The organism is Paenibacillus sp. FSL R7-0302 (genome assembly GCF_038006885.1).
GTDB lineage: Bacteria > Bacillota > Bacilli > Paenibacillales > Paenibacillaceae > Paenibacillus_AQ.
The window spans coordinates 1960066-2017736 of record NZ_JBBOWB010000001.1 but is presented as its reverse complement, the minus strand read 5'-3'; the positions used below and the strand labels follow the sequence as shown (position 1 = coordinate 2017736).

Sequence of the window (57671 nt, the reverse complement as noted above, 5' to 3'; positions counted from 1 at the left end):
GCCCGCTTACCGAGCCGTCTGCCAGCGAATAATCCATTACATCGATCCCCTTGGTCAACGTATCAATGTAATACATGACCCCCAAGCTGTCGTTCCAGGCCAAGCCATTGGAGATGCCGATCCCAGTCAACACCTGCCGGACCTCACCAGCGGATTCCATTACATACAGGCTGCCCTCTCTTCCCGCAAACCTTCTGTTCATCGAGCCGAACCACAACCGTCCACGGCTGTCGCATTTGGCATCATTCAGCCGGTTACCGGAGATTCCGGTCTCCACCGCTGCCAACAGCTCCAAGGGCTGATGCTCCATATATCTGTAGATCCCGTCCTCCATCGTCAGAATCCAGCCGCCGCGCTCCGCCGGTACAGCTGCACTTACCTTTCGCTCAAAGGAATGAATATCATCCGTCCCCTTGCCGGGGTCATAGAAATGTAATTCATTGCTGTCAACATCCATCCAATACAACCTGCCCTTCCTGTGATCCCAATGGGGACCTTCTCCAAGGGCCGCCTTCGCAGCAACCACGCATTCCATCGTTCCGCTCAACCTAAATCCTCCTCTACTAAATACTCTTTCTATGTACTTGAACTATTACCATTCAGCCTCCGGCTGCCAACCTGACATACACCTGTCCGGTTTGCATGCTATGCTGAATACATCACAATCCTATGAACTGAGGTGACCCGCATGAAGGCCGAATGGAGAAAACAAGACAAAGCCCTATACCTGCCCCCTGCCGAACCGGGGCTGATCCATGTACCCTCCTTTCCTTATTTCACCCTGCGGGGTGAAGGTAATCCCAACGGCAGCGCCTTCGCAGAAGCAGTCGCTGTGCTGTATTCCTTGTCCTACGCAGTCAAAATGCTGCCGAGACGAGGTCCCGCACCCGAAGGCTACTTCGACTACACCGTCTTCCCGCTGGAAGGGGTATGGGATCTCAGCGAAGCCGGACGCCGCTCAGCCGCTCTTGATAAGAACGAGCTGGTATACACCTTAATGATCCGGCAGCCGGATTTCCTGACCCCTCTGCTTGCCGCAGAAGTGCTGGAGCAGGTCAAGCACAGCAAGCCGCACCCGCTGCTGGATAAGGCCGTCTTCGAGCACTGCGAAGACGGCCTGAGTGTACAAATGCTGCATATAGGCCCCTATGATGATGAACCGCACAGCTTCGCCAGAATGGAGCAATTCTGCACCGCTCAGGGCCTGGTGCGGGAGTCTCTCCTGCACCGCGAAATCTATATCTCGGATGCCAGGCGTGCCCGCCCGGAGAAGCTGCGAACCGTGCTACGGTTCAAGGCCGCCCGGCAGGATTAACGCTACATTTTCACCGTGTTCCGCACTATTGAGCTCTTATGAACCTCCAGCAGCTCCCGGTATTCCACCGTTTCAATCTCACAGCCGGGCCCGATCACAACACTTCCGCCCCGGACGGTCTGCGCCTGCGTATGCTGAAGCTCGATCTGATCTCCTTCAATCAGCCGGGCCGCGAAGCTCATCTTCTTCCCGGGTCTGAGCAACGCGCCGGAACGGCTGCGCTTGATGGAGATGCCGCCGCCGCCGACCGTATCCGCCCTACTGGGGCCGAATAATGTCAGGTCGAGCTTCTCCGCATTTAATAGTCCGCTGACCTCCAGGACTCCGGTAAGCTGCACCTGCTCTGCTTCACAATCGCCCGTAACTATGATCCCGCCGGTCAGCTTGATATCCTCAATCCGCAGCCCGCCGCCAGCCGTAACCTCTCCTTGTCCGCGCAGGCTGGCTGCGTCTACCCGGCCCTTCACCTTGCACTCCCCGGTGATTTTGATATCCTGTGCCCGAAGATTTCCTTCAACCGCTACCTCTCCGGTCTGCGTAAGCTTATGGCAGTCCACATCCCCGCCGAAGGTACATTCTCCCGTCACCTTCACATCCTTAAACACTCCGCCGACAGAGCTCGACGTCCCGAGTATCTTCAGATCATGGCGTTCTACCGTTTCATTCACCGGTCTTCTCCTCCTTTCCCACCTGGGCACCGGGATGTACAGTCAGTCCCGCTCTATACTCCACCCGGCCAATTGAGCAGCCCTGCCCGATAATGACCGTACCGCCCCTCACTACATCTGCACTTGTGTATTCCAGATCTAGCGTATCGCCTTCGATGAGCTTGGCCCGCAGCCCGATTTTGAGCTTGGGGATCATTCCGCCGAGCAGTCTGCCCCAGGCCGCGTTACCTTTTTTGCGGATCACCAGGCTCTCCACGCCAATCTCCCCTGCCTCAGACTGACCCTGTAGCCCGAACTCCATCCGGCCCGCACTCAGCAGGCCACCCACCGTGAATACCCCTTCACCGGTCAGCTCCTCCAGCTCACAATTGCCCTTCAGCTTCAGCATGCCGTCCATTACACAGCGCTCTCCCCGCAAACTGCCTTCTCCGCTCACTACTCCATTCAGCTTCATTTCACCAACCTGCAGATTGCCCTTCAGATTGAGGGTTCCGTCCATCTCCATCTCTTCCGCCGCAAGGTCGCCGTTCAGCTTCATTACGCCGTCACAGCTATAGGTATGTGCGCTGAGCGCTCCGTTAATCTTGCTGACGCCGTTGATATTCACTTTGTTATATCTGCCTCCGGCAGCCGTGTTGACCCCATCCATCACCAGATCCGGCAGTTCATTCTTCTCCATGGTCCAGCCTCCTATGGTTTACTGTTCATTACTCTATAAGCCGCCTTCAGTCAAACGTCCATTCAGTAGTTCCGCCAGATCGGCAGAGCGAAGCCTGCTCACCAGCCGTACCCCCTCTTCGAAGGCCAGCCCCGCTCCCGGCAGCGCCATAATGAAGAAGCTAACCCCCATCTTCCGCACAAAAAACAGCTCCCAGCCCTTCTCCCCGTACCCCGGCGCATGACTCTCCAGTATCTGATAGAGCCGGTCTGCTTCTTCCCAGCTGAGCTCCCCCTTGCTGAGCAGCCAATCTGCCGCAAATACATGAAGAATCTGCTCGAAGCTCAGCGGTATGCCCTCGTCCTCCGGTCTCCCGAACCGCTCCAGACTACTCACCGAAACAATGTTACGTTCCTTTAGCTGGGATAAAGTTAACCTTATGCTGTACGAGGATGCCGGCTCTGACAGCTTATCCGCCAATTCATCCAGGGAGAGATCATCCTTCTTCTGTAAAATATGCTGTACCCGCCCCAAAATCCGCGCCCGCGGAAAAAAGGTCTCCTGTCCCGTAAAGGTAGATTTGCGGATGAACCATTCCTCAGGAATCAGCTGCTTCCGCTTCCAGCGGTACAACTGCCCGTAAGAGATTCCTGTCTCATCGAGCAGCTCCTTTTTGGAGATTAAATCCTCTTCCATATCACCACTCCTTGCGCTCATCGTAACATAACACTGTTACGTTGTAAACTGGCAAGCTACCTACATCGCTCCCCTCCAGTGCAACAGCGCCTCCTCCTATTCACTCCTTCATAAAAAAACAGAGCAGACCCTAGCCCTTACCGGCTTCGGATCTGCCCACTATACTTCATTCTATGAACGCACAACGCCCTTCTGCCGGGCTTCACGCAGCCATTTCGGGTACTCGTTGAAGAGCCGGTCATACAGGTCCTCATCGCTGACCTCGTCCAGATCATCCAGCGCGAAGAAATCCGCATTATCCACATAACGGCCCCGCAGATCGTCAAGCTCACGGAGTACGCCATAATCCGCATTGCCCAGCCCCACAAACTGCCAGAAAATATTATGCTTCGAGCTCTGGATCAGCAGCTTCGATATTTTGGGCGTCTCATAGATGCCCCCGTCGCTGAAGAAGACCACATATACCGGCAGGTCACCCGGCTCCTCCTTCGTATATTTCTTGATCAGATCCGCCATCACCACCGGCTCATTGTTCCCGATGCCCAGTCCCCCGAACATCTTCGGTCCCGGATAGGTCCGCTTCACATAATCCTCATACCCGTGTTCATTCACGCTCGGCATTCTTTTGCTCTTGGTGGCGAAGAACCAGACATCCAGCATTCCGTCATCATCCATCTTGGCAGCCACAGCCAGCACCCGTTCAAAAGCCCGCTGCACGACTCCCTTCGCATATAATTGCGCCATGGAGCCGGATGCATCGAACACCACGGCTACCCTTGCCTTCTCCTGGTCAAGATTCTTCTTGCGCAGTGAAATTCCGACCTGCTGCTTCAGAAGATCAATCTTCGTCAAATTCAGGGCAGGCCGGGGAGCCTCCTCCTGGACTGTATCCTTAGGCGGTCCGCTGTATGTAGCCGCTGCTTCCATATGGCCTGGCACCCCTTGTGCGTGTGGCTGTGCTCCGCTGTTCTCCGGCGCTTCGTCTTCCACTTCAACGCCGTGCGCTTCCGCCAGCGGCTTCAGTCCGCCATGGAAGCCCCGGCCGACCGCACGCAGCTTGAAGCCCCCGCCATGGCGGTACAGCTCTGCCAGCACGAGCGAGGTCTCGGCATTGCCGTCCATAATTTCATATACCAGCTCTGTACCCTTCCCCGCCGCGCTGATTCTGCAGCCTCTGACATCGGCGAAGGTTCCGGGACCGTCCAACGTAGCCGCGAAGACGCATTTCTCAATGGCCGAATCACGGAGCGCGCGCAGATCAATGGCGAACTCTCCGCTGCATTTATCAATCGGATTGAATACGACCGTGTGCTTGGGATCAGCCGGCTGATTATAAAAGATAAAGAAATCATCGGACGGCACCTTCCCGTTCCCGCCCACCATGAAGCAGCTGATATCCAGAATAGCCGGAGAACTGCTGCAGGATATCTTCACGGTTGCCTGGGTGGAAGCCTCGTCCAGCTTCGCATTGGAGCCGCTTACCAGCTTGATTATATTAGGATTCATGAATGCACTCTCCTACTCTCTCATATGAAATACCAGGATGTACCAGATTCCCGCTTCCGCAAAAAGGAGCAGACCATTCCCTGCTAAGGATATGTCTGCTCCTGGTTGATCAAAGATTATGACTCTCCATATACAGCCGTTATCTCAGGCTGTCTGCGGTGTTCTCTGCATATAGAAATGCGATGGCTACAGCCAGAAAAGTCTTATTCTTCAGACTTCTCAGCTTCGGCTGCTTCCTCAGCTGGTGCGGCAGCAGCTTCATCAGCCGGCTCCTCCATCACGAGCGGAGGCGAAATCCGCACGATCAGTGTATCTTCAGGGGTAAGGATCTCCCAGCCTTCATGCTTCGGAAGATCGGACACCAGCAATTGATCACCGATATCGAGGCCGCTGATATCTACTTCGAGGTTTGCTTCCAGCTTGTCCGGCAAGGTCCGGATATCCAGCTCATACAGCTCCACCTGCTGCACGCCGCCGCTCTTGACGCCGATAGGATCACCTGTGAAGTGGAAGGCTACCTTGGTATCCAGATCAGCCTTCATGTCAATCTGCTGCAAATCTACATGAAGCAGCGTACGGGATACCGGCTGGCGCTGCACCTCCTGAATAACCGCATTCTTCGAGCCGGAGCCCGGGAATTCCACCTTCAGGATGGCACGCGGGTTTTTGCCGAGAATATCATTAAGTGTTTTGGCATCTGCTGAGAAGGACTGGGTATCTGAACCTGCACCGTAAACTACAACCGGTACAAAACCTTTGCTGCGCTGGGAAGAATTCGATCCGGATCTTTCAGTCAAGCGTACTGTGGTATTCATGATATTTCCTCCTAATAGTTTTTTGAGCGCTACGCCCTTCGTATAGAAGCCGGGCAAGTTGCCGGGGGCGGCGTACGCCAAGTAGTGTCAGCATAGCTGCATTAAAAAACAAGACCAATTAGCTCTTATGTCTAATCAGTCTCTTATTAACCATATTTGCCTGCTATGGAATCAGTATAGCACCGGGAAATGAACAAGTCAAAATAGGGTAAAATTCAAATCCAATCCATATTTATAAATGATTACGCTAAATGACAGGCCACCAAATGCCCCGCGCCAGCGTCACGCAACAGCGGAATCTCCGCTTTACAGACCTCCAAGGCGAATGGGCAGCGCGTATGAAATTTACAACCGGACGGCGGATTCGCCGGGCTTGGAATATCCCCTGTCAGCACGATGCGTTCCCGCTTCAGCCGGGGAACCGGCACCGGAACAGCGGACAACAGCGCCTTGGTATAAGGGTGCAGCGGATGCAGGAATAACTCATCCCTGGTTGCCGTCTCCACGATTGATCCAAGATACATCACACCTATCGAGGTGCATAAATGCTCCACTACGCTAAGATCATGGGAGATGAATAAATACGCCAGCCCTTTGCTCTGCTGCAGTCTGCTGAACAAGTTAATAATCTGCGCCTGGATCGACACATCCAAGGCCGACACCGGCTCATCTGCGACAATCAGGTCCGGATTCAGGATCAGCGCCCGGGCAATCCCGATCCGCTGGCGCTGGCCGCCGGAGAATTCATGCGGGAAGCGGTCGATATGATACGCGGATAACCCGCAGGCCTCCAGCGCCTCCAGCACCAGGCTTCTGACCTCAGCCTTCGTACATAGGCCATGGTCCAGCAGCGCTTCGCCTATGGCGTCGCCGACCCTGATCCGGGGATTAAGCGCACTGTACGGGTCCTGGAAAATAAGCTGCATCTGCGGCCGGATCACGCGCATATCCGCAGCAGACAGGCTGTGAATGTCAGTGCCCTTAAATCGAACCTCTCCGTCGGTCTTGTCCGTCAAGCGCAGAATGGTCCGCCCTACGGTGCTCTTGCCGCTGCCGGATTCCCCGACAAGGCCGAAGGTCTCTCCCGGACAGAGTGTGATGCTGACATCGTCTACAGCCTTAACATGTCCCGCCGTGCGGCCAAGCAGGCCTTGCTTCACCGGAAAATACTTCTTCAGATGCTTCACTTCCAGCAGCGCTTCAGACATATAATTCCGCCTCCTCATACAGCCAGCAGGAGACCTTCTGCCCGTTCCCGGTCTCCTTCAGCAGCGGCTGCCGGGTACGGCAGACCGGCATACAATGCCCGCACCGGTCATGAAAATAACAGGAGGGTGCAAGCTCAAGCGGACTTGGTACCTGCCCGGGAATGGAATAGAGCTCTTCCAGACGCTGGCCCATCACGGGCTTCGACTTCAGCAGCCCGCGTGTATACGGATGCTGCGGATTCTGAAACAGTTCCACTACCCCGCCCTCCTCAACAATTTGCCCGGAGTACATCACGATGACATAATCCGCCATCTCGGCCACAACCCCTAAGTCATGTGTAATCAGCAGGATTGACATCCCGGAATCTTCCTTAAGGCCGCGCAGCAAGTCCAGAATTTGCGCCTGAATCGTCACATCCAGAGCTGTGGTCGGCTCATCCGCAATCAGCAGCTTGGGGCTGCAGGAGACCGCAATGGCAATCATAATCCGCTGAAGCATACCGCCGCTCAGCTCATGGGGGTAGCTGCCCATAATCTGTTCCGGACGGGATATCCCGACCTGGGTGATCAGTTCAATTGCACGGGTCCGTGCTTGCTTCTTGTTCATCTTGAGATGTACAGACAGCGGCTCCATAATCTGCTCGCCAATCTTCATGACCGGATTAAGGGAGGACATCGGCTCCTGAAAGATCATCGCAATCTCATGGCCGCGGATGCTGCGCAGTGAATTTTTGTCCAGCCGCAGCAGATCCTCTCCCTGGAAACCGATACACCCCCCGGTGACTTTACCGCCAGGCTCCTCCACCAGCCCCATAATCGACATGGCCGTGACGCTTTTTCCGCAGCCGGATTCACCGACAATGCAGACCGTTTCACCTCTCCTGATCTTGAAGCTGACATTATCCACCGCCCTTACGGTGCCTTCTTCCGTGAAGAATTCGGTGCTTAGACCGTCTATATTCATTACAGGCTCCATAGATATGGCCACCTACCTCTTCTGTTTAGGATCAAGGACGTCTCTGAGGCCGTCACCAAAGATATTAATTGCAATCACTGTGGCAAAAATCGACAGTCCGGGCGGAATCCATAGCCATGGCCGGTTCTGGAAATCAAGGATATTGTTCGCTGCGTCAATCATATTGCCCCAGGTCGGAGTCGGAGGCATAACCCCCAGGCCGAAGAAGCTCAGCACCGATTCGCTGAGAATAGCGCCGCCGATATTCAGCGTAGCCATAACGATCAGCAGCGGAACAATATTAGGCAGCAGATGGTGCATCAGCTTCCTGTGGTCGCGCAGCCCCAGCACCACAGCAGCCTGCATGAATTCACGTTCCCGCAGGCTTAGCATTTGTCCCCGCACCATTCTTGCCAGCCCCGGCCAGTTCACAATACTCAGCATAAGCATAACGATATACATCCGGTAATCCGTTGGAATCTTCCACTCCGAGAGCAATGCACCGAAGATGAAGAGCAGCGGCAGACCGGGAATGGTCATCAGCAGATCGGCAATCCGCATAATGATCTGATCCAGCAGCCCCCCGTAATAACCGGCAATGGCACCCAGCAGCGACCCGAGAAATACTGACAGCAGCATGGAAGCAAGACCTACGGTGAGGGATATGCGTCCGGCCTGCATCACCCGGGTTAGAATATCCCGGCCCAGCGCATCCGTGCCCAGCCAGTGCTTCAGGCTCGGGGGTTTATTCATGAATGCCATGTTGATTTTGTTATCTGTATAGGGCGAGAAGAACGGACCGATGAAGCATAACACAAACATAAAGACAACCACCGCGAACCCGGCAACGGCCAGCTTATTGTGCATAAGCCTCCGCAAGGATTGCCGCATTAGGGACGATTTGCGCAGTCCGGGGCGGATTCCCTCCATTTCTTTTACTCTGATATCAGTTGCCATGAGAACTCCCCTCCTATAACCGGACACGCGGATCAGCCACCCGGTACAGAATATCCGATAGCAGGGTCCCGATGACGGTCAGAATAGCCAGAAACATGGTGAAGCCCATCAGCAGCGGATAATCCCTTAACCCGAAGGACTTCATATACAATTGGCCGATCCCCGGCCAGTTGAAGATCTGCTCGATAATAATCGAGCCTCCGAACAGGGCAGGCAGCTCGAAGCCAACCAGCGTAATTGCCGGTAAAAGCGCATTGCGCAGCGCATGGGAGAACAGCACCTTCCGCTCCTTCAGCCCTTTTGCACGGGCCGTCCGGATATAGTCCTGCTTGAGTACATCAATCATATTGCTGCGGAAGTAGCGGGTTAATGAACCCAGTCCAAGTAGCGTCATCACAATGACCGGCAGCGTCATATGCTGCACGACTTCCTTGAAGTAGGCAAAGCCTGCCGCGGTGCTGCCCGTAGTCATCATCCCGCCCGGCGGCAGCCACTTCAGATCCACAGCCATAATCTTGATTAGGAACAGGCCGATGAAGAAGGACGGCAAGGACATGGCAGCGAAGATCGCAATCATCACCAGCGTGTCGAACCAGGAATATTGCTTATAGGCAGAGATGACACCGATTATTACTGCGATAAGCCAGGTGAGGAACGTGGAGACAGCGGCCAGCAAAAAAGAATTCCAGATATAATCACCAAACAACTGAAGCACCGGCTTCTGCTGGGCAAGTGAATATCCGAAATCCCCGTGGAAGGCATTGCTCATCCAGGTCCAGTAGCGTTCCAGCACCGGCTTATTCAGGCCGTAGATTTCCCGCAGCTCCGCTTTGCGTTCTGCCGTCAGCTTGATGTTCCCGGTAATGAAGTCCCCCGGTGTAAGGGCATAGAGGCAGAAGATCAGCAGCGAGGCGGCAAAAAGGATGATCAGCATATACAGCATTCTTTTAGTCAGATAAGTGCTCATGTATAGCTCCTTAGGATTCATCCCCCTGCCTGCCCCCGCCTTGTGACGCAGACAGGAGATGAATCATTCGTTATTTCAGAGTCCAGTTCGGCAGACTGCCGGCAAGACCGATGAACGGGCTGACCGAGAGATTCTCAATGCGGCCGTTATAGGCGTATACCGTTTTTTTGTAATTGGTAAAAATGACTGGCAGCTCGTCGTTGAATAGCTGATACAGCTCTTTATAGACTGCTTTGCGCTGTTCAATATCCGTGGTAGCCAGCGCTTTGTTGTACAGCTCAGTAAACTTCGGGTTGTCATAGTCCGTGATCTCACCATCGAAGAACTGCATGAAGCCATCTGCCGGATCGGTCAGCATGCTGGTAGAGAAGGAGACGAGATCATAGTCCCCGCTCTCTGTCTTTGAGACCAGCGAGTTGAAGTCGGCGAAGATCTCCGGCTGGAAGTCAATGCCGAGCGCCGCGAAGTTCTCTTTGGCGACCGCGATGAAGATGTCTGAGCTCTTGCTCTTGCTGGCCAGATAATGGATGCTGAGCGGCTTGCCGTCCTTCTCGCGGATGCCCCCTGCCCCTACCGTCCAGCCGGCTTCATCCAGCAGCTTCTTCGCCTGCTCAGGATCATATTTGTAAGAATTAATGCCTTCCTCAGTATAGGACCAGGAGATCGGCGAAGCAGGAATGTTGGCTATTGCCCCCGCGCCTTCGGCTGCGTCCACATAGATGCTCTGCCGGTCAAGCCCATAGACAATCGCCTGTCTAACCCGCTTATCCTTGAGCTGCTCATGCTTCAGGTTAACCTGCATATAGCCATAAGTGCTTGGGGTATACGGGAGAATATTGACATAACCGAGCTCTTTCAGCTTCGTGATATTTTCTTCTGTTGCAGGAAAAGAGGCATAGTCCACCTCACCCGTCTCAAGGAACTGCCAGGCATCCCCTGAGGTGGTTTTGTAGATAAAATGTTCTGTCTTAGGCTTGCCCTTGAAGTAATTCGGGTTGGCAATCAGCCGGACCTCTTGTCCGGGAATGAACTTCTCCAGCGTATAAGGGCCGTCGCCCAGCGGTTTCTCATGAAGCTTCTTGATATATTCAAGCTGGCCGAATTTGTAGTCCTTGCCATAATAGGCCTTGGACAGCACATTGGAGCCCAGAGTCACCAGTGCCGTGGCATTGGGCTGCTCCAGCGTAACGGAAAGGGTCTGCGGATCAATAATCCGGATGCCTTCCACCGTCTTGGCCGTTCCGGCCTTGTAAGCCTCCCCGCCCTTCACCTTCAGTGAGGGAAGCGAAGAACCGCCGTCATAGGCTTTGTCATACTGGAGAGTCCAGGTGAACGCCACATCCTCCGCCGTGAGCGGCGAGCCGTCGCTGAACTTCAGATCTTTGCGCAGGTGGAACGTATATGTAAGCTGATCGTCCGATACCTCCCAGCTCTCGGCCAGCTCTGGCGTTGGCACCCCTTTGTCATCCACCGTCACCAGCGATGCATAGAGCAGCGAAGAGACATTACCGTCATAACCGCTCTCCTGGAAGTAAGGCGTGAAGGCACCGCTGGGATCGGTAAGGCCTACGATGATGGTATCGGTGCGTTTCTGCGCGGCTGCCGGCAGCTTCGCAAGGTTGGATGCAGTAAAAGGCTCATTAAGCGCACCGGCAGGCACCACCTCTGGGGACGAAGTGGCTGCTGAGTTGGTTGAAGCACCCGGAGCAGAGCTGGCAGGAGTGGCTGTGGATGCTGCTTCCGGGCTACTGTTATCGGAGCAGGCGGACAGCAACAGCGAAGCTGTCAGGAATAAGGAGGACAACAAAAACGTGCTTTTTCTCATAACATCATCTCTTTTCTCACAATTTATAAATTCTAATAATTCCTACCCACTAAGTATGAATAAAGACCGATAGTTCACATTATAGAAAGTAAAGTCTGTTCTGTAAATAGAGAACTTAAAAATAATTCTCTAGAAGAAGAATTAAATTAGTGAATCACAGCAAAAAAAGCCAAAATCTTCTCCTTAGTTGAGAAGACTTTGACTTCTGGTTTGACGCTAAAGCAAAACTGAGAATAAAAGCTGTCCGCTGCTATTTCAGATACTCTGACAGCTGCTCATTCATCTGCTGAATGCCCTCCATCCGCAGACTGTACGCAATGACGTTCTCGCCCTCGATATAAGCATTCAGCAGACCAGCACTCCGCAGACTTGTAATGTGATCATGAACAATTCCTTTGGACAGACCTGCCTGCCTGGCAATCTCCGTGAACGATTTGCGCTCACCGCCCAGCGATTTGAGAATTCGGAGCCGGCTCTTCTCGCCCAGACTGCGGAGTGTCCGGTGCATGGTAGGTGAAATCTCTTCTTCCGGCACCTGGATTCTTGCGGCATAATGACAGATCGTCAGGTCACCGAAGTTATACAGGATATTAATCGGCTGAAAGTGGAACTGCGGAATCAGCACCAGCCTGCGCAGACCGCCGCCCGGCAAGAAAAAGAATCCGTTCGTTGTCTTGTTCACAAATTCTGCAACCGGGCTGCCTGTGAGCATCCCCCTCTGATCCTCAGCATGCTGCTGCAGCTTGTCCATGATCCCCGGATTGCAGCTGCTGAAGTATTGCCGGTTCCACTCCGACAGCAGGAAGACCATGCGGCTGCGGTATAGCTCCATTTGTACGGGGAAATTACTTACATAACCTCCAAGAGTCTCGTACATCTCCCCAACGGGTAGGCCTTCCAGCCAATCCAGCACACTGCTCACACTCTTTTTGTCAGGACACAGATGGATCAGCAGATTAAACAGCTTCCAATCATTATCCAGCTCCGTCTCCTCTAATGCTTCCAGCAGCTCCGGGCTCAAACGGCCTGACACCTCCGCCGCCCAGGACATGCCGAGATCTATCTTTTTACTCCCCTTCTTGCAGATGTACGTATGTATACTGCTTATTAATTCATATACCGGATGAAAATGAACCTCTGCCTTGTAATCCATGCCTATACCCCCTGATGCAACTTCTTTTCATTACAGCGTTAGTGCCATAATCATATCATATTATTCCCTTATCCTTCTTTCGCTTTCTCGCTTTTTGCCGCACAGGGTAGTAAAATAAAGGCACTATACCGGAATGGAGTGAGGTTATAAGATGGACAAGATTTCAAAGGGAGAAGGACGTTTCTATATCGCTGGTGACGGAAAAGACCTGGCCGAGATTACATACAGAACCGAAGAGAACACAGGGAATCTGGTGATTGACCATACCTTTGTCTCCGAAGATCTGCGCGGCCAGGGGGCAGGAGAAAAGCTTGTTCGGGCGGTCGTTGACCTGGCCCGTGAGCAGAGTGTCAAGATTGTACCGGTGTGCCCGTATGCGGCCCATCAATTCGAGAAGCACGAGGAATACAAGGATGTACTCAAATAGGAGGAAGAACGTTTGACGAATACAGATACACTGAAACAGATTGAAGAGCTGCAGCAGCGCTGCGAGCACTATGAAGGAATCTCGCTGAAGCTGAACTGGGACATGCTCCGGCAGCCTGGAGAAGCAGGCGGTGCAGAGTGGCTTTTGACCTATGAGGACGGCCTGCTGGTCGGCTTCATCGGCCTGTACGGCATCGGCGGTGATATGGAGGTATGCGGCATGGTCCGGCCGGGCTACCGCCGCCGGGGGATCTTCAGCTCCCTCTGGAAGCAGGCCCAGGCCGTCATCCGCAGAGGGACAACGAAGACACTGCTGCTGAACACCCCTGCGGCTTCGGCTTCAGGCAATGCCTATCTGAAGACCTTGCCGCTTGCCTTCAGCCATTCGGAGTTTCAGATGAAATGGGATGGTGCGGGCAGCAAGGTCAGAGCCTCAGAGGCCAGCTCGGCCTCAGGCAATGTCATGCTCCGGCCTGCACGTCCGGAGGAGACCCCTCTGCTCATCGCCTTCGACTGCGACGGGTTCCAGATGACCGAAGAGGATGCCGCAGAAATGTATGTGCAGCATGAACAGGAGGGCTCCCAGGAGCATATCATCATCGAGCTCAGCGGCCAACCTGCCGGGAAAATGCGCCTCTGGTCCGAGAACAATGAAACCTGGATCTACGGATTTACGGTGGACAAGAAGCTGCGCGGTCTCGGCATCGGCCGGAGTGCCCTGCAGCAGACCATCGAGCGGGAGCAGCGGAATTATAACGGAGTGAATCTGGAGGTGGCGCTGGATAACCCGAATGCACTGCGGCTCTATGAGAGCTGCGGCTTCGTCATTCAGAGCCAGCAGGATTATTACACCTATCCTTTGAACGGCTAGCCTGGCAACGAGTATTTCAAGAAGCATACATTTAGCCCATATGCCTGCGCACCAGCACAATGTATGCTGTTTTTCGCATACTTTCGGGCCAAACGCCTGCATGTGAGCACAATGAATGCTGTTTTTCGTATACATTCGGCCCATGCGTCTTCGTGTGAGCACAATGAATGCTGTTTTTCGTATACATTCGGCCCATGCGTCTTCGTGTGAGCACAATGAATGCTGTTTTTCACATACATTTGCGCCAAACGCCTGCTGGCTAGCACAATGTATGCTGTTTTTCGCATACAATTCCTAAACAATCAAAAAGCATCCCCTCACGGTCAAATGACCCTGAAGGAGATGCTTTTTTGTCTTCGCATAGTCATAATTTGCTTCTACATTAGCCCGTAGCCCCGCGCCTGAGCTTCATCCCGGTCACTGCGGCGGTTGCTGCATTTTACGCAGTCTGCTCCCTGTTCTTCCCGTTCCAGGAAGACAGACAGCAGGCGCACATAATCCAGCGATTCCTGCAGGGGCATGTCTGCTCCGTCATACAGCTGCCTGCGGCCATCCAGCAGCGAGTAGATGGCGATCGTCTCCGCCGGCTTCCCGTAAGCCTTATGGCAGAATACATTCGCCATATGCAGAAATCCGGCAATCACCTGCTGGTCAGCATGTACCATGAATTTCTGGATATTCAGACTGCGTCCCGTAAGCTTCGAATTCCAGGCCAGCTGAAAAATCACCGCCAGCTCAATCTCAAGCTCCCGGACAGGAACATGCCACTGTTCGAACCGCATCACCGGAATCTCGCCGGTGTAACTGCCTGCGACAATCCGCATCAGCTCATCGGCCACCGCCTGCTTGACATCCCAGTAATGCATCAGGGAAGGAAAAGCATTGCCCTTCGGCGGCCAGCGGCGCTCCAGCAGAAACTGGACAGGCGTCTCCCGGCGCACCTCGGGCCGCAGACTGTAGTAGTCATTAAGCGTATGTCCGACTGCAAATTGAACCTGCTGTCTCCAGCGGGGAAGTCCGGTAGCGGGAGCTCCGCTGCCGGCCACCTCGGCCCCGCCCAGCATGATGTGCTCCATACGGTAATCATTCAGACGTCTGTACCGGCCAGCTTCAGCATCCGGCTTCGTTCCTGTGAATTCTCCTGCCGCCGCGCCCATCCTTAAGAGACCGCCGTGCAGATCTCGATGAACTGGCGCCCGTAAGTACGGCAAGCCTCTTTCTCCGCTGCATTCGGACCATATTCAATCTTCAGGCTGGGCTGCACAATCTCAGCCCCGCGCTCCTTCAGCTTCTCTTCAATCTGATCCACTGCTCCACAGTAGATCGCATACCCGGTGTCTCCACTTCCGAAGGCCGCCGCCTTACAGGCGCTGAGATCCAGCTCATCCAGCTCTTCATAGAAATCCAGGAATTCATCCGGCAGCTCGCCGTCTCCCCATGTGTACGCACCCAGCATTACAGCCTCATACGCTTTTATCTCATCCGCATTGCAGTCCATGACCGATTTCAATACGGCCTCTCCGCCTGCCGCGCGTATTCCTTCCACGATCAATTCAGCGATTTCCTCCGTATTGCCAGTCAAGCTGGCATATGCCACTAGCACTTTAGCCATGACTTTTATCCTCCCAGGGTCCAAATGAAATGTATTCTCTATAATCCGGTCCCCTAAGCAGACCGTATCTTGCTTACCCTAATACTGTGCTAATCTCATTCTATTTGATAATGATTATCATTGTCAATATATAAAAAAGCAGCGTCAGCCCAGGACATAACTGCTGCCCGGAACTGACGCTGCTCATTATTATTATTATCATATGCTGTGTGGAATAATTAATATCCGCCTTCCAGCAAAGTAATGCCATTGCCGTCGGGATCACGGAAATTCATTTCTTTACCGCCGTACTCCATGGTTGCCGGGGGATGGCAATCCAGTCCTTTCGCCTTCAGCTGCTCATACGTCTCGTCCAGACTTCCGCAGGAGAATACCAGATTAACAGTTCCTGTCGTCAGATTCTCCCACTTGGCTGCGTTCCATATAATGATGCCGGGCTGGCTGCGTTCAAAAGCAATTTTGGCGCCGTCAGATTCTCCATGGCCCTCGAATGGAACCGGAATGCCCAGCACCTCTGAGTAGAATGCCGCCAGCGCCGCCGGGTCTTTACTGTACAGATTGATGCCGTCAAACGTTGTAATCATAATGATATCCTTCCCTTCATTGCTTGTATTGTGACCGGGCTGGTGTCAGCCGTTCTATCCTCATTGTACTTCTGCCTGTATGGCTTGTATTGCAAAAAAACGACATCAGCGCCGGGCATGACTCAGCGCATCCAGCGGAGTTCTGCCTGCGAATTTCTTGAAATTGTTGATCAAATGCGACTGGTGGCTGTACCCGTAAGTGAAGACTATATCTTGCATTACGCCCTTGGTCTGGGAGGAACGGTACAGGTCCAGCCAGACATTCTGGAAACGGATAAGATCGGCCACCTTTTTGGGCGGAAGGCCGATATGCTGCCGGAACAGCCGTTCAAGCTGGCGGCTGCTCAAGCCTGAGCTGCTCTCCAGCGCCCCTGCCGTCATGATTCCGCGTGATGTAAGCAGTCGGTGGACCGCGTTCATCATCCCGTCGCTGCTGCGGTTTCCCCGTTCCAATCTCCGTAAAAGGAAAGCTTCAGCAGCAGCGATGCGCTCAGTCATTGTACGGATATGCTGGAGCCTGTCTCCCAGCTCCTTACGGAAGGTTCTGAAATAATACTCTACCGGAACATGCACATTCAATACCTCCGTCAGCGGCTCGTCTGCGAACAAGTGAACGGCCCAGAAATGAAACCGGATGGCGAAACGTTCTGTCGTAACAGGCTGTGCTGCTTGTCCTGCCTCAAACGGAGTGTCGTTAATCCCGCAAAAAATCCCGCCGGACGCCCCTGTCCGCTCATTCCATTCCCATATGATGTCCATGCAGCTATCAGGTATGATAGTCTCCGTCAGCTGAGAGGCTGGTCCTTCGGCTGCTTCTGCACCGGATAGTGCCGCGTCCCCTTCACCGCCTGCAGCGCCGTTAGATCCCCAGTAGCAGCGGATATACGGCTGAAGCAGCCTGCCCGGCAGATACTCGCCGCCCCCGGCGGGATTCGCTGTTATCGGATGATACAGCTCCGAAAGATTATACATCCCAGTGCAGCCTCCTTCCTTTGCTGTAACCTTGTATTCAGATCATACACAATCCCTGCAGGAAGCGCCAGAACGCCTGCTTTTCGATGGGCCAAGCCCCCTGGTTACCGAATGATTATGTTGCAAAATGATCTGCCCTGCTTTTCCTGGTAATATTATACGCCTCTTGCTTGTTGGCTACACTGGGAATAGTCGCAGCTTTGCAACCATTTTGTTTGTTGCTGCGGGCTTAAATGTTGTACAATAAAGGCTAAATGACTTTTTGAAGGATGGATTAATAATGTATATAGCCAGTGATTGGAAAGACTATGAAGTGATTGATACCGGGGGCGGGGAGAAGCTGGAACGGTGGGGCGATATTATCCTGCGCCGGCCGGACCCGCAGATCATCTGGCCGCTGGCCAGCGAGAGCGCCAAGTGGCGGGATGTTCACGGACATTATCACCGCAGCTCCGCCGGAGGCGGGCAGTGGGAGATGAAGAAGACGATACCGGAGGACTGGAAAATCAGCTACGGCAAGCTGAAGTTCCACCTCCGCCCGACGAACTTCAAGCACACCGGGTTGTTCCCGGAGCAGGCGGCCAACTGGCGCTGGATGATGGACAAGATCGCAGCGGCTAACCGGCCGATCTCCGTCCTCAACCTGTTCGCTTATACCGGCGGAGCCACTGTTGCGGCAGCCAGTGCCGGAGCATCCGTCGTGCATGTCGATGCAGCCAAGGGGATGGTTCAATGGGCCAAGGAGAATGTAGCCCTGTCCGGTCTTGCCGACAAGCCTCTCCGCTTCATTACCGATGATGTATTCAAGTTCGTCCAGCGCGAACAGCGCCGCGGCAGCAAATATGATGCAATTATTATGGACCCGCCGTCCTACGGAAGAGGGCCGGGCGGTGAAATGTGGAAGCTCGAATCCAGTCTCTATCCGTTCCTAGAGAGCTGCATGGAGATTATGAGCGACCGTCCGTTATTCATGCTGATTAACTCCTACACGACCGGCATCTCGCCAACCGTACTGCGCAACATGCTGTCAATGACGATGGGCAAGCGCTATGGCGGCAAGCTGAATTCCGGTGAGATCGGCTTGCCGATTACAGCCTCCGGCATGAATCTGCCTTGCGGGATTCTGGGCCGCTGGGAGGCGTAAGCCATGAGTGGAACGAATAACGGCGCAGCAGGAGAATCCGGCAGCAGCCCCTCCCGGTTCGAGATTCTATATGAGGACAACCATCTGCTCGGCATTGTGAAGCCTGTGAATATTCCCGTTCAAGAGGATGCTACAGGCGACCCGGATCTGCTGACCCTGCTGAAGGAAGATGTGAAGCAGCGCTACGCGAAGCCGGGCAACGTCTTCATGGGCCTGGTTCACCGGCTGGACCGGCCTGTAGGCGGTGCGATGATCTTCGCCAAGACCTCGAAGGCGGCCTCCCGGCTATCCGAGAGTGTGCGCACCCACGCCTTCCAGAAGTTCTATCTGACAGTGGTGCATGGTCAGCTTCCGGGCGCAGAGGCCCGGCTGGAGCATACGCTGCTTAAGGACCCTAAGAGCAATACCGTCCAGGCCGTCCGGGAGGGAACGCCAGGCGGCAAGCAAGCCATCCTTGATTATACCGTGATTGGTACGGCAGAAGGCTATTCGCTGGTGAGGATTGACCTGCTGACCGGCCGCTCCCACCAGATCCGCGTCCAGCTCAGCGACGTTGGATGTCCGCTATATGGAGATCAGAAGTACGGTGCGGCCGTGAACAGACCGGGACAGCAGATTGCCTTATGGTCTGCACTCACCCGGTTCCCGCATCCGGTGACCAAAGAAGAAGTCGAGCTGCTCTCCCTGCCTCCCCGTTCCTATCCCTGGAATCTTTGGACTCCGCAAATGCAAAAGCAGGCTATCCTTTAACGGACAGCCTGCTTTTTGGCATTATTATATAGGTTCTCAGTTGGTGCTTATACGGACTGTACCGAAGCTGCGTCATCCACGGCGGGGGCAACCGCCATCTTGCCCATGAGGTAGAGCAGCAGCTGCTGATTATGGGAGGAAATGGGGTCCAGCGCTTCTGCAAAAAAATCACTGCGGACCTTCAGTCCGCGCAGCGTCTCCCGCTGGCCTGTCTCGGTGATGCTCACCCAGACAATTCTGCGGTCTGAGGCATCGCGTTCACGGACAATCAGATTATGCTTCTCCATCCGGTCAAGCAGCATGGTCACGGCCGCCGGGCTGGTTGCCAGATGAGGGGCCAAATCAGAAGGCTTCATCGCATCACGCTCCTGCAGCAATTCCAGTACGGTAAGCTGGGCATCAGTCAGTGTAGGGGCAAGCTTGCTGTCCATATGTAGCTTATAGTCCTTTAATATCTTATGCCAGATTTTACTGAATTCAGTGGAGTGCACACTTATTCCTTCCTTTCCTGCGGATCTCTATCCGGTATACTTAACTTTTTCGCCAGAAAAATTCCAAATCCTTCAAGGACGAAAAATAAAATCTTATCTGGACCGGTTCCAGACCTCCCCGGGCCAGAGAAAACCACTGGGTTCCTCCGTTCACCGCAGCATTCCGTCCTGTCCAGCGGAGAGCTCACCGGCCGCTAATATAGAGAATTGTTGCACTTCTTGCAGGATTTCTATAAAAATGATACTGGTTGAAGTACAATGTTGCATTATTTGCACAAATTTCGGTGTTTAGAGCAAGTTATCGCTGAATTTGTTGCAGTTCGTGCATGATTTCAGCATATACCGCTTCTTTGGGGCAGTATTGTTGCACTTCTTGCAGGATTTCTATATAAACAGCAGCCCCCATTGAAGAAAATCATAATTCCTCAGAAAATAAAAGCGCGGGCAGCCCGTTACTCTGAGCTGCCCGCACCGTTACATGCGGTATTATATTTTACTTGACTGCCTGAAAAAGAATAGCGATCTCGTCCTTCTTCTCGACAGCAACCAGCTGCTTGCCTGTAGAACGGCGTTCAGCAATCGGTGCCGATTCGGAAGAGAAGGAATGTACCGCACCGCTCTGGGTGATGGCGGTCACCTCCAGCGGCTCCTTGCAATAGAATGCGCCTGCCAGCCTGCTGCCGTTCGGGCGGACACGCTTGCCTTCCTTGAACTCGAAGGTTGGCATCCCTTTGCCTCCGCGGCTCTGGGAAGGATAATCCACCATCAGGGAGCGCTTGGCATAGCCGATGTCGGATATAGCCAGGATCTCGCCTTCATCCTCACTGACCCAGAAGCAGGAGACCACCTCATCTCCTTCACGGAGCTGAATTCCCCTGACTCCTGTGGCCACCCGGCCCATAGGATTCACTTCATTCTCACGGAAACGGATGCTCATGCCCTCACGGGTAATTAGCACGATGTCCTTGTCATTACTGCTCTGAGCCACTGTAATGATCTCATCGCCTTCCGCCACCTTACAGGCGGCAACGGCTCCGGAACGGCTTGTAGAGTACTCCTTGAGCTCGGTACGCTTCACCTGCCCCTTGCGGGTGATGAAGACCAGACTGGCCAGCGGGTCCTCCAGGTTGCCGACCGGCAGTACACTGACGACACTGTCTCCCTTATTCAGTCCGATCACGTTGACGATGGCCGTCCCCGGCTCTTTCCATTTGAACTCTGGAATCTGGTGCACGGGAAGCAGGAAGTATTGCCCCTTGCGGGTGAAGACGAGCAGGCTCTCCCGGGTATTCAGATCCAGCAGCTTGACGATATGATCGCCATCCTTGACGCCTGAAGAGTGACGCTCCCCACCCGAACGGGTGAAGGACAGCATGCCGGTCCGCTTGATATAGCCGTCCGCAGAGAGTGCAACCAGCACATCCTCCGCATTGACCAGTACCTCCATGTTGACCTTAAGCTCCTCTACCTCGCCCTGAATCAGGGAACGGCGGTCGATTCCGTATTTGTCACGGATCTCCAGCAGCTCCTTGCGGATAACGGTAATCAGCTTCTTGTCGCTGTCCAGAATCCCCTGGAGCACAGCAATCCGGGCCAGCATCTCATCCAGCTCCTTCTGCAGCGAATGAATCTCCAGATTGGTGAGACGGTAGAGCTGCAAGGTAAGGATAGAATCAGCCTGACGTTCGCTGAAGCCGAACATCCAGACCAGATTATTCTGGGCATCCTGGCGGTTCTTCGAGGCCTTGATGGCAGCGATCACTTCATCCAGAATGTTCAGCGCCTTGACCAGTCCCTCTAAGACATGGGCACGGTCCTCCGCCCGTTCCAGATCGAACCGGGTACGGTGGGTGACCACTTCGCGCTGATGGGCAATATAGGCTTCAAGGATCGCTTTGAGCCCCAGCTGCTGCGGAGCCTTGTTAACGATGGCTACCATGTTGAAGTTGTAAGTGACTTGGAGGTCGGTTTTTTTGAGCAGATAGGCTAAGACGCCTTGTGCATCTGCCTCCTTCTTCAGCTCCACCACGATGCGCAGACCCTCACGGCCGCTCTCATCGCGGACCTCGGCGATCCCTTCAATCTTTTTCTCCAGACGGATGTTCTCCATGGAGGTCACCAGCCGTGACTTCACGATCTGGAAAGGCACCTCGGTGATCACGATCTGCTGCTTCCCGCCGCGCAGGTTCTCAATCTCCGTCTTGGAACGCAGATAGATACGGCCTTTGCCGGTGCGGTAAGCATCCATAATGCCGTCTCCGCCCATAATGGTGCCGCCTGTCGGGAAATCCGGCCCTTTGATGAAGGTCATGATATCCTCCAGCGCAATGTCCGGCTTCTGCATGACAGCGATGCAGGCGTCGATGACTTCCCGCAGGTTATGCGGTGGAATCTCCGTGGCAAATCCGGCTGAGATCCCGCTCGTCCCGTTCACCAGCAGGTTCGGATAACGGGAGGGAACAACTACCGGCTCCTTGGCTGTATTATCGAAGTTGTCCTTGAACAGAACGGTGCGCTTCTCAATATCGCGCATCATCTCCATGGCAATCGGAGACAGACGCGCTTCTGTGTATCGCATCGCCGCTGCCGGGTCATCATCCATGGAACCCCAGTTGCCGTGTCCGTCTACCAGCACATGCCCCAACTTCCACGGCTGTGCCATCCGCACCATCCCGTCGTAGATCGAGGAGTCCCCGTGAGGATGGTAGTTACCCATGACATCACCGACGGTTTTGGCTGACTTACGGTATGGCTTATCCGGCGTATTGCCGGAATCGTACATGGCATACAGAATCCGGCGCTGCACGGGCTTCAGCCCGTCGCGCACATCGGGGATCGCCCGGTCCTGAATGATATATTTGGAATACCGGCCAAACCGGTCACCCACGACCTCTTCCAGAAAAGCCGGCAAAAATTGCTCTGATAAACTGCTCATTTCCTCTTCACCTTCTGTTCCTCATTCTGTCCGCATTTTTAAAGATTGATGATCTGACGCTTGGCGCTGAGATATTCAACCAATTTGCTTCAAAACGAGATCGTAATCTGAATAGAAGGGATGAGCGTAACTGCGGTGATTTTGGACTTCCGGCCGCTGTTGTATTTAGATTTCTAATTCATACGCTTTAGCGGATGAAATCTAAATACAAAGGCGGACGCTGACGCTCCTCCAGTTCCAAAATCCCCTCCGTCACTTCCCCTTCTATTCGATTAACAATTCTTATTTCAGCAAACCGTGAGTAACCCAACCGCTTCGCTTATGCAGATCATCAAAAAATTAAAAACGCGGAAGGTATCGTCACTTCCCACTACTACTTACGATCTTTGTTACTCCACGATCTCCGTGAAGTCGACGTTCTCGACAATCCAGCGCTTGCGCGGATCGACCTTATCGCCCATCAGGGTGGAGACGCGGCGCTCCGCCTTGGCGGCATCCTCGATCTGCACCTGAAGCAGCGTACGCGAATCGGGATTCATCGTAGTCTCCCACAGCTGGTCCGGGTTCATCTCACCCAGTCCCTTGTATCGCTGCAGCTCGAAATTCTTCCCGAATTCCTTCAGATAATTCTGCAATTCCTCATCGCTCCAGGCATAGCGGACCGTCTCCAGCTTGCCCGATTTACGTGTCAGCTTATACAGCGGCGGCTGGGCGATATAGACCTTACCGGCATCAATCAGCGGCTTCATGTAGCGGTAGAAGAAGGTCAGCAGCAGCACCTGAATATGCGCTCCGTCCGTATCGGCATCGGTCATAATGATGATTTTGGAATAATTGCTGTCCTCTACGGCAAAATCAGGCCCGATTCCCGCACCGATTGCCGAAATGATCGCCTTGTATTCGTCATTCTTCAGGATATCCAGCAGCTTGGCCTTCTCGGGGTTCATCGGCTTGCCCTTCAGCGGCAGGATCGCCTGAATCTTGGAATCCCGGCCTTGCTTCGCGGAGCCGCCGGCTGAATCGCCCTCGACGATGAAAATCTCGGTACGTGTAACGTCCTTGGACTGTGCAGGTGACAGCTTGCCGCCCAGGTTCGAGCTCTCACTGCGCTTCTTGCCGCTGCGGATCTCATCGCGGGCCTTGCGGGCCGCTTCACGGGCCTTGGAGGCCTGGATCGATTTTTTCAGCAGACTCTGTGCAACTTGGGGATTCTCTTCCAGGAACCGCGCCATCCGCTCGGAGACGATGAAGTCCACGGCGCTGCGGGCAGACGCGCTTCCGAGCTGATCCTTCGTCTGTCCGACAAACTCCACATCCGACATCTTGATGCTGATGACCGCCATCATGCCTTCGCGCAGATCATTGCCCTCCAGATTCTTATCCTTCTCCTTGAGCAGCTGCGTGCGGCGGGCGTAATCATTCAGTACACGGGTATAGGCTGTCTTGAAGCCTGTCTCGTGTGTTCCCCCGCTGCGGGTAGGAATGGAGTTGACAAAAGAAGCGATCGTCTCCGTATACCCCGCATTATACTGCAGCGCGATTTCTACCTCGATCTCGTCCTTCTCGGAGCTGAAATGGATTACATCGTGCAGTACATCCTTGCCTTCGTTCAGGAATTGCACGAACTGGCTGGCGCCGCCTTCGTAGAAGAATTCATCCTGACGGCCGCTGCGCTCATCGCTCAGAATGATCCGCAGGCCGGAGTTCAGGAAGGCAATCTCCTGTACCCGTTCTGCCAGCGTATCATAACTCAGCGCAATGCCTGCGGAGAAGACGCGAATATCCGGCTTGAAGGTAATCTTCGAACCGGTTTTATTCGTATTTCCCAGTATCTCAAGACCGGTTACAGGCTCACCGACATGCTCTTTGCCGTTCTTGTCGACCCAGTATTCAAAGCGCTGGCGGTGAATCTTGCCCTCCCGGTAAATCTCCACTTCCAGCCACTCGGACAACGCATTGGTTACCGAAGCCCCGACCCCGTGCAAGCCGCCCGATTTCTTGTAGCCGGAGCCGCCAAATTTGCCGCCTGCATGCAGAATGGTGAATACCACCTGCGGCGTTGGGACTCCTGTCTTGTGCATTCCGGTCGGGATTCCGCGTCCGTTGTCAATCACGGTTACCGATCCGTCTTTTTTCAAAGTGATATCAATCTTCGAGCAAAACTTCGCCAAATGCTCATCTACGGCATTATCCACTATTTCCCATACTAAATGGTGCAGACCCGAGGAACTCGTACTGCCAATATACATGCCGGGCCGTTTGCGGACCGCAACCAGACCTTCGAGCACCTGAATGTCGTCAGCATCGTATCCAGTCCGGCCTGCTTCGCCGTTCTTAGAGACTTTTGCAAACATATCGATCTGTTCGAGCATTCATGCTCCTCCTTCACTTGTCTTCCTGTCTCTCTAAAAATGCAAACAAACGTTTTCGTTCACTTTGTACATTCTAATTCAAAATATCCCGTTTCGTAAAGACGGCGAATGAAATGATTACGGCCGCAAGTCCCCAAATGCCCAGAACCGCCATCGAAAAGCCCAATGTCATGCCCTCTATCGGCGCGGGAGTACCCGCTAAATAAGTCGTCAGCTCCATGTTGACCATAAATAAATATTTGGCCGCCGTCCAGGCGGAAGCCATATTCGTCAGGATCGTTCCGGCAATCAGCGCTGCCATCATCACTACAATGCTAGCAGCCGTACTGCGGACCAGCACCGACACCATGAAGGCCAGCAAAGCCACCACGATGCTGACATACCAGATCAGCCCGCCCTGCATCAGCAGATACTTCCACTGCTCCACAGCATGAACCTTAGTCATATCCACAGTATCACCGTTCAGCTGAAAGCCTGTAAAGACTGGAACATTGAACCCCTTATAGCCAAAAGCCAGCCCCGATATCAGATAGCTGATTACAAATACAGACAGAACAATCAGCGAGACGAACATCAGCAGCGCTACCATTTTGCTGAACAGTACCTTCCAGCGCCGGACCGGTCGGGTCAGCAGCATTTTGATCGTGCCTGTCGTCCGCTCCCCGGAGACCAGGTCGGAGGCAACCGCCATGATTAGCAGCGGAATGAACAGGGAGACGGAATTATTGACAAACTCCCGGGTGAACGTTACTCCGCTCGGCTCGTTCGGATTCACATCATGGTCCAGATAATACTGCAATTGCTGGAGAAAAATCCGCCGGTACGACTTCCATTCCTCCGGAATCCGGTCGCTGCCGAGCGAGTTCTGGTTGTCGGTAATCTGCTGCTGGATCTCCAGCCTCCAGTCAGAGTTAAATTTGTCACGGCTGCGCTCGGCTATGCGCATTTGCGCATAGGTAAACATTGGCACCAGCACAAGCAGGATGAGGAGGATGACATAGAAACGTTTCTTTTTAATAATCTTCAGGCACTCATTTCGGATGAGCGGCAGCAGGTTAGTCAATGGCTTCACCTTCCGTTAGCTTCAAGAATAGCTGTTCCAGTGTAGGGTTGATTTTATGCACAGCCCGGACTTCCACCTCTTGTGCAACCAGCACGGCAACAATCTCCGGGATCAGCTCCTCGTCCATCGCCGTAACCAGGGAATTCACGCCCATGCCTGCGATGACCGAGTCATCCAGGGTAACCTCGTCCAGATGAAGCAGATCGATATCCGGCCGCCCGGCCATGATGTCTCTTGCCCGCTGAAGCGGCTCCAGCTCCCACAGGACATAAGGCGAGTTACGGGCAACCAGCTCGTCTACAGCGCCAACAGCGAGTACACGGCCTTTGCTGATAATGGCTACCCGGTCGCACAGCAGCTGAATTTCGCTCAGCAGATGACTGGACACAAAGACCGCCAGCCCTTCGTCCGCCAGCTTACGGATGAATTCGCGCAGCTCCTTGATCCCCTTCGGGTCCAGGCCGTTGGTCGGCTCATCGAGAATCAGCAGCCGGGGACGGCCGAGCAGGGCTTGGGCAATACCGAGCCGCTGGCGCATCCCCAGCGAATACGTGCTGACTTTATCTTGAATTCGCTGATCGAGCCGCACGATTTCCACGACCTCGGCAATCCGCTGCTCATCTACCCCGGGCTGCATGCGGGCGAAATGCTGCAGGTTCTCCCAGCCCGTCAGATACGTGTAGACCTCGGGATTCTCGACAATGGAGCCGACGTATTGCAGCGCTTTTTCCGGATTCCGGTTCACATTATAGCCGCAGACGGTAATCGTCCCTTCGCTCGGGCGGATCAAGTCCACCAGCATACGGATGGTTGTGGTTTTGCCGGCTCCGTTCGGACCGAGAAAGCCGAAGATTTCGCCTTTTTTCACATCAAACGTGACATCATCTATAATCCATTTGCGGCCGATTTTTTTGCGGACTCCCCGGGCGGACAGGACGACCTCTTCCCCCGGTGCCTCATGAATGGTTCTCGCCATCTTATACAGCTCCTTGCCACAGTCATTTCTGTTCAAAAAATTATTCTGTCAGCGAACCGCTTGTACAATCCGCTCGCTCATCCGCTGATAACCGTCCCCGTTCGGGTGAAAATGATCATTCGACAGGTATTTCGCCAAATGGCGGTCAAACAGATCAAAGGTCGGAACCAGCGTCATGTTCTGATGCTTGTTGATCATATCCATCGCCGCATTATTCCACGCCGTTACCGCCTGATTACCGGGAATTAGCAGCCCCTCGATATCTCCGAAGGGATTATACAGTCCGATGTAATAGACTTGGGCCTGCGGATTCACTTCTGCAACTGTATCCAGTATGCTGCCCAGCCGTTTGGCGGCCCCAGGCAGCGCGGAGAGAAGCGATTCCGGGGTCAGATCACCTGCAGACGCGGTTGGAACCGGGGTGGTGCCTTCTACCTTGTTATTGGCAGGGGCTTCCGCGCTCTGAGGTACCGCTTGCTCCGAAGGCTTCGCAGAGGCGGCTGCTTGTCCGCTGCTCCCGCCGGTCCCCAGAATATCCGAGCCCCGGAACAGGTCGTTCCCGCCGATGGAGATCAGGATGACATTCGCCTGACGCAGCGCGTACTGCACCCCTTCCTCCTGAAGCTTGCTCTGCAAGGCAGCCGTGGTCAAGCCGTTAATGCCCATATTGCCCAGCAGCTCTGCCTTTCCTCCATTGGCCGACAAGGCATCTACGGTCCGTCTAACAAACCCTTGCCCGGAGTTGTCGCCGGTCCCTTTGGCCAGAGAATCACCAAGCGCCAGGATCTTGTATTCGTCACTTGCCGCGGCTGTCGGTGCAGCCGTCTCCTGCGGAAGGGAGGAGAGGAACTGCTCCCCCTTCGGGTTCAGGATATCGCCCACTGCATACACAAATCCTGTAATCAAAAGTAAAGTTGCCAGGATGGACACCAGGCTTACTGTCCTCCAGGTCCATTTGGAATCCTTCAATGCTATCCCTCCATCTGCCGTACTCTTCTGCCTCTTCCATCATTCACAACATTATTAACTATGTAGATAAACATAATTCTTCTTTGCACAATTTGCAAACGGGAAGGGAGTTTAGGTGGGGGCGCGGCTGCGGTGATTTTGGACTTACGGCCGCTGTTGTCTCCAAATTTATTGAATGAACCGTTATACGGTTAAAATTCGGAGACAAAGGCGGACGCTATCGCTCCTACAGTTCCAAAATCCCCTCCGCCGCTTAACACCTAAACGGTGGAAGCAGTAAGAGCGGCACGATGGCGCTGCGCTGATCGTGCAAGACCGCGGACTGCGGCACGATGGCGCTGTGCTGATCGTATCAAGACCATCTACAAAAACATAAAAACGCCCCCCGGCAATGCCGGAGGGCGGAGTTAACGTTGCTTTATTTACCGATGAATTCCTGAACCCAGTAGTTATTATCGAAGCCAACGCCGATGTAGTTGAAGTTCGCGCTCAGGATGTTAGCCTTATGACCCGGGCTGTTCATCCACGCGGTCATAACTTCCTGAGGGGTCTTCTGGCCCATAGCGATATTCTCACCAGCCGCCTTATACGTAATGCCGAACGCCGACATCATATCGAAAGGTGATCCGTAAGTCGGAGAAGTGTGTGAGAAATAGTTGTTCGAGCGCATGTCCGCAGCCTTCGCCGCAGCCACTTTGTTCAGGCTGTCCAGTGCGGAGACAGGGGCTAGTCCAGCTGCAGCGCGCTCTTTGTTCACCAGTGCGACTACTTGCTGTGTGTAACTGGAGGCGTTATTGCCAACTGCAGGAACCGCAGATGGGGCCGGGGTTACCACAGGTTTTGCAGTGGCCACGGGGGCCGGGGCTGGCTTAGCAGTGGCTGCCGGTGCCGCTGTAGCCACTGGTGCTGCTGTTGCAACCGGCTTAGCCGGAGCTGCCGGCTGTGCTGCCGGGGCAGCTGCACCTGGCGTTGTGTATACAAAGGTTTTAGTGACAGTGTAAGTATTACCATTCAGTACAAAAGTCTTCGAATTGTTCTGTGTGAAATAGTCCATGAGCTGTGCGAAATTCATATCTGATCCGGCTGCCGCAGGGGCACCGGCTGCTGCTGCGTTTGCTTGTAATGGAAGAGAAATGCCAAGCGCCATAACAGCGGCTACGCTTCCACCTATCACTCTTCTCAAAGTCTTGCTTTTCATTCTGCCATCTCCTTATTCTTCGTTGTGATGTATCGTGCTGCCAGGGCGTCGGTCTACAAATGTTACAAAGTTGTAATCTGTTCCTAGGTCATTGTAACACAAAACTATCAGCTGTGCGCTTCTAAATTCTGTCATTTTATAGATAGAAAGGATTTCATAGAATAGGAAGGCTTGTCCCTCCAGCAGCGGCTAAAGAAAACAGCATTGCCGTCCTTTTCAGGACGGCTGTATCTATCCTATATATCGGCGCTTCTATCGCTTATTTTAATGAAAAGACTGCCAGAACTCCCCTTCGGTCGAGATCAGGCCCATAATCTCAGCATACGGAATGCGGAAGGTTGGAAATCCTGCGGCGTACGGAGCAATCTCATAAGGTGCAAAATACAGGTACAGCGCCTCCGCATCCACATAAAAGGGCTGATCGGCTGTAATGCCTTTGTACGTATCAGGGAAAACATAGGAATACTGCGGATCATTCGCAATCTGCTTGCCGACAATGTCACTGAGCTTCTGCACGTATTTGCTGCCGGGCTTGAACAGATCGCTGAGCGTGTAGAACTTGCCGGTGCGCAGGTTGATATGCTCATAGATCCGGGTAGGCATGCCATGCGCAGCGCCGAAGGGGAAATGATAACCGCTAAGCTCCAGCACCAGCAGATTCTTACGGAAGAAGGATACGGCGAAATCTCCCGTATAGCTGAAATCCTGCGTACCTCCACCCGTCCCCGCGCCATAAGCGAGCGACAGATTGCGCAGCTTGTCATTCACCGCCTTCGAGACCTCGGCAACCGCGATCCCTTCCACGACCGGATAATAGACCAGATAATCCCGGTTAGGCTTGTATTTCTTCTCCAGCACAGAGTATGGCGGTCTGAGCGGAATGACCCCGTTTTGCCGCCAGACCTGCTTGCCTTTACGGTCATAATAGGAGGTGCGCAGATCAATATCCGCGCGGATCAGGCTGCCGCTGAAGGACAGTGATCCTGAGCCTGCGATGACCGGGGGCTGGGCGGCTTTTTTCCCGCTGGTGTCAATAAAATACGTATCCTTGGCATCATACACCGACGCGAGTCCCTGCTGATAATTGTTCACGCCCAGCAGCGGGTGAGTGCTGAGAATTCTTCCGGTCAGCGCATCGGCGATGACATAGCTGGAGCCTCTGTAGGGCTGATCTGCATACAGCGGGGTCCCCAGCGCCACTCGGTTCTCTCCCAGCTGCTGCACCTCATAATAGACGGCGGGAATGATCATTTTCCCCTGCTTGTCGATCAGACCGTAGGCGTTGCCATAATCAGCGGCTGTGTTAATCACCGCCCGGCCCTCCGAGAACGGCAGAGCTGCCGTATACTGCGGCTGGATAGCAATCGTGCCGTCCGTGTGCAGATAACCGTATTTTCCATTCTCCGTCGCCTGAAAGGCCAGCAGCCCATCCCCCGGATACCCGACAAAAGGATGTTTGTACGTATGCAGCACCACGCCATGAAGATCAATCAGCGCATATTCCCCTTCGGCTATTTTGACCAGTGCAGTCCCGTTCGAGAAATCCCCGGCGTCCAGATAGACGGCTGGCAGCACCTCTTTGCCCTGGGCATCCAGGTAGCCATACAGCGAGTTCCCCCCGGTAGTATTCTGCTTGGAGAACAGCGCACGGCCTTCGTGCAGCGAATTCAGATAGTCATAGCGCGCGGACGTCACCTCTTTGCCTTTTTCATCAATAAAAGTATAGCCCTTCGCATCCGACACCACGGCCCGCCCCTCGGAAAAAGGACCAATAAAACTATAGACCGGTTTGACCCGCTCCCGCCCGGAGCTGTCAATCAGACCGCTGACATTCCCCCGCTGCACCACCGCCAGGCCATTCTCCTGAAACTCCTCCGCATAATCATATCTCGGCTCAATCCCAATCCGGCCTTCGTTGTTGATATATCCCCACAGCGTCCCGTCCTTAAGCTTAAAAGGAGCCGGATGCAGCAGCGCTGCCCGCAGACCTCCGCCGTCATCCGGTAGCACAATGAGCGCCTCCAGAGGCTTTTTGGAGTAGTCTACACGGTATAAGCCCGCCTCTGCCGGGATTGTCACGAACAGATCCTCTTCCGCACGGATGAAATCCTCCTCCTGCTGCGGAATACACTCATTCCAGCCGATGCCGTCCCACCGCCATACCTCCGTCTGAATCAAACCGTTGTCGTTCCCTTTTCCCAGCTCGTTCAGCTTAATCCTCAGCATGTTGTCGTTCTCCTTTACAAAGGCTTTTGCCTATAGACTATGAGCGTGAGGGGGAAAGGGTGTGCTTGGGCGTTAAAAAACAGAAAGGCGATGTCGTAACTGCGGTGAGTTTTGGACTTCCGGCCGCTGTTGTCTCCAGATTTCTTGATTTAAACCGCTGATCGCGGTAGAAATCCGGAGACAAAGGCGGACGCTCCCGCTCCTCCAGTTCCAAAATCCCCTCCGTTACTGCTGCCTTTTTGTTGGTAAACCTTAAGGGCAACACAAACACACCCTTTCGGAGGGTGTGTACCGGGTGAACAAGGGCTGCTGTGCCTGCCCTTGAAATATGAGAATAACCCTTTTGCTGGGCAGGCAAAGGGTTATAAAACTCTATAAAGGATAGAGGTCTAAAACTCTATTCAGCGGACTGGACAAATTCGTCCGTAAAAATAGTGCTAATTCTGCCTGTTACCAGTCACTTGACTGCCACCCGACTACTAACTGCTGACTTGCTGACTGCTAACTGCTGACTATTCACTACTCACTGCTGACCGCTAACTATTTACCGTCTGCTACCTGATTAATAGCCACTTGTTACTTGCCGCCCACTGCCTGCTACCTGAATGCTAACTGCTTGTCTCCTGCTGCCTGCCGCCTGACTGCTAACTGCTTGCTACTTACCACCTGGCACCTCTATGCACACCCTCTGCCCTCTGCCGCCTCTCCGCGCCCCCTCTGCCCCTCTGTCGCCTCTAGATCAGAATAAAACTATTAATTAGTCACTATTAGCTGCGAAATCCTGCACAAAATGCAACATTCGGCTACGTATATCGACTTTAAACTAACATTGTTGCCTAAAATGCAGCATTTGCCGGCCCACAAGCCAATTAGTAGAGGAAATGTTGCATTTCGTGCAGTAATCAGCCTGATTCCCCCTGCTCCAGCCCGCCCGAGTTGCATTTATTGCAACAAATCATGATCACCTGTTCGAATAACGGAGGGAATTCGAGAACTGGAGGAGCGGTAGCATCCGGAAGTCCAATACTCACCACCACAGGCACATTCAATCATGTGATTTGGAGCAACGCTGCGACAAATCCGGGCAAGCCAAAAAGCGTTTGCGTGGGTACCGCAAACGCTCTTTGCCTGCCTTCCCCACCCTTGGTGAGGTGATAGTAGTACCGGAGGGGATTTTGGAACTGGAGGAGCGGTAGCGTCCGCCTGAAAGCTTTCCGCAGGAAAGCTCGCATCGTAAGCATAGGCTTGGTTTGGATTTCTACCGCGAGCAGCGGTTCAAATCAGGAAATCCAAACCTAACAGCGGCCGGAAGTCCAAAATCCCCGCAGGTACGACTAAATCACCGAACCCCAAGCTATTTTTTCGACGAATATTTCCGCATATCAAACGATACAGCCGCGATAATGATCAGGCCTTTGATGATCAGCTGGTAGTAAGGGCTGATGCCGATGAAGGTCAGGCCGTAGTTGATCAGGGTGAAGATGATAACGCCGACCAGGACGCCTGGGACGGTACCGATCCCGCCGGTGGTGGATACGCCGCCGACTACGCAGGCTGCGATGGCATCAAGCTCATACATGTTCCCGTAGTTGTTGGTCGCGCCGCCGGTTCTGGCTGCTTCAAGCACACCGGCTAGACCGTACAGGGCACCAGCGATAGCGTAGATGTAGATCAGGTTCTTGGAGACATTGATCCCGGATACCTTGGCTGCCTGCATGTTGCCTCCGATGGCGTACATGTTCTTACCCAGCTTGGTTTTGTTGAACAGCACCCAGACTATGGCCGCAACTCCGAGGGCTATAAGTACAATGTACGGAATGGAATACTGGCCGCTGCCGATGAAGCCGGAGCCAATGTCGGTGAAGTCGGAACGCAATCCGCCGATCGGCTGGGATTGGTTCGGGTCCATATCGAAGTAGAGCGAGTTCAAGCCGTACACGATGAGCATCGTGCCCAGAGTGGCGATAAACGGCGGAACGTTGAGCTTAGATACGATAATCCCATTGACGAGACCGCAGAGCAGGCCGGCCACAATGGCAATCAGAATCGGCAGCCAGACCTGCACCTGCGGCAGATCGGGGAAGAAGCGGCGGGAGTAATCGGGTATCTGCAGCATGGACGCTGAGATAACAGCAGTGAAGCCGACCACCCGGCCTGCCGACAAGTCGGTCCCGGCGGTGATCAGGATAAAGGCCACCCCGAGCGCAATAATCACGCGTGTGGAGGACTGGATCAGGACATCCCGCAAGGTGTTAATGGACATGAAGCTTGGCTCGTATATGATAATCCCCATGATCAGCAGTACCAGCACGATGTAGATTGCGTTTTGAGTCACGAAGGACTGCGCTCTTTTAATAGTCATAATTGTGTTCCTCCTTAATTGTTACGCGAAGTTTAAGCATTCATTGCTAAGCTTCTTCAGCCTTGCAGCAGCCCTATGGTCTTCGCCGTCCTGTGAGTATAGCTCCTGATTAATGCTGTGCAGCGAGACGCATCACTTCGGTTTCCGTAGCCTGCGCACCTTCTAATATTCCTGTAAGCCGTCCTTCCGACATCACCATAACACGGTCAGACATCCCCAGCAGCTCGGGCATTTCCGAGGAGATCATAATAATGCTCTTCCCCTGCTTCGCCAGGTCGGCAATAATCGTATAGATTTCGAACTTCGCACCGACGTCAATTCCGCGGGTCGGCTCATCGAGCAGCAGCACCTCAGGCTCAGTGAGCAGCCATCTGGCCAGCAGCACCTTCTGCTGGTTCCCGCCGGAGAGATTCATAATCTGTGTCTTGGTCGTTGGCGTTTTGGTCCGCAGCTTTTCAATCATTTTATCGACTTCAACCTTCTTCTTGCGGCCGTTCAGCAGCAGGTAAGGCGTCTTGTAACGGTCCAGGTTGGCGATGGCGCCGTTCTCATGCACAGACAGCACCGGAAAAATCCCCGTCACGCGCCGCTCCTCGGTCAACAGGGCCAGCCCGTGCTTCTTCGCATCCTGCGGAGAGTTAATCTTCACCTTCTTGCCGTCAATCGAGATGGAGCCGGATTTCACCGCGCGCAGTCCAAACAGCGCTTCAATAACTTCGGTTCGCTGTGCGCCGACCAGACCGCCGACACCCAGAATCTCCCCGCGTCTTAATTCGAAGGACACATCCTTGAAGGATCTGGGCTCGGGTGAGGTCAGACCTTCCACCTTCATGAACACCTTGCCTGGAACATTGGTGCGCTCCGGGAAACGGTTCGTCAGATCACGCCCGACCATCTTGGAGATAATCAGGTCCGTGGTCAGCTCGGCGGAGGGCCAGGTGCCGATCTTTTTACCATCACGCATAATCGTCACTTCATCGGAAATCTCCAGGATTTCTTCCATTTTGTGAGATATATAGATAATAGCTACGCCTCTTTTTTGCAGGTCCCGGATGATCCGGAACAGATGCTCTACTTCCACGCTGGTTAAGGACGAGGTTGGCTCATCCATGACAATCACGCGGGAGTGAAAAGAGACCGCCTTCGCAATTTCGATGGATTGGATCTTGGATACAGACAGCTTGCCCACCAGTGTTTCGGGATTCAGGTCGATATCCAGATCTTTGAATAAGTTTTCGGTGTCTGTGAACATTTTTTTGTGGTCAATGAACTGAAGCGGCCCGATGCCCTTGGTTGGAAAACGTCCCAGCCAAATGTTCTCCATCACGCTGCGGAAAGGTACAGGGTGCAGCTCCTGATGGATCATCGAGATGCCGTGCTTCAGTGCTTCGCTCGAATTGGAGATGGAGGCCTTCTGGCCATCCAGGAAGATCTCACCGGCATCCGGTGAATAGATTCCAAAGAGACATTTCATCAGTGTGGACTTGCCTGCCCCGTTCTCGCCCATAAGTGCATGAACCGAGCCCGGACGAACCTTAATGCTGACTCCATCCAGCGCCTTCACGCCGGGAAATTCTTTGGTAATGCCGTTCATTTCCAGCAAAAATTCCGTATTTGCCATGTTGTTACGCCCCCTACGCTTTTTTTCTTTTTCCATGAGAGGCACAGCGGTTCCATCCTGCTCCCTACCCGTAAGGAATTCCGGAGAGCGCATTGCAGCGCCCTCCGGGACTGGTATCTATGATACGTATCTGTATCTGTAGCCTTGCACCTGTTAACGGATTACTTGGCGTCTGCTACGTTGTCTTTGGTAATCTTTTTGTAGGAGATCCATACAAACTGGTTGTCCGTGATGTCGAAGCCTACGTTCTCTTTGGTTGGCGTTTCGCCTTTGGCCAGCAGAGCGGCCAGGGTGATCGCTGCTTTACCTTGGTTGTTGGCATCGTTCAGTACAGTACCGAGCATGGTTCCATCCTGCAAGGCCTGAACCGCAGGAGCTGTTGCATCCACGCCTACAACCGGCATGTATTTGTCGCCGCTGAAGTAGCCTTGAGCCTTCAGAGCTTCGATCGCGCCGAGTGCCATGTCATCGTTGTTGGCCAGTACGGCTTCAATCTTGTCGCCGTGGGAGCCGAGGAAGGCGGCCATTTTCTCCTGGCCTTTTACACGATCCCACATCGCGGTATCTTCAGCCAGCTTCTCTACCTTGATGCCTGCATCTTCGATGGCCTGGATGGAATACGTGGTGCGCAGTTCGGCATCCTGGTGTCCCGGTTCGCCCTTCAGCATGACATACTGCAGCACGCCATCACCGTTCTTGTCCGCTTCAGGGTGTGCCTTCCAGTAATCCACGATCAGCTGGCCGGACATGGTGCCGGACTCTTCAGCTTTCGCGCCTACGTAGTAGACCTTATCCCATTTCTTCATATCTTCCGGCAGCGGCTCGCGGTTCAGGAAGACCACCGGAATGTTCGCGGTCTTGGCTTTGTCAATGATGACGCCCGCAGCGGTGCGGTCTACCGGGTTGATCAGCATGCCGTTATATTTCTTGGTGATGAACAGATCCACCTTATCGTTCTGTGTGGGCTGGGAATTCTGGCTGTCTACGATATCAACAGTGGCAATGCCCTTGGCAGCAGCATCGATGGCGTTGCGGACACCCGTCATGAACGTGTCGTCAAATTTGTAGATCGCTACGCCGACCTTCGGAGTCTCAGCGGAACCTGAATTCGCAGTGTTAGCCGAAGTTCCTGTGTTAGCAGCGTCAGCCGCCTTGTTATTGTTGCCGCCGCAGCCTGCGAGAGCAGCACCCAGCAATGCACTTGCAAGTAGAACGGAAGTGATTTTTTTCATGTCTAATTGACCTCCTGAGGATATTTCTTTATTTGGGATGATCCCGGTGTGTCCCGGGTACATCCTTATTATGCCCTACGTGAAAACGGTTGCGAATATAAAATCCTACTCATTTCCATGAAAATTCTACTATCAATATACATTGAACTAATGGTTTTTTATGTTTTGGGATTAACCGTGACTCCAGAGAAGTTTTGGACTTCCGGCCGCTGTTGTCTCCAGATTTCTTGATTTATCCCGTTTTTAACGGTTGAAATCCGCAGACAAAGGCGGTCGCTACCGCTCCTCCAGTTCCAAAATTCCCCTCCGCCACTTTTCCTTTAACTTAAGTTTTTGTTCAATCTATATAGATCTTAAATTTCTGCTACCTTACAAACGGGAACAACAGCTTCTGATTCTCCGGCCACAGCATATTCTCCAGATCGATGAGCTTGGTGCCGGTGTCCACGCGTTCGGGAATATCCATGCCTTCGAGCGCCTCCACGGCATATTTCACCGCCAGATACCCGTTGCTGAACGGATTCTGGATGACGGTCGCCTGCACAGTGCCATCCTGGAGCGATTCCATCATTGAGGGCGAGCTGTCAAAAGCAATCATTTTCACACTATCCCTCTCCAGACCCTGAATCACCCTGGCCGCGCCCTGTGAAGCAATTTCATTCAAAGTGGCAATACCGCGCAGATTGGGGTACTTGTTCAGCATCTCCCGGGTCAGATTCTCGGCGTCGGAGGTGCTGGAGGAAGTGTAGGCGATCTGTACGACCTTAACGTCAGGAAAGCGGGCGGCATAATTCAGAAAACCCTTTTCCCGCTCATCTGCATCCCGCGCACCATAGTCGATACTGCCCGTCTTGCCGGAGTCCGGGGTAAGCGACGAATTGGTGAAGTTAATGATCCCGATCTCGCCATAGCCCCCCAGCAGCTGAATCAGCCGTTCGGCGGACTTCTGTCCGGCCTCGTAGCCGTTCGACCCCACGTAAGTCCGAACCTTGGCAGAGCCGACCTCCGCATCGACTGAAATCACCGGAATTCGGGAATACGCCGCCTGATCCACGACCTGCGCCAGTCCCATATAGCTGCTGGCCGCGAGAATAATCACATCCGCCTTCTCCTTAATGGACTCCTCCACCATGACGACCTGCTCCTCAATATCACTCTCTGAATCCGGCGCCTTGAAGGTCAGATTGACATTGAATTCTTTCGCCGCAGCCTCTGCTCCGAGCTTCAGGGTGTTCCAGTAATCCCCTTTGTTCATCTTGACAATCAGGTGGATATTCCGTGTCTTGCTGGTGCTGATATAAGCTGGCGAGGCGTTAAAGCAAGAAGATACAGAGATCCACAGCACGCCGCACAGCAGCACGGTGAGCCATACACGCAGGCTTTTCACAGGTTCGTCTCCTCCTTCTGCTCATCCATAGCCTCTCCCGCCGGGAGGGCCGGGAACACAATCGTCACAACCGTCCCCTCTTCCAGCTCACTCTGAAAAGCAAGCCCGTACTCCCGCCCGTAATACAGGCCGATCCGTTCGTGCACATTCCGGACACCGACCCCTGATCCGCTGGTGCTTTTGACGCTTCCGCTTAGAATGCCGTTCACCGTCTCCCTGGACATCCCGAGGCCGTTGTCGCTGACCCTGATGAGGATTAGCCCGTCCTGAAGCCCGGCGGTGATCGAGATCAGCCCCTCGTCCGGCAGCATTTCGATCCCGTGATAGAGCGCGTTCTCCACGATAGGCTGCAGAATCAGCTTGATCGTCTGGCACTCCAGGACCTCCTCCTGCGCCGTAATCTCATAACGGAATTTATTCTTGAAGCGGAAGCTCTGAATCACCAGGTAATGGCGGATATGGTCCAGCTCTTCCTGGATGGTGATAATGTTCTTGCCTTTGCTGAGGCTGATGCGGAAGAATCTGGAGAGCGACTGGATCATGGTGACGACTTCATCCGTTTTGCCGCGTTCTGCCAGCCGGATGACCGAATTCAGCGTATTGTACAGAAAATGCGGGTTAATCTGCGATTGCAGCACCTCAAGCTCGCCCTTCCGCTTCGTCTCCTGCTCATATATGATCTGCTCCATCAGCTGGCGAATACGCTGGAGCATCATGTTGAAGCGCCTCGACAGCTGTTCTACCTCATAGGCTCCGCTGACGTTAATCGGCGTATTCAGATCGCCCTCCGCCACCTGCTTCACGGTACGCTCCAGCTTGCGGATCGGGCTGGCAATCAGCCAGGACAGGAAGACAGACACCGCAATAACACAGACGAGAACAACCGCAAGAAACCACGCCAGGAACTGATTGAGATCCCGCTTGGTGGTGACAATCTCATCGTAATAGGCCACCCCGACAATCTTCCAGCCGGTCTGCGCCAGCGTGCGTACGGTGATAAACCGCTTCTCCCCGGTCGATTCGTCCAAGTAGCTGCGGTAGGCGTATTCCAGCACCGGCTCCACATTCTCATACTTCAGCCCGGCGTAGATGAGCTGCTGCTGCGGATGGTAGACGATATTGCCGAGCGGGTCGAGGATGTAGGCGTAACCTCTTTTGCCCAGCTTGACCTGCTTGCTGAGTTCGTCAATCGTTCTGAAGTTGAAGTCCAGCAGCAGCACACCGGTTCTCAGCTCCCCGTTCTCCCTGTATTGAATCAGCTTGGAGATGGAGACTACCCAGGTATACCTGCCCTTGAACAGATTCTGGATATGCGGGGCGGAATAGGAGATCTCGGAGGTACGCTTGGCTGTGGTGAACCAGCTCTGGCTCTCAAGCCCCGTGTTCATGCGCATCGTCTGCCCCGGCGTCCCCACCACATACTTCCCCTGGGGTGTAAAAACAGCCACGGACACCAGATCCTCGCGGCTGCTCATCAGGGTATCCATCCGTTCATAGAGCAACGGGGAATCGATGGAGGGCGTAGAGGTAATCTGCTTCTCGGCGGTCGCAAAAATACTGCCCATCCCCTTCACATACAGCTCCAGGTTATAGTTCACCTGCTCGATGATCTGCTGCATGTTGAGATTGGCATTCTCCTCCGCCGTGTTGGCGAACTTGCCGTACAGCATCACACTGACGATTACGGCCACTGCCGCAGTCACCGCCATGAACGTCAGCGTGATGATCAGCTGAATGCTCCGCAGCTTCGAGGACAGGCGCAGCCTGCCGCTCTTGCGGGACCCCGGCCGCAGCGGGAAGAAATAACCCCTCGGCTTGTTCATGGCTATTCTCCCCGCGCGCTGTTCTTATACTCTTTGGGAGATTGTCCGTATTTCTTGCGGAAGCAGAAGCTGAAATAGTTCGGGTCGGCAAAGCCGATCCGCTCGGCGATCTCGAACGCCTTCAGCTCGGTGGAACGCAGCAGCTCCTTTGCGGCCTCCAGCCGGATCTGCAGCAGATAGCTGACGAAGGTCATCTTCATTTCTTTTTTGAAAATGCTGCTGAAATAGCCTGTGCTGATATGCAGCTGCTGGCACACCCTGCCGATGGACATATCGGATTCTTCATAGTGGCTGCGGATATATTCCTTAGCCTGGTCAATGAGCTGCTTATAGCTCGACTGGCGCTCCGAAGCAATGGAATCCATCAGCCGGCTGCATACGGTAATAATCCACTGCCGGGCTTCTTCCAGGTTGTTGAATTTGTTCATATCGCTAAGCGAGGTCAGGCCGGGTCCGATAAAATCATTCGTCCCGCTCCCGGATTCCTTCGCCACCCGCAGAATGGAGGTGATGATCTCCAGCAGGAAAATCTGATAATCCTGCGCCGAGACCTGCTCCGTATCCAGTCCCCGGAACAGCTCGTCCACGACTTCGCGCAGCTCCTGGACGGTGCCCAGCTTGATCGTACGGATCAGCGACTGCTGGGTCAGCTCATCATAGTCCAGCATCCGGCTGGACCGCGATTCCACATCCTCAATCCAGATGACCCGGTTGTTGCCGAGGATCAGCCGGTAATCAAGCGCTTGCAGCGCATCCCCGAAGGAATGGAACAGCATGGACGGTGCCTTGCAGACGGTTCCGGCCCCGGCAGTTACGGTCAGCTTGAGGAAGCGCTGCACATTCTGGCAGATCTCTTCGAGAATGGCGAAGGTTCTGGCAGTGATGTCGCTCTCCTCCGGGCTCTGGCTGACCGAGAGCAGCACAACATCATCCCGGTGGATGAATACCTTGCCGAAGCCATGCTTCTGGCAGATCTCCTCCGCGATGTTCAGCACAGCATAGAGCTGGAGATTACGGTCGCCGGTATCCCGCAGGGACACGGGCCGCTGAGCTTGAACGGCGGAAGAATGGTCCGGGCGGATATAATCGATGCTGATCACGGAGGACTGGAAGCATTCACCGCTGAGGGGGATGCCGTACTCTGTGCTTTTCTCAGCGATCTCTGCGGAACGCAGGCGGCGGGACACCAGGGTAGAGAGGAACTGCTCGCGCAGAAGCGGCAGGCTCTTGCGGTAATGCTCGCTCAGCACGAACACATTCTCCTTCTCGGCGATCTCGGTCTCGATCGTGGCGCGAACCTTCAGCAGAACATCAATCAGCTCCTGGGACGAGAAAGGCTTCAGGATGTATTCATCAATCTGCAGCTTAATCGCCTTCTGGGCGTATTCGAATTCATCATAGCCGGTCAGAATGATAATCTTCGTATTCGGATGGCGGCTGCGTATCCATTCCGCCAGCTGCAGGCCATTCATGAAGGGCATCTGGATATCGGTAACGACCACATCCGGCAGCAGCCGGTCGATCGCATCCGCCGCCTCCCGCCCGTTCTCGGCCTGCTCCACGACCTCGAAGCCGTACTGCTCCCAGTCAATCTGGGCGATAATGCCTTCTCTTACATCTTCCTCGTCTTCGGCGAGTATTAGTTTGTACATGCTTCATCCCTCTTCGGCATAGGATATGGAGGTTCACAGAACTATAATAGCTGATTCAAATGGCCCGATCTATGGTTATATTAAAAAGGCCGCAGCCCGTTCCCGGTTAAGCTCATACGCAGGGTAATTTACTATATAGGCTGCCTACATATTATGCAAGGAAATATTGTTTGCATTCGAAGAGTATTGGGAAATACGAATAGAAGAGTATTGGGATATACGAATAAAAGAGTATTGGGATATACGAATAGTGAGAGGGAAGAGTAGGGGCCAGCGGGGCTAGTACAGCATCAGATTTAAATTAGTGAAAACCGTTTTTTGCATCGCCCCGAGTACCGTATCCACTCATAGGCGATGGGCTTAATTGTATTTTGTACAACTAAAACGTCTGGTTTGCTCCCCAGTAGACGTTTAGCTGTATTTCGTACACTTAAAATCCCCGCTTTCCCTGGTTTCCACCCGTTGGGGCAGATTTAGTTGTACAGATTACAGCTAGAAGAGGCAAGCCTTGTTTTTCGCTGTTTTTAAGTGTACATTCTGCAACTATCCCTGAATGTCTACTTGGAACTACACGCCATAAAGCACTGCTTGGTTGAACTGAATTAACTTCTTTAGGTCTGATGCTCTACCAGAGGGACCACGGCGGGCACTTGTTCGGCGGATTCAGGGGTATTAGTGCACCTTTTTGGCTCATTTGGCTCGCATCCGGCGGATTCAGGGGTATTAGTGTACCTTATTTCCTTCACCCCAAAAAAAACCATCCCGATTACGCCGGGATGGGGATGTTCGGTACACGTATAGGATTATAGCAGGGCTTTGTTGAAGCGGTAGCCTGTTGTCTTTTCAAAGCCGATATGGCGGTAAAACGCATGTGCAGGTGCACGTTCAACGCGGTTGCCGCTCCGCAGGAACAGCTGGCAGCAGCCTTGATGGCGTGCCCATTCTTCCGCTGCAGCTACGAGTCTTTTGCCAAGGCCTTGTCCTCTAAGCTCCTCTGCTACGATCAGCGCGGTAATCTCCGTAATACAATCGGCATGCTTGTAGTAGGACTTCACCTGCCGTAAACCGATCATTCCCACAACTTCGTTATTGAGCTCTGCGACCAGTGTGCAGTGGAACGGATCATGCTCCATGCCTTCCATTCTCTCTTTCATCACGCTAAGCGTTGTCGGATAGCCGAATTCACGCAAAAGGGCTGTCACTCTCTCCAGATCATTCATGCCGCATTTGCGAATTTGCAGTACCTGCTCCTGAGTACTACTGTTCATCCTTGTATACCTCCACTTGTAGCTTAGACGCAGCCTGCTTGGCCGTCATCCGCGCGATTTCAATATCTTCCGCTGAACTGAGTGTTACTGCCATCCGCCGTCCTGGGCGGATCTCCGGCTTGCCGAATATCCGGACCTGCGTGCGGGGAAGGGCCAGCGCCTCTTCAATCCCGGTCACCGCAAAAGCTTGTCCGGCTCCATCAGTCTTCAGGGTGGCCGAAGCTCCCGGTGTCAACAAACGTACCGCTTCCAGCGGAAATCCAAGAATGGCTCTGACATGCAGAGCAAATTCCGACAAATCCTGCGTAATCATTGTAACCATACCTGTGTCATGCGGCCGGGGGGACACTTCACTGAACAGAACCCCATCCGCGGTGAGAAACAGCTCCACACCAAAAATTCCATAACCGCCAAGCTGATCGGTAACCTTCCGGGCGATGGCCTCAGCCTCTTCCAGCTGCGCCCCGCTCATCTGATGCGGTTGCCAGGACTCTACATAATCCCCATCCTGCTGAATGTGGCCGATCGGCGGACAGAATACGGTTCCGCTAACCGAACGGACGGTAAGCAGTGTGATCTCGCTCTCAAACGTAACAAAAGCCTCCACGATGACGCGTGTTCCCTTCGCACGAGCGCCTTCAAGCGCCGTATTCCAGCAGCCTTCCGCATCCTCAGGTGTTCTGCACACACTCTGGCCTTTGCCGGACGAGCTCATAATCGGCTTAATCACACAAGGCGTTCCCAGCTCCTGCACGGCCTGGCGCAGTTCATCCAGACTGTCAGCGAACCGGTAAGCCGCTGTAGGCAAGCCCAGCTCTTCTGCCGCCAGACGGCGGATGCCTTCGCGGTCCATGGTCAGCCGTGCCGCACGGGCAGTAGGAACAACCAGGAATCCTTCTTCCTCCAGCTCCACCAGCGCACCGGTAGCAATGGCTTCAATCTCCGGTACAATCAAATCGGGCTTCTCTGCACGGATAAGCTGCTTCAGTGCCTCTGCATCCAGCATGTCCAGTACATAAGAGCGGTGGGCGACGCCCATCGCGGGTGCCGCTTCATAACGATCCACAGCTACGGTCTCTACGCCAAGGCGCTGAGCTTCGATAATGACTTCCTTACCCAGTTCACCGCTGCCGAGCAGCAGCAGCTTTTTACTCCGGGCTGATAAAGGAGCTCCCCACATTGTCGACTCCAACCTCTTTTCGCAAATTTGTCTGCTGACTTCTCTGTTTCTGTAAAATGTCGCAGTTTGATTGTAAATTTTCAGTCTTCTTTATTTTCATCCATCATCCACCAGATTGCAAGCGTTCTTCGACATTTTCCTACAAACTTCACAGATGGCTGTTCAACAGACAAGTGAAAACGGTTTTACTATCCCTTTTAGGGGGCGGCACCATTTCATTGAGAAATACAAGGATATGTTATCAAGTGCATTGAACAAATTCATCCTAACGGATGAATAGGATTACCTGCGCTCCGGCACAATGTATGCTGTTTTTCACATACATTCGGGCCACGCGCCTGTTTGAGAACACAATGTATGCTGTTTTTCACATACATTTGGGCCACGCGCCTGCTTGAGAGCACAATGTATGCTGTTTTTCACATACATTCGGGCCACACGCCTGCTTGAGAACACAATATATGCTGTTTTTCACATACATTCCGCCTTTAAGTGAGATCAGATACACTCCTGCTCCTCACGGCGAGTCTTCAGCCACAAAGTCAATCTATGCATCATTCAAAAAACTCCTAATCACAAATTTAGCACACCTTGGCCACAACAGGAGGAAACTATAGGTTCCTATACAACGGCGAAGGCCTGCTCCTGAAGCCGTAATTCTTCGGCGATCCGGCCCCAATGCTCCGCACCATCACCCCCTTTCAGCAGTGCCGACATGGCTGCCTCCTGTTCGGACAGGCCTTCACGCAGCTGATCTGCGGCCTGGGATAAGGCGGCTGCCGCTGCATCGGTATAGAATGTCAACAGAGAGTCCTCCTGTCCTTGCGCCGCCGCAGCCACCGCTTCTTTGAACCACGGCTCGGCAGCCGCGCGGATCTCTGCCCGGCCCGGTCCCTCAAAGAAGTGGCGCGGAGATTTGAAGCGGCTCCACAGTCCGGCCCAGTCCAGCGGAGCCAGTACGCAGTCCAGCTTCGCCGGTGCCGGCCAGCGCTCATCCGGATTCTCCAGCAGCTGAAGCTCCTGATCCGGTATTGACAACTCTGCTGCAGCCGCTGTAGCCGCCTGGGTCACGAATCTGCGCCCTGCCGACTCCAGCCGCAGGGTCGTTGCCCACAGCTCCTGCTCCAGTTCACGCAGAATACTGCGCTCCAGCTCCCGCCCGCAGGCGATGAAGATGTCCTTCAGGTTCCCTCCGTCTTCCCGGAGAATGGAGGGATGGAAGGACTCCTGGAAGGAACGCCCGAAGGAAAAGGCAATCCGCTGCCGGACATGATAGAGCAGCTCCGCACCTTCACGGCGCAGGTCCCTGAGCGGGCGGTCTTCCTCAGCAAGTGCGGCCAGCCGCAGATTCGCGGCTTCCCGGCGCTGCCGGAACTGCTTCATTCCCTCCTCCTGCTGGTCTGCCTCCATCAGCGCCAGCCGTTGCCATTCTTCGGCGCGCCCACGCACCGAGCTTAGACTGTCCCTGGCCGCTGCCAGAGACAGTCCCGGCAGTTCATCACCGGCGAACGCGGAGAGTGCGGCTTCAAAGCTGCCGAATCCCGAGGCCTCGTAGGCTTCCGCCGCTCCGCTTGACTTACCCTCCAGCGCCAGCAGGCTGGACACGCTGTAGATCCGCGGCGAGGTCAAGCCTCCAGCCCGCAGATTCTGCGCCACATGCTGCTTCACCTCTTCAAGCTCCGCCTCGTCCGCTGCGAGGTCTGCGGCGTTGATGATGAAGAACATTTTGTCGAGCGCGAAGCTGTCCTTGATTCTGCCCAGCTGGGCGAGCAGGCTGCGGTCAGCCTTGGAGAAGGCGTGGTTATAGTAGGTCACGAAGCAGATAGCATCTGCATTCTTCATGTAACCAAAGGTTACACCGGTGTGCCGGGCATGCAAGGAATCCGCACCTGGCGTGTCTACTAATACAATGCCGCTCCGTGTCAGCGGGCTGTCATAATACAGATCCGTGCTCTGTACGAAGCAGGCGCGCTTCTCGTCTGCGACCAGGCTGCGGTATTCCGCCAGACTGACCGTCCGCTCTGTTCCGAGCAGCGGACGGGATTCCTCCCATCCGGCGGCAGCTGCCCGCAGGAAGCCGGCATGCGGCAGCGCGGACGGATGGAGCCCGCCGGTCTGCAGCCGGGCCACGGCTGCGGTCCACGACTCGTGCTGCGGCGGCGCCAGCTGCAGCACACTGAAGGAATGGAGGATGTCCTCCCAGACCTCCTCCGCCCGCTTCATGGTGATGGCCGCCGTCCCGTGGGCGAAGCCGCCCTCCGGCGCCAGAATCCGCCCGACGGCAGCCGTTGCCGGATGCGGCGACACGGGCAGCACCTCTTCACCGAGCAGAGCGTTGGCGAAGGAGGATTTGCCGGCGCTGAACGCTCCGAACAGCGCCATCGTGAAGCGGCCGCCGGCGAGATCCTCCGCCCGCGCCGCCAGGCTGCGCGCTGCCGAGGCCATGGCCGGCTCGCTCCGCAGCACCCCGGCCGCCGCGTGCAGCGCCGCTGCGGCCTGCGTCAGCCGGCGGCGCCCGCCCGCCGGCGTTGCCGTACCCGCCGCCCAGGCCGGGGCGGCGTTAAGGCTTGCCGCCGCTGCCACGCGCGGCGGCGGTTCCGGGCTGGCGGCGCTGAGCGCGCCAGCCGCCAGGGGCGGCACCCCCGGCAGCGCGCCGGGGGTGAGGGGGCGGCGCGGCGGCAGCAGCGCCGCAAGGGCGTCCGCGCGGGCGGCAGCCGCGCGGTCCAGGGCGGCCAGCGCGGCGAGCGCGTGCGCCTGCCGCTGCAGGGCCGCCCGGCGGCGCGTGAGCTCCGCGCGCCGCTCCTCCACAAGCGGCGGCAGCGCAGCCAGCAGCGGCTCGCCGAAGGCCAGGACCGCGCGGCGGAACTGCGCCTTAAGCTCTGCCGCAAGCGTGCGGCAGAAATTAAGCAACGCCTCGCCCGAAGCCCCGGTACCCGGCTTCACCTGATCCGCCAGCCACTGCTGGCTCACCGCCGGGAAGGCCTGCTTCAGCAGAGGCTCCGCCTCCTCCTGCCACAGCTCCAGGCCTTCCGCCCATTCGCGCACGAGCTGGAGAGTGTGCCACTCCAGCTGGGCAGTGATCTCTCTCTGCTGAAGGCTGTGCCAGTGCAGCAGCCGCGCCCCCTGCTCCTTCTCCCGCTTCGCAGCGGTGAAGAACAGGCCGCGCCGGAAGCCCGGCTGGAGGCTCTCGATGTATGCGCCCGCCGCGTCCCGCAGATCAGCCGGCATCAGATTCGTGTTGCCGAGCAAGGCGTCCAGCCTGCTGCGCAGCTCAAGCCGCGCCTCTTCAGGCAGCTCCTCCAGCGATGCTTCCTCCTGCATCGTTGCCCGGATCTCTGCTTCCACAGCTTCCGCCGCTGAACCGCCTGTCTCTTCCAGCAGCGCCGCCCGCTCCTCCTCCTGCTGCTCACGATAATCCGCCAGAACAGCATCCGCAGTATGATGCATGGAGCGGGACAAGCTGTACTCCAGCAGCTCCTGCCGCTGCTCCAGCAGACCGGAGATCACCGCCAGCAGATCCTTCCACTGATTCAGCGGATGCTCCTCCACCTTAAGCGAAGTGAACAACAGTCCCGCAGAATGAATCCCCCATTCCCGGAAAGCGCTTTCCACTTGCTGCCGGTATTCCTCCAGCGGAATTTCCTGCTCCCTGTGCTTGTCGATCTGATTGATGATCAGGTACAGCGGCTTGCCCCAGTCGCTAAGGCTTTTGGCAAACGCCAGATTATTCTCCGACTGCACATGATTGTAATCCATCACGTAGAACACGGCATCCGCCAGATGCAGCGCCGAGCGGGTCGCCGCCTGATGCCCCTCATCTGTCGAATCTACGCCGGGAGTATCCATCAGCACCCCGTGATTCCCAAGCACCGGGACATCCTCCCACACCTCTATCGCTGAATATTCAGTCCCCTGGCGGCAGTAATCCTGAAGCCGGTCAGGCGTAGTCTGGATTACCCCGGGATTCCCTCCGGTGCTTCCGTCCACCGGATGAAGCAGCACCTGCGGCGCTCCGCTGCGGATCGATACAATATTGGCGCTGGTTGGAACCGGACCCGAAGGCAGCACGGCCTTACCGCAGAGCTTGTTAATCATGCTCGACTTCCCCGCCGAGAAATGTCCGCAGAATGCGAGTGTCAGCTCATCCGCCTGCTCCTTGACCTTTAGATCCGCTACGATCTGCGCACTCTTCTGTTCTCCCCATTGCCTCAGCCGCTCCTCAAGCAGCCTAAGCGCTGATGACCCCGCTGTAACCAGCTTCACTCTTTCCCGTTCTGCTCCCACAACATCCCCGCCTCCGCTGCGATCTATAGCTTCTTTCATTATTATTACATTTGTATGATTTATCTCACTGCAAGAATAGAACAATTATATTTTATCATCAGATCGTCACAAATCAAATGTCCACATTTACAAAATCAGCTATAATCCTTCACGAAAAACTACACTTTGCAGATTGCATTGCATTCCCTCGCTTATCTATAAGCACAAAATAACCCCACAAAGTGGGGCTTTAGCGTAGGTGAAGACTCAGATACTTTGCGGGGACCCCAAAACTATAAATTCTTATCTTTCAAAAAAGAGGCTGCCCCGGCAGCCATATCATGGCTATGGGACAACCTCTCTAATCAACTCCAACCGAATTAAGCTGTTTCCAGCACGGGAAGCAGGATTTCAAAGACTTTGCCGTGCTGCAGAATGGTCAGGCCACGGGATTTGTCTTTCATTACGACAACCTCTGGCTTCGCGGACATACGCTCCAGGTAGAACTCAGGCACATCGCCGGAATGGCTGATTGTGATGCCTTCCACTTCCTGTTCTTCGTTCTCTTCCATCGGGCTGTCCACAACGCGGTCAAAAATATCAGAGAACGCTTCAAAATTATCAGTATATACAGAAATGCACTTCATCTCTATCCCATCCTCTTCTTCTCTAATTCTTGGTTAGCTTTCGTATGATCCTTAGCTTTCCTGATTACAGCAGTTTTCATACGTTTTTTGCCCTCCCGGCATACATCCAGCAGCGGGCAGATCTGGCACCCGGGATTCTGAGCCTTACAGTGATATCGCCCGAAAAAGATCAGCCGGTGGTGCGTCAGCGTCCATTCGTCACGCGGCACCGCCTTCATCAGCTTCTTCTCCACTTCCAGCACGGATTCTTTCCAGCCCGCAAGTGCGAGCCGTTTGGCTACCCGTTCCACATGAGTATCCACGGCAATCGCCGGAACGCCAAACGCATTGGAGACGACCACATTGGCAGTCTTGCGTCCGACACCAGGCAGGGTTACCAGCAAATCATGGGCCTGCGGCACTTCACCCCCGTACTGCTCAATCAGGATTGCGCAGAGGTTCTGAATATGCTTGGCCTTGTTGCGGAATAGACCAATCCGCCGGATATCCAGCTCCAGCTCTTCCAGCGGCACTGAGATATAGTCGATCGGAGCCTTGTACTTCTGAAACAGGTCCTCGGTCACCTTGTTCACTGTTGCATCCGTACATTGGGCTGAGAGCAGCACGGCTATAGTAAGCTCAAAAGCGTTGCTGTGATTCAGCTCACAATGTGCATCAGGGAACATGCCTCCGATAGTGTCCAGGATGTGGCGGACCTCTGCAGCTTTCATAGCGTCCCCTCCACGGAGCAGGTATGACTGTAAGTTCTCTTACAGCATATCTTCTCAAATCTGAAGAAATATAAGCAAAGATACATTATATCGTATACTTTCATAGCGTTCAAGCGAACACCCTGCTGCCCTTATATTTCAAAAAAAACGCCTTGATCCAAGGCTAAACCAAGGATCAAGACGGTGTTTCACACGGAAAACCACCAAAACGATTATTGTTTCACAATTTCTACAACCTTGCCGTTGTTGAAATACATTATAATATTATCATTTTCTTTGAGAGATTGCACGGATAAAGTCGTGTCACCTTGATGAATATATACATTTGGGGCAAGCCCAAACGTATAATTATCAGTCAGCGTGGCGCGTTTGGTCAATATTTCATTCGTTGCGCTCTCATAACGGGCGAACGTCCGGTTCAACTGACTGAACACGGAGATGATCACTGCACCGCCGGCATCCTTACGCACCAATACCCGGTCTGCTGTGGTAAGTCCGCTCAGGGCGTTCGTTGCAACACCGTCCCGGAGGATTCTCACTCCGCTGCCCGCAGTGAACGGCTGGGAGGCTCCCGTATAATCCTTCACGGTGAACGTACCTGCTGCGGCATCCACTGCCGTTACCTGTCCGGCAACCTGTTTCACCGACTGCAGGGACAGCGGCGTGGAACCGTCGAAGCTGAGATTCACGAAATCTCCGGCCTTCAGCTCAGTCAGCGCGATCTTCTGGCCTGCTTCGTTGGTAAGCGGCACATTCACCAGGTTCAGCTCGCTGCTGATGCTGCCACCCTCCAGCTTCACGGTCATTTTGTTAGTGCCCGCATTGATGGTAGCAATCTCGAACTGGGACGAGCCGTTCACCCGCAGCACGGAGATGAGCTCCTGATTGCTGGCAAGCACTGCCGTTACCGGCACATTGAGCGGAACATCGGTGATGACTGCCCCGCTTTTGCCAAACATTTCAATGGCCTGCGGATAAGACATCGTCAGCAATTGTCCATTGCCCAGCTTGAACACAATCGTTCTGGCCGAAGTATTGATAGCCGTCAGAGTGCCGGAATATTTGGTCGTCAATTCAACAGACATTGCACGCTCATTAACGGAGGTCACATCAATCTTGCGGTTCTCAACCAGTCTGGACCCCATGGTGGTCAGCGAGGTGGTAAGCAGTCCGCCGTACGACATCTTTGTTTTCTCGTCCATTTTGACCACATGAGCCTTGCCGTTATTGTCCGTGAAGGTCAGGTACTGGGTCTTGGCGTTATAATCTACAACGGTAGCAGCCGCGTACTGTTCAATCTGGCGGCTGAGCACCTCAATCTTGGTCACCTGATCATTGCTGTTCAGCGTAAGCTGCACATTGTCTCCGCCTGTTTTGTCAGCAATCAGGTCAGCCATCACCGGACTTACAGCATTCGGAATCACAATGGCCGGATTAGTAGCAAGCAGATTAACCTCACGGGTGCCATCGCTCTTCTGATAGACAATCGTTGAATCTGTCAGCTCATAGATGAAGCCCTTCATTATGCGCTCCACTCCCGAGGTTACTTCCACAGAACGGATCGCATTATCCTTGATGGTATACGAGACAGCAGCACCGGCTTTCAGCTCTGCGGGCTGAATAATAGAGCTCTGGGAGCTGAACAGCGTAGTCCCTTCTTCCCATTTGAAGGTTTCTACTGTGCCGTCGGCATTCTTGAATGTAATGCTCTTGGCAGCAGTGTCAACGCTTTGAACCGTGCCTTTAGCCGTCTTGTTCACAATACCGGAAGTGACCTGCACCTTCACAACCTTGCGGGAGCCGGTGAAGGTTTCACGCAGCAGCGTAAGCTTGCTGCCGGCGGTGATCGAAGCAGGCTGAATAACGGCTCCATTCACATCCAGGAAGGCCGTGCCTGAATCGTAGGGATATTGATCATATCCGTTCGCGGAATCGACCCAGATGATACCCGGCGTATGCTTGGTGAACACACCTTCCGCCTGCTCAATCTGAACTGCCGGGTCTGTCAGCTCCACATATGCTGCGCTATAGGTGGCTCCAATTACAGTTACTTTGGTATAGGGCTGGATCTCGTTCAATGTGATGCGATTCTCGGAGGCACTGGTGTAGTAGGCAGTATTGGCATTCAGAGTGAATTCCAGCGTATTGCCGTTAGTGTACAATCCCAGCTTGCCGTCCTTGAGAGCACTTATTGTTCCTTTGAACGTATTGTCGTATTCCAGGCTGTTATGCGCTTCAGCACGGCTGAAGAAGGTAGCCAGCTGTGCACGGGTCACAGCGCCTTGCGGATCGAAGCGGTTGCCGGTCAGCCCGTTAGCCAGTCCCAGCTCCACCGCTGTGTTAATATAGCCGCGTTTGTTCGCGGACACCTTGGCATCATCGGCAAAGCCTGTCGGCCGGCCCGCAGCCGCAGAAGCGGATGCACTCTGGCCAAGCGCACGGATCAGCAGCTCAGCAACCCATTCACGGCTGGCCTTTCGCTCGCCCCACGAGCTTTTTAGATTATCTGCAGCCATCTCCGTGGTCTTGTCCAGCAGTCCTTGCTGGAAGGCCAGGATTACATATGGCTTATAATAGTTCGTAACCACAAAATCATTAGGCAGCGCAACTTCGGTACTGGTATTCACATTTCCCTGCAGCTTCATGAAGCGCAGCGCCATCAGCACCGCTTCCTGCTGGGTCACAGAATCGCCAGGACGGAACAGGCCGTTATTGCCGACCACAATTCCCTGGGTTGCCAGCTTATAAATATGCTTTTCGGCCCAGAACCCCGTCTTGACATCACTGAAGATCCCTGAACCAGTTGCAGCCGTCTGCGAAGCCGCTGCAGCAACGGTTGCCCCGGTTGAAGCGTTGTCGGCAAAGGCAGCCCCTGCCCCGCCAAGCACCATCGCACCGGCCAGAACGGCAGATACCGCTTTTACAGAATAAGATTGAACCGTACGCTTTAATCGTTTTGGACCGGACAATTCGATATTCCCCTCTCTATGGCTTATCTGGATTTCTATGTTGTTAATTTCGTTAGCCATCCGGCTTATTCCTGCCTAATGCTACAATCCGTTGTTCTCGCGGGTGATGGGATGTACAAGATCCACATGCCCCATCAGACTCTCCACCTGTTCTCCGTCTACCAGCACATCGATATTCTTCACTTCATCGAACTGGAAGAACATCTGGGACAATGCCCCGATTGCCAGAGCCTCGCCGCCTGCGCCAAGCTGTGCCTCGTCCGGCTTATGAATATCCATCACAATCTGTCCATTGGAGAACTCAAGTGATTTCAGTTCAATCTTGTTCCACAGCGGAATCTGGTCAGCATTATCGCTCTTCTGGAGTGTTTTGAAGGCTTCCGTATATTTCTCCACCGCATCCTTGAAGGTGATGGAGACATCAGCAGGAACCAGGTCGTTCTGTTGCAGGTCTGTATAATACGTCTTGATCTTAAGGCTCTGCTTCTCAGGCACTGCCGGTGCCTCCGTAGCTGCCGGAGTGACCGTTGCTGCAGGCTCAGGCGTGCTTGTAGCTGCCGGTGTGGCAGTGGAACTAGCAGGACTAGCGGGACTGTCATTCCCGGCATTGTTTCCTTCAGCGCCGCTGGATACCGAGGTTGAATCCTGACCGGACGCATCGGCCGGTGCAGCAGTAGGTTTATCGCCGCAGCCCGAAATTACGAGAAGCAGCAGCGCAGCGATCCCTGCATATGTCAATTTCTTGTTCATTTGATTAACCCCCTCAGATGAATATGGGCAGGAGGGACCGCAAAGTCCTTTTGACCGCAATATAGGGTCTTTATCCGACTCTGCGGCCCCTGCTGCCGCCCGTTGTTATTGAATCCCGAGATACTCTTTAATTCCGCTGACCATCGATGCGGCTACATTGTTCTGCAGTGCTTCAGTGAACAGCAGAGCCTCGTCTTTCTTATTGCTGAGATAGCCCACTTCAAGCAGTACCGCAGGCATCTTCGTCTCGCGTATCACATGGAAGTTGCCGTAACGCACTCCCCTGTTGCTAAGCCCGGTCGCCTGCACAAGATACTTGTGCATCACATTCGCCAAGGCCTTGCTGTCCCCGCGCTGATAGTAGGTCTCCGTTCCGCTCGCAGCCGCTGATCCGCTGCTGTTGGCATGAACGGATATGAACAAATCTGCACCGAGGTTATTGGCCATTGCCGCCCTTTCCTTCAGTTCCAGGAAGGTATCATCGCTGCGTGTCAGCACCACGTCAATCTTGTTCTCCTGCCTCAGCAGTGCAGCCGCCTTCAGAATCACAGCCAGGTTGAAATTCTTTTCATATTTGCCGGTAACGCCTACAGCCCCTGAATCCTTCGCGCCATGTCCGGCATCGAGCACAACCAGCTTACGCCCGCTGTTGCCGGGCTGCGTTGAAGTGTCGCCTGGAGCCTGTGCGTTCAAATCAATGACAATGAGCTTGGAGGAATCCCCCGATACCTCTACGCTATAATTTTTGGGGGTATTAAGATCAATTACAAATCGGACAGTATAAGGATTAGTGCTATACAGCGAATAGCGGATACCGGAGACATCCGGATAATCCGTAACTGTCAGGTTCCCGTTCAGGTCAGGATCAAGTATTTGTCCTGTTCCGAATATATCCGAGAACGTGGCATTCGGCAGATCAACGATGATTCGGTCCGGACCGCTGATCTTAGAGACTTTAGGCTCGGCATTGCCGTCTATGGCAATCGTGAACCGGTTCTCATTGAAGCTGATGCCGTTGATCATGCTCAAGCTGCTTGAGGGTTCTCCCGGCGGCACTACAACCGTCCCTCCGTCTCCATTACTTTGTCCCGGGTCAATGTTAGGGTCGGAAACGGGCGGGGTAATAAGATCTACAACCTTCTTCGTGTTATCCCATTTGACCGTAAGTCCGAACTGCTCACCAATGAACCGGATCGGTACGAGCGTCGTGCCGTTCCGCAGGAGAGGGGCCGTTGACATCATTACCGTCTTGCCATCGACGGATGCCGCAGTCTGATCTACGATCAGCTGAATGGCCTTTCCCTGCTGTTCAATCTTGATGGTCTTGCTTGTCTGATTCCAATCCACCTTGTATCCAAGGTTCTCAGCGATCATTCTTAGCGGCACCATGATGGAGTTATTTACATTTTCCACCGGAACGTCTTGTCCTGCATTCAGTTCCTGGCCATCCAGGAAGATCTTGTTCTGGCCAGCAGCGGCTTGTCCATGCCCTGGCAGCACCACAACAAAGAGCAGCAGCAACAGCATAAAAGCAAATTTCTTCATTCTTCACCTCTAAGACTCTAGTATTCCGCCCCCAATCGAGCGTTCTTGATGGCATGCCAACTGACAACCTTCGACATAGTGTAGACGCCTTTAGAACTTAAAAGTTGCGAATAAATCCCAACCAAAGTGGAAATGTCTGTGTATTCCCTATAGTAAAAAGGTATGTAGTGCGGTTACAGACAACTCCGCTGATGCAGTGTTACAAACCAAGATATTCCTTAATTCCAGCTACGATTTCGCGGGCCAGATTATTCTGCAGCTGTTCACTATACAGGCCTGCTTCATCCCCCGCATTGGTCAGATACCCCGCCTCCAGCAGAACCGCAGGCATCCGGGTCTCCCGGGTAACATGCAGACTCTTCGAGCGGACGCCGTTGTCTTTGAAGCCGGTTCCCGCTACCAGATGCTTTTGCATAATTTCGGCAAGCGGCAGGCTCTCACTGCGGCTATAGTACGTTTCACTTCCGTTAACTTTGCTCCGGTTCGGATAGGATACATCCAGTGAATTCGCATGAAGGGATACGAACAGCGTAGCATTCGCCGCTTGGGCAATCTTCACACGATCCTGAAGACCCAATGTAATATCCGATGTACGGGTGTAGACGACATCAGCCCAGCCTTCCTGCGTCAGAATAGCTCCGGCTTTCAGGATGACCGCGAGATTGAAGGTCTTTTCCAGCTTGCCTGTAAGACTAACCGCACCCGATTGCTTCCCCCCGTGTCCGGCATCAAGCGCAATAATCGGTCTTCCGGTGAACACCGGATTCACGGGTGCCCCCGTTTCACTGCCCGTTGCATTGAGATCGATTGTGACTAGTCCTGTACTCTCATCTGTACTTACCTGATAATTCTGGTAGCCCGTAGTCTGGATTACGAACCTGACCGTCGGGGGATTCGTACTGAACAATGCATAACGTATTTCAGTTACAAGCGGGTAGCCGCTCACATCCAGCTTGCCCTGCGGACTTCCTCCAGTAGATACGCCCGGGAAGCTCCCGCTGAAATCAGGGGCAAATGCCGCTCCGGCAAAATCCACTACAATCCGGTCGGGTCCGGTAACTCTCGTAACCGTAGCCTTGGCTCCTCCGGCAGCGGCTACAATCAGCCGGTTCTCGCTGAATACCGCCCCTTTCACTACTGGGGATGTAGCTGGCGGAGTCGGAGTAGCTATAACGCTTCCGTCCAATTCCTCCAGAGTCTCTGTGCCGCTCTGAGGCGGATTGGTCGGTGAAGGACTCGGAACCGCCGCTGGAGGTGCTTCTGTTGATGCTGATGGAACCGGAGTAGCTGACGGCAGCGGATCTGAAGCGACTGGCGCTGTCTCCGTTATCCCTCCGCTCAAGTACACCGTCTTATCCGTATTGTCCCACCCTACGCTAAGACCGAATTGCTCGCCGACAAAGCGGATTGGCACTAATACCGTCCCGCCGTTCTGCTTGGGCGCGGCATTGAGCGTCAGGTTAACCCCATCGGCTTGTGCGGTAGTGCTGCCGACTGCAAGCTGTACGGATTTGCCGTCCTGCTGGACAGTTACCTTGCGGCTGCTCTGTTCCCACAGCACTTCGAAGCCCAGATTCTCCACTACTACACGGATCGGAATCATAACGCTTCCATTCACATTCTCGAGGATTACCCCCTTGGGCAGTGCAAGCTCCTTGCTGTCCATCACGATCTTACCGGGGGTTGTTCCGGCTGCCGCAGCTTTGTGGCCGGCGAATGACAGGAGGAGCAGTGGCAGCAGCAGTAGAAGCAACACCCGTTGTCCGGCTTTCTTCATCCTTTCCTCTCCTTTGGTCCATTGATAGATTTGCAGATAAGATTAAGACGACAATAATCCCCAAAAGTTGCCTTCGCAGGCAATAATATCTCGATTATAGCAAAAAAACTTCTATTTCCGACACCCGGAAATAGAAGTTTTGTGTAAATATAAGAACAAATACGCTTCAGCCGTTAACTTATCTTATCAATTAGGCAAAAAGCTTGGCCGCATGACGCTCTTCATAAGCGGCAATCTCATCAGCATGCTGAAGCGTCAGGCCGATATCGTCCAGCCCCTGCAGCAGGAACTGGCGGCGGTGCTCATCCAGCTCAAAGGTGATGGCCAGACCATACTCATCACTCAGCTTGTTGTTCTCCAGATCCACTGTAAGCGTGTAACCCTCATGCTCTGCTGTGCGGCTGAACAGATCGTCTACCTGGGCCTCTGAGAGCTTGATCGGCAGAATGCCGTTCTTGAAGCAGTTGTTATAGAAAATGTCGGCATAGGATGGCGCTATGACCACTCTGAACCCGTAATCCATGATGGCCCAAGGCGCATGCTCCCGGGAGGAGCCGCAGCCGAAATTCGCACGGGAGATCAGCACAGAGGCTCCCTCATAACGCGGTTTGTTCATCTCGAATGCCGGATTGTCATTCCCTGCTTCATCAAAACGCCATTCGTAAAATAAAAATTGTCCAAAGCCTGTGCGCTCGATCCGTTTCAGGAACTGCTTGGGGATAATCGCGTCCGTATCTACATTAACCCGGTCTACCGGGGCTACAATTCCTGTTAACTTCTTGAATTCTTCCATTGCTGAATCCTCCTGCTCTCTCAATTATTCTATGAGTTGACGGCTTCCGTCTTGTAGTTCCAGTCACGCACATCCGTGAAGCGTCCTTTGATGGCTGCCGCAGCCGCCATGGCAGGAGAGACCAGATGCGTGCGTCCGCCGCGTCCCTGACGTCCTTCGAAGTTACGGTTAGAAGTAGAAGCGCAGCGCTGGCCCGGCTGCAGAACATCCGGATTCATCGCCAGGCACATACTGCAGCCGGCTTCACGCCATTCAAATCCAGCTTCGGTGAAGACTTTGTCCAGACCTTCCTTCTCGGCCTGCATCTTCACGCGCCCGGAGCCTGGCACAACAATAGCTGTAACTTTGTCAGATACCTTATAGCCTTTGGCTACTTCAGC

General features: G+C 54.1%; 46 protein-coding genes (2 of these 46 only partly in view). 5 read left to right on the top strand and 41 right to left on the bottom strand.

Annotated features, from left to right (window positions below; translation table 11 throughout):
• On the bottom strand, nt 1-547 hold the 5' portion of the coding sequence (locus MKY96_RS08615; protein ID WP_340939802.1) for an SMP-30/gluconolactonase/LRE family protein. Its footprint begins 329 nt before the window's first position; the window shows 547 of its 876 coding nt (coding positions 1-547); its start codon is at nt 545-547; its stop codon lies beyond the left edge, outside the window.
• A 141-nt stretch (nt 548-688) separates the two neighbouring features.
• Here MKY96_RS08615 and MKY96_RS08610 point away from each other — a divergent pair, with 141 nt between their 5' ends.
• A complete protein-coding gene (locus MKY96_RS08610; RefSeq protein ID WP_340944497.1) occupies nt 689-1315 on the top strand; it encodes a GyrI-like domain-containing protein in 627 nt (208 codons plus the stop codon).
• 2 nt (nt 1316-1317) lie between these two features.
• Here the strand turns inward: MKY96_RS08610 and MKY96_RS08605 are convergent, their stop codons facing one another.
• The 11 genes from MKY96_RS08605 to MKY96_RS08555 all read right to left on the bottom strand — a co-directional run bounded on the left by MKY96_RS08605 (nt 1318) and on the right by MKY96_RS08555 (nt 12723).
• Nucleotides 1318-1983, bottom strand: coding sequence for a bactofilin (locus tag MKY96_RS08605; RefSeq protein WP_340939801.1), 666 nt, complete (start codon nt 1981-1983; stop codon nt 1318-1320).
• The gene (locus MKY96_RS08600) at nt 1976-2662 is read right to left on the bottom strand and encodes a hypothetical protein (protein WP_340939800.1); all 687 of its coding nucleotides are present in this window, start codon (nt 2660-2662) and stop codon (nt 1976-1978) included. Before MKY96_RS08600 ends, MKY96_RS08605 begins: the two co-directional genes overlap by 8 nt.
• Before the next feature lie 33 nt (nt 2663-2695).
• Nucleotides 2696-3337, bottom strand: a complete 642-nt coding sequence (locus tag MKY96_RS08595; RefSeq protein ID WP_340939799.1) for a DUF4004 family protein — start codon at nt 3335-3337, stop codon at nt 2696-2698.
• Between the two features lie 171 nt (nt 3338-3508).
• Nucleotides 3509-4843: a vWA domain-containing protein gene (locus tag MKY96_RS08590; protein WP_340939797.1), complete on the bottom strand. Its 1335-nt coding sequence runs from the start codon at nt 4841-4843 to the stop codon at nt 3509-3511.
• 203 nt (nt 4844-5046) lie between these two features.
• Nucleotides 5047-5658: a 50S ribosomal protein L25 gene (locus MKY96_RS08585; protein ID WP_076079235.1), complete on the bottom strand. Its 612-nt coding sequence runs from the start codon at nt 5656-5658 to the stop codon at nt 5047-5049.
• A 242-nt stretch (nt 5659-5900) separates the two neighbouring features.
• On the bottom strand, nt 5901-6866 hold the full coding sequence (locus MKY96_RS08580; RefSeq protein WP_340939796.1) for an ABC transporter ATP-binding protein: 966 nt from the start codon (nt 6864-6866) through the stop codon (nt 5901-5903).
• Entirely contained in the window at nt 6859-7842 is a 984-nt protein-coding gene (locus MKY96_RS08575) for an ABC transporter ATP-binding protein (protein ID WP_340939794.1), read from the bottom strand. The genes MKY96_RS08580 and MKY96_RS08575 overlap by 8 nt, the downstream gene beginning before the upstream one ends.
• A gap of 12 nt (nt 7843-7854) precedes the next feature.
• Nucleotides 7855-8778, bottom strand: coding sequence for an oligopeptide ABC transporter permease (gene opp4C, locus MKY96_RS08570; protein WP_340939793.1), 924 nt, complete (start codon nt 8776-8778; stop codon nt 7855-7857).
• A 13-nt stretch (nt 8779-8791) separates the two neighbouring features.
• The gene (locus MKY96_RS08565; RefSeq protein ID WP_340939791.1) at nt 8792-9745 is read right to left on the bottom strand and encodes an ABC transporter permease; all 954 of its coding nucleotides are present in this window, start codon (nt 9743-9745) and stop codon (nt 8792-8794) included.
• A 70-nt stretch (nt 9746-9815) separates the two neighbouring features.
• Entirely contained in the window at nt 9816-11570 is a 1755-nt protein-coding gene (locus tag MKY96_RS08560) for an ABC transporter substrate-binding protein (protein ID WP_340939790.1), read from the bottom strand.
• Between the two features lie 250 nt (nt 11571-11820).
• Nucleotides 11821-12723 (bottom strand): ArsR/SmtB family transcription factor, encoded by a 903-nt coding sequence (locus tag MKY96_RS08555; RefSeq protein WP_340939788.1) that lies wholly within the window; start codon nt 12721-12723, stop codon nt 11821-11823.
• Nucleotides 12724-12874: 151 nt separating this feature from the next.
• Here MKY96_RS08555 and MKY96_RS08550 point away from each other — a divergent pair, with 151 nt between their 5' ends.
• Both MKY96_RS08550 and MKY96_RS08545 read left to right on the top strand, forming a co-directional pair.
• Nucleotides 12875-13150, top strand: coding sequence for a GNAT family N-acetyltransferase (locus MKY96_RS08550; protein ID WP_340939786.1), 276 nt, complete (start codon nt 12875-12877; stop codon nt 13148-13150).
• A 12-nt stretch (nt 13151-13162) separates the two neighbouring features.
• The gene (locus MKY96_RS08545) at nt 13163-14020 is read left to right on the top strand and encodes a GNAT family N-acetyltransferase (RefSeq protein ID WP_340939784.1); all 858 of its coding nucleotides are present in this window, start codon (nt 13163-13165) and stop codon (nt 14018-14020) included.
• A gap of 377 nt (nt 14021-14397) precedes the next feature.
• Here the strand turns inward: MKY96_RS08545 and MKY96_RS08540 are convergent, their stop codons facing one another.
• The 4 genes from MKY96_RS08540 to MKY96_RS08525 form a co-directional block, all read right to left on the bottom strand.
• Nucleotides 14398-15177, bottom strand: coding sequence for a hypothetical protein (locus MKY96_RS08540; RefSeq protein WP_340939783.1), 780 nt, complete (start codon nt 15175-15177; stop codon nt 14398-14400).
• Between the two features lie 2 nt (nt 15178-15179).
• The gene (locus MKY96_RS08535; protein ID WP_340939781.1) at nt 15180-15632 is read right to left on the bottom strand and encodes a flavodoxin; all 453 of its coding nucleotides are present in this window, start codon (nt 15630-15632) and stop codon (nt 15180-15182) included.
• 218 nt (nt 15633-15850) lie between these two features.
• Nucleotides 15851-16216 carry a VOC family protein gene (locus MKY96_RS08530; protein WP_340939779.1) on the bottom strand — a complete coding sequence of 122 codons (366 nt, stop codon included), beginning with the start codon at nt 16214-16216 and terminating at the stop codon, nt 15851-15853.
• A 105-nt stretch (nt 16217-16321) separates the two neighbouring features.
• Nucleotides 16322-17188, bottom strand: coding sequence for a helix-turn-helix domain-containing protein (locus tag MKY96_RS08525; RefSeq protein ID WP_340939778.1), 867 nt, complete (start codon nt 17186-17188; stop codon nt 16322-16324).
• Between the two features lie 280 nt (nt 17189-17468).
• Here MKY96_RS08525 and MKY96_RS08520 point away from each other — a divergent pair, with 280 nt between their 5' ends.
• Together MKY96_RS08520 and MKY96_RS08515 are read left to right on the top strand one after the other, a co-directional pair.
• The gene (locus MKY96_RS08520) at nt 17469-18332 is read left to right on the top strand and encodes a class I SAM-dependent methyltransferase (RefSeq protein WP_209869861.1); all 864 of its coding nucleotides are present in this window, start codon (nt 17469-17471) and stop codon (nt 18330-18332) included.
• A 3-nt stretch (nt 18333-18335) separates the two neighbouring features.
• Nucleotides 18336-19082, top strand: coding sequence for an RluA family pseudouridine synthase (locus tag MKY96_RS08515; RefSeq protein WP_340939776.1), 747 nt, complete (start codon nt 18336-18338; stop codon nt 19080-19082).
• 47 nt (nt 19083-19129) lie between these two features.
• Here MKY96_RS08515 and MKY96_RS08510 read toward each other — a convergent pair whose 3' ends face one another.
• The 25 genes from MKY96_RS08510 to leuC form a co-directional block, all read right to left on the bottom strand.
• Nucleotides 19130-19573 carry a MarR family winged helix-turn-helix transcriptional regulator gene (locus MKY96_RS08510; RefSeq protein WP_036732955.1) on the bottom strand — a complete coding sequence of 148 codons (444 nt, stop codon included), beginning with the start codon at nt 19571-19573 and terminating at the stop codon, nt 19130-19132.
• Nucleotides 19574-20066: 493 nt separating this feature from the next.
• Nucleotides 20067-22508, bottom strand: coding sequence for a DNA gyrase subunit A (gyrA, locus tag MKY96_RS08505; RefSeq protein ID WP_340939774.1), 2442 nt, complete (start codon nt 22506-22508; stop codon nt 20067-20069).
• Nucleotides 22509-22897: 389 nt separating this feature from the next.
• Nucleotides 22898-24880, bottom strand: coding sequence for a DNA topoisomerase IV subunit B (gene parE, locus MKY96_RS08500; RefSeq protein WP_340939771.1), 1983 nt, complete (start codon nt 24878-24880; stop codon nt 22898-22900).
• A 73-nt stretch (nt 24881-24953) separates the two neighbouring features.
• Nucleotides 24954-25943: an ABC transporter permease gene (locus MKY96_RS08495; RefSeq protein WP_036732948.1), complete on the bottom strand. Its 990-nt coding sequence runs from the start codon at nt 25941-25943 to the stop codon at nt 24954-24956.
• Complete coding sequence (locus MKY96_RS08490) at nt 25936-26919, bottom strand: ABC transporter ATP-binding protein (RefSeq protein WP_340939769.1); 984 nt, start codon at nt 26917-26919, stop codon at nt 25936-25938. Before MKY96_RS08490 ends, MKY96_RS08495 begins: the two co-directional genes overlap by 8 nt.
• A 48-nt stretch (nt 26920-26967) precedes the next feature.
• On the bottom strand, nt 26968-27888 hold the full coding sequence (locus MKY96_RS08485; protein WP_340939768.1) for a GDSL-type esterase/lipase family protein: 921 nt from the start codon (nt 27886-27888) through the stop codon (nt 26968-26970).
• A 418-nt stretch (nt 27889-28306) separates the two neighbouring features.
• The gene (locus MKY96_RS08480) at nt 28307-29086 is read right to left on the bottom strand and encodes a CAP domain-containing protein (RefSeq protein ID WP_340939765.1); all 780 of its coding nucleotides are present in this window, start codon (nt 29084-29086) and stop codon (nt 28307-28309) included.
• 264 nt (nt 29087-29350) lie between these two features.
• Nucleotides 29351-31312 (bottom strand): WG repeat-containing protein, encoded by a 1962-nt coding sequence (locus tag MKY96_RS08475; protein WP_340939763.1) that lies wholly within the window; start codon nt 31310-31312, stop codon nt 29351-29353.
• Between the two features lie 1354 nt (nt 31313-32666).
• Nucleotides 32667-33674, bottom strand: a complete 1008-nt coding sequence (gene mglC / locus MKY96_RS08470) for a galactose/methyl galactoside ABC transporter permease MglC (protein ID WP_076079225.1) — start codon at nt 33672-33674, stop codon at nt 32667-32669.
• Nucleotides 33675-33783: 109 nt separating this feature from the next.
• Entirely contained in the window at nt 33784-35295 is a 1512-nt protein-coding gene (locus MKY96_RS08465) for a sugar ABC transporter ATP-binding protein (RefSeq protein WP_076079224.1), read from the bottom strand.
• 161 nt (nt 35296-35456) lie between these two features.
• Nucleotides 35457-36527 carry a galactose ABC transporter substrate-binding protein gene (locus tag MKY96_RS08460; protein WP_076079223.1) on the bottom strand — a complete coding sequence of 357 codons (1071 nt, stop codon included), beginning with the start codon at nt 36525-36527 and terminating at the stop codon, nt 35457-35459.
• A 364-nt stretch (nt 36528-36891) separates the two neighbouring features.
• Nucleotides 36892-37914: a substrate-binding domain-containing protein gene (locus MKY96_RS08455; RefSeq protein ID WP_340939760.1), complete on the bottom strand. Its 1023-nt coding sequence runs from the start codon at nt 37912-37914 to the stop codon at nt 36892-36894.
• Entirely contained in the window at nt 37911-39737 is a 1827-nt protein-coding gene (locus tag MKY96_RS08450; protein ID WP_340939759.1) for a sensor histidine kinase, read from the bottom strand. Before MKY96_RS08450 ends, MKY96_RS08455 begins: the two co-directional genes overlap by 4 nt.
• Before the next feature lie 2 nt (nt 39738-39739).
• Nucleotides 39740-41389, bottom strand: coding sequence for a response regulator (locus MKY96_RS08445; RefSeq protein ID WP_340939758.1), 1650 nt, complete (start codon nt 41387-41389; stop codon nt 39740-39742).
• A gap of 803 nt (nt 41390-42192) precedes the next feature.
• Nucleotides 42193-42657 carry a GNAT family N-acetyltransferase gene (locus tag MKY96_RS08440; protein ID WP_076079220.1) on the bottom strand — a complete coding sequence of 155 codons (465 nt, stop codon included), beginning with the start codon at nt 42655-42657 and terminating at the stop codon, nt 42193-42195.
• Nucleotides 42647-43837, bottom strand: coding sequence for a formate-dependent phosphoribosylglycinamide formyltransferase (gene purT, locus MKY96_RS08435; protein ID WP_340944495.1), 1191 nt, complete (start codon nt 43835-43837; stop codon nt 42647-42649). Before purT ends, MKY96_RS08440 begins: the two co-directional genes overlap by 11 nt.
• Nucleotides 43838-44458: 621 nt before the next feature.
• Nucleotides 44459-48160: a dynamin family protein gene (locus MKY96_RS08430; RefSeq protein ID WP_340939755.1), complete on the bottom strand. Its 3702-nt coding sequence runs from the start codon at nt 48158-48160 to the stop codon at nt 44459-44461.
• 320 nt (nt 48161-48480) lie between these two features.
• Entirely contained in the window at nt 48481-48747 is a 267-nt protein-coding gene (locus MKY96_RS08425; protein WP_036697991.1) for a hypothetical protein, read from the bottom strand.
• A gap of 2 nt (nt 48748-48749) precedes the next feature.
• Nucleotides 48750-49457 carry an endonuclease III gene (nth, locus tag MKY96_RS08420; RefSeq protein WP_340939754.1) on the bottom strand — a complete coding sequence of 236 codons (708 nt, stop codon included), beginning with the start codon at nt 49455-49457 and terminating at the stop codon, nt 48750-48752.
• Nucleotides 49458-49669: 212 nt separating this feature from the next.
• A complete protein-coding gene (locus MKY96_RS08415; protein ID WP_340939752.1) occupies nt 49670-52486 on the bottom strand; it encodes an S-layer homology domain-containing protein in 2817 nt (938 codons plus the stop codon).
• Between the two features lie 21 nt (nt 52487-52507).
• On the bottom strand, nt 52508-53176 hold the full coding sequence (locus MKY96_RS08410; RefSeq protein ID WP_340939751.1) for a GerMN domain-containing protein: 669 nt from the start codon (nt 53174-53176) through the stop codon (nt 52508-52510).
• Between the two features lie 105 nt (nt 53177-53281).
• Complete coding sequence (locus MKY96_RS08405; RefSeq protein ID WP_340939750.1) at nt 53282-54721, bottom strand: N-acetylmuramoyl-L-alanine amidase family protein; 1440 nt, start codon at nt 54719-54721, stop codon at nt 53282-53284.
• Between the two features lie 199 nt (nt 54722-54920).
• Complete coding sequence (locus MKY96_RS08400) at nt 54921-56498, bottom strand: N-acetylmuramoyl-L-alanine amidase (protein ID WP_340939748.1); 1578 nt, start codon at nt 56496-56498, stop codon at nt 54921-54923.
• A 190-nt stretch (nt 56499-56688) separates the two neighbouring features.
• Nucleotides 56689-57291, bottom strand: coding sequence for a 3-isopropylmalate dehydratase small subunit (gene leuD / locus MKY96_RS08395; RefSeq protein ID WP_076079215.1), 603 nt, complete (start codon nt 57289-57291; stop codon nt 56689-56691).
• Between the two features lie 29 nt (nt 57292-57320).
• Nucleotides 57321-57671: the end of a 3-isopropylmalate dehydratase large subunit gene (leuC, locus tag MKY96_RS08390; RefSeq protein WP_036727197.1), read on the bottom strand. Its footprint extends 1074 nt past the window's final position; only the last 351 of its 1425 coding nucleotides appear in the window; its start codon lies off the right edge, out of view; it ends in the stop codon at nt 57321-57323.

Excerpts from the sequence above, each read along its gene's own strand:
- MKY96_RS08585 (WP_076079235.1), bottom strand. The coding sequence starts at position 5,658 with ATGAATACCACAGTACGCTTGACTGAAAGATCCGGATCGAATTCTTCC.
- MKY96_RS08610 (WP_340944497.1), top strand. The coding sequence starts at position 689 with ATGAAGGCCGAATGGAGAAAACAAGACAAAGCCCTATACCTGCCCCCT.
- leuD (WP_076079215.1), bottom strand. The coding sequence starts at position 57,291 with ATGGAAGAATTCAAGAAGTTAACAGGAATTGTAGCCCCGGTAGACCGG.
- MKY96_RS08590 (WP_340939797.1), bottom strand. The coding sequence starts at position 4,843 with ATGAATCCTAATATAATCAAGCTGGTAAGCGGCTCCAATGCGAAGCTG.
- MKY96_RS08520 (WP_209869861.1), top strand. The coding sequence starts at position 17,469 with ATGTATATAGCCAGTGATTGGAAAGACTATGAAGTGATTGATACCGGG.
- purT (WP_340944495.1), bottom strand. The coding sequence starts at position 43,837 with ATGTGGGGAGCTCCTTTATCAGCCCGGAGTAAAAAGCTGCTGCTGCTC.
- MKY96_RS08535 (WP_340939781.1), bottom strand. The coding sequence starts at position 15,632 with ATGGCTAAAGTGCTAGTGGCATATGCCAGCTTGACTGGCAATACGGAG.
- MKY96_RS08460 (WP_076079223.1), bottom strand. The coding sequence starts at position 36,527 with ATGAAAAAAATCACTTCCGTTCTACTTGCAAGTGCATTGCTGGGTGCT.
- MKY96_RS08550 (WP_340939786.1), top strand. The coding sequence starts at position 12,875 with ATGGACAAGATTTCAAAGGGAGAAGGACGTTTCTATATCGCTGGTGAC.
- MKY96_RS08425 (WP_036697991.1), bottom strand. The coding sequence starts at position 48,747 with ATGAAGTGCATTTCTGTATATACTGATAATTTTGAAGCGTTCTCTGAT.
- MKY96_RS08415 (WP_340939752.1), bottom strand. The coding sequence starts at position 52,486 with ATGGCTAACGAAATTAACAACATAGAAATCCAGATAAGCCATAGAGAG.
- MKY96_RS08515 (WP_340939776.1), top strand. The coding sequence starts at position 18,336 with ATGAGTGGAACGAATAACGGCGCAGCAGGAGAATCCGGCAGCAGCCCC.
- MKY96_RS08445 (WP_340939758.1), bottom strand. The coding sequence starts at position 41,389 with ATGTACAAACTAATACTCGCCGAAGACGAGGAAGATGTAAGAGAAGGC.
- MKY96_RS08400 (WP_340939748.1), bottom strand. The coding sequence starts at position 56,498 with ATGAAGAAAGCCGGACAACGGGTGTTGCTTCTACTGCTGCTGCCACTG.
- MKY96_RS08530 (WP_340939779.1), bottom strand. The coding sequence starts at position 16,216 with ATGATTACAACGTTTGACGGCATCAATCTGTACAGTAAAGACCCGGCG.
- MKY96_RS08405 (WP_340939750.1), bottom strand. The coding sequence starts at position 54,721 with ATGAAGAAATTTGCTTTTATGCTGTTGCTGCTGCTCTTTGTTGTGGTG.
- MKY96_RS08575 (WP_340939794.1), bottom strand. The coding sequence starts at position 7,842 with ATGGAGCCTGTAATGAATATAGACGGTCTAAGCACCGAATTCTTCACG.
- MKY96_RS08580 (WP_340939796.1), bottom strand. The coding sequence starts at position 6,866 with ATGTCTGAAGCGCTGCTGGAAGTGAAGCATCTGAAGAAGTATTTTCCG.
- MKY96_RS08490 (WP_340939769.1), bottom strand. The coding sequence starts at position 26,919 with ATGGCGAGAACCATTCATGAGGCACCGGGGGAAGAGGTCGTCCTGTCC.
- MKY96_RS08600 (WP_340939800.1), bottom strand. The coding sequence starts at position 2,662 with ATGGAGAAGAATGAACTGCCGGATCTGGTGATGGATGGGGTCAACACG.
- parE (WP_340939771.1), bottom strand. The coding sequence starts at position 24,880 with ATGCTCGAACAGATCGATATGTTTGCAAAAGTCTCTAAGAACGGCGAA.
- MKY96_RS08560 (WP_340939790.1), bottom strand. The coding sequence starts at position 11,570 with ATGAGAAAAAGCACGTTTTTGTTGTCCTCCTTATTCCTGACAGCTTCG.
- MKY96_RS08450 (WP_340939759.1), bottom strand. The coding sequence starts at position 39,737 with ATGAACAAGCCGAGGGGTTATTTCTTCCCGCTGCGGCCGGGGTCCCGC.
- MKY96_RS08440 (WP_076079220.1), bottom strand. The coding sequence starts at position 42,657 with ATGAACAGTAGTACTCAGGAGCAGGTACTGCAAATTCGCAAATGCGGC.
- MKY96_RS08465 (WP_076079224.1), bottom strand. The coding sequence starts at position 35,295 with ATGGCAAATACGGAATTTTTGCTGGAAATGAACGGCATTACCAAAGAA.
- MKY96_RS08540 (WP_340939783.1), bottom strand. The coding sequence starts at position 15,177 with ATGGGCGCGGCGGCAGGAGAATTCACAGGAACGAAGCCGGATGCTGAA.
- opp4C (WP_340939793.1), bottom strand. The coding sequence starts at position 8,778 with ATGGCAACTGATATCAGAGTAAAAGAAATGGAGGGAATCCGCCCCGGA.
- nth (WP_340939754.1), bottom strand. The coding sequence starts at position 49,457 with ATGAAAGCTGCAGAGGTCCGCCACATCCTGGACACTATCGGAGGCATG.
- MKY96_RS08430 (WP_340939755.1), bottom strand. The coding sequence starts at position 48,160 with ATGAAAGAAGCTATAGATCGCAGCGGAGGCGGGGATGTTGTGGGAGCA.
- MKY96_RS08480 (WP_340939765.1), bottom strand. The coding sequence starts at position 29,086 with ATGAAAAGCAAGACTTTGAGAAGAGTGATAGGTGGAAGCGTAGCCGCT.
- MKY96_RS08525 (WP_340939778.1), bottom strand. The coding sequence starts at position 17,188 with ATGTATAATCTTTCGGAGCTGTATCATCCGATAACAGCGAATCCCGCC.
- MKY96_RS08565 (WP_340939791.1), bottom strand. The coding sequence starts at position 9,745 with ATGAGCACTTATCTGACTAAAAGAATGCTGTATATGCTGATCATCCTT.
- gyrA (WP_340939774.1), bottom strand. The coding sequence starts at position 22,508 with ATGAGCAGTTTATCAGAGCAATTTTTGCCGGCTTTTCTGGAAGAGGTC.
- mglC (WP_076079225.1), bottom strand. The coding sequence starts at position 33,674 with ATGACTATTAAAAGAGCGCAGTCCTTCGTGACTCAAAACGCAATCTAC.
- MKY96_RS08555 (WP_340939788.1), bottom strand. The coding sequence starts at position 12,723 with ATGGATTACAAGGCAGAGGTTCATTTTCATCCGGTATATGAATTAATA.
- MKY96_RS08595 (WP_340939799.1), bottom strand. The coding sequence starts at position 3,337 with ATGGAAGAGGATTTAATCTCCAAAAAGGAGCTGCTCGATGAGACAGGA.
- MKY96_RS08475 (WP_340939763.1), bottom strand. The coding sequence starts at position 31,312 with ATGCTGAGGATTAAGCTGAACGAGCTGGGAAAAGGGAACGACAACGGT.
- MKY96_RS08410 (WP_340939751.1), bottom strand. The coding sequence starts at position 53,176 with ATGAACAAGAAATTGACATATGCAGGGATCGCTGCGCTGCTGCTTCTC.